Annotated in this window: 48 protein-coding genes and 1 pseudogene (2 of these 49 only partly in view); 23 read left to right on the plus strand and 26 right to left on the minus strand. The window is 68.8% G+C overall.

Features of this window, described 5'->3' with window-relative positions; genetic code table 11:
• From LCL61_RS20060 to LCL61_RS20090, 7 genes are all read left to right on the plus strand, one after another.
• Positions 1–326, plus strand: partial view of a carbohydrate ABC transporter permease gene (locus LCL61_RS20060; protein ID WP_063271045.1) — the end only. The gene continues 604 nt to the left of window position 1, outside the view; the window shows 326 of its 930 coding nt (coding positions 605–930); its start codon lies off the left edge, out of view; its stop codon occupies positions 324–326.
• Between the two features lie 6 nt (positions 327–332).
• Positions 333–1,400, plus strand: a complete 1,068-nt coding sequence (locus LCL61_RS20065) for a sn-glycerol-3-phosphate ABC transporter ATP-binding protein UgpC (protein WP_340688261.1) — start codon at positions 333–335, stop codon at positions 1,398–1,400.
• Positions 1,397–3,253 (plus strand): DUF5107 domain-containing protein, encoded by a 1,857-nt coding sequence (locus LCL61_RS20070; protein ID WP_340688262.1) that lies wholly within the window; start codon positions 1,397–1,399, stop codon positions 3,251–3,253. The genes LCL61_RS20065 and LCL61_RS20070 overlap by 4 nt, the downstream gene beginning before the upstream one ends.
• Positions 3,254–3,379: 126 nt before the next feature.
• Positions 3,380–4,165: a DeoR/GlpR family DNA-binding transcription regulator gene (locus LCL61_RS20075; protein ID WP_034316006.1), complete on the plus strand. Its 786-nt coding sequence runs from the start codon at positions 3,380–3,382 to the stop codon at positions 4,163–4,165.
• Between the two features lie 550 nt (positions 4,166–4,715).
• Entirely contained in the window at positions 4,716–7,850 is a 3,135-nt protein-coding gene (locus tag LCL61_RS20080) for a TIM-barrel domain-containing protein (RefSeq protein WP_340688263.1), read from the plus strand.
• A 174-nt stretch (positions 7,851–8,024) separates the two neighbouring features.
• A complete protein-coding gene (locus LCL61_RS20085) occupies positions 8,025–9,431 on the plus strand; it encodes an amidase (protein ID WP_340688264.1) in 1,407 nt (468 codons plus the stop codon).
• The gene (locus LCL61_RS20090; protein WP_340688265.1) at positions 9,428–9,988 is read left to right on the plus strand and encodes a dihydrofolate reductase family protein; all 561 of its coding nucleotides are present in this window, start codon (positions 9,428–9,430) and stop codon (positions 9,986–9,988) included. The genes LCL61_RS20085 and LCL61_RS20090 overlap by 4 nt, the downstream gene beginning before the upstream one ends.
• Here the strand turns inward: LCL61_RS20090 and LCL61_RS20095 are convergent, their stop codons facing one another.
• Positions 9,989–10,630: an FMN-dependent NADH-azoreductase gene (locus tag LCL61_RS20095; RefSeq protein WP_340688266.1), complete on the minus strand. Its 642-nt coding sequence runs from the start codon at positions 10,628–10,630 to the stop codon at positions 9,989–9,991. It lies immediately after the preceding gene.
• 83 nt (positions 10,631–10,713) lie between these two features.
• Between LCL61_RS20095 and LCL61_RS20100 the strand changes: the two genes are divergently transcribed.
• The gene (locus LCL61_RS20100) at positions 10,714–11,193 is read left to right on the plus strand and encodes a MarR family winged helix-turn-helix transcriptional regulator (protein ID WP_340688267.1); all 480 of its coding nucleotides are present in this window, start codon (positions 10,714–10,716) and stop codon (positions 11,191–11,193) included.
• Here LCL61_RS20100 and LCL61_RS20105 read toward each other — a convergent pair.
• Together LCL61_RS20105 and LCL61_RS20110 are read right to left on the minus strand one after the other, a co-directional pair.
• Positions 11,190–11,486, minus strand: coding sequence for a DUF6506 family protein (locus tag LCL61_RS20105; RefSeq protein ID WP_340688268.1), 297 nt, complete (start codon positions 11,484–11,486; stop codon positions 11,190–11,192). The genes LCL61_RS20100 and LCL61_RS20105 overlap by 4 nt on opposite strands.
• A 140-nt stretch (positions 11,487–11,626) precedes the next feature.
• Complete coding sequence (locus tag LCL61_RS20110) at positions 11,627–12,415, minus strand: LysR family transcriptional regulator (protein ID WP_340688269.1); 789 nt, start codon at positions 12,413–12,415, stop codon at positions 11,627–11,629.
• 71 nt (positions 12,416–12,486) lie between these two features.
• Between LCL61_RS20110 and LCL61_RS20115 the strand changes: the two genes are divergently transcribed.
• Both LCL61_RS20115 and LCL61_RS20120 read left to right on the plus strand, forming a co-directional pair.
• Positions 12,487–13,068, plus strand: coding sequence for an ATP-binding protein (locus tag LCL61_RS20115; protein ID WP_340688270.1), 582 nt, complete (start codon positions 12,487–12,489; stop codon positions 13,066–13,068).
• Positions 13,065–13,598, plus strand: a complete 534-nt coding sequence (locus LCL61_RS20120; protein WP_340688271.1) for a hypothetical protein — start codon at positions 13,065–13,067, stop codon at positions 13,596–13,598. The genes LCL61_RS20115 and LCL61_RS20120 overlap by 4 nt, the downstream gene beginning before the upstream one ends.
• Positions 13,599–13,643: 45 nt before the next feature.
• Here the strand turns inward: LCL61_RS20120 and LCL61_RS20125 are convergent, their stop codons facing one another.
• The 5 genes from LCL61_RS20125 to LCL61_RS20145 all read right to left on the minus strand — a co-directional run bounded on the left by LCL61_RS20125 (position 13,644) and on the right by LCL61_RS20145 (position 18,541).
• Complete coding sequence (locus LCL61_RS20125) at positions 13,644–14,357, minus strand: ABC transporter ATP-binding protein (protein ID WP_016335497.1); 714 nt, start codon at positions 14,355–14,357, stop codon at positions 13,644–13,646.
• The gene (locus LCL61_RS20130; RefSeq protein ID WP_340688272.1) at positions 14,347–15,120 is read right to left on the minus strand and encodes an ABC transporter ATP-binding protein; all 774 of its coding nucleotides are present in this window, start codon (positions 15,118–15,120) and stop codon (positions 14,347–14,349) included. Before LCL61_RS20130 ends, LCL61_RS20125 begins: the two co-directional genes overlap by 11 nt.
• On the minus strand, positions 15,117–16,256 hold the full coding sequence (locus LCL61_RS20135) for a branched-chain amino acid ABC transporter permease (RefSeq protein WP_016335495.1): 1,140 nt from the start codon (positions 16,254–16,256) through the stop codon (positions 15,117–15,119). Before LCL61_RS20135 ends, LCL61_RS20130 begins: the two co-directional genes overlap by 4 nt.
• The gene (locus LCL61_RS20140) at positions 16,253–17,224 is read right to left on the minus strand and encodes a branched-chain amino acid ABC transporter permease (protein ID WP_340688273.1); all 972 of its coding nucleotides are present in this window, start codon (positions 17,222–17,224) and stop codon (positions 16,253–16,255) included. Before LCL61_RS20140 ends, LCL61_RS20135 begins: the two co-directional genes overlap by 4 nt.
• 162 nt (positions 17,225–17,386) lie before the next feature.
• Entirely contained in the window at positions 17,387–18,541 is a 1,155-nt protein-coding gene (locus tag LCL61_RS20145; RefSeq protein ID WP_340688632.1) for a branched-chain amino acid ABC transporter substrate-binding protein, read from the minus strand.
• Positions 18,542–18,978: 437 nt separating this feature from the next.
• Between LCL61_RS20145 and LCL61_RS20150 the strand changes: the two genes are divergently transcribed.
• Positions 18,979–19,791 (plus strand): alpha/beta hydrolase family protein, encoded by an 813-nt coding sequence (locus LCL61_RS20150; protein WP_340688274.1) that lies wholly within the window; start codon positions 18,979–18,981, stop codon positions 19,789–19,791.
• Here the strand turns inward: LCL61_RS20150 and LCL61_RS20155 are convergent.
• Positions 19,757–20,725 carry a LysR family transcriptional regulator gene (locus tag LCL61_RS20155; RefSeq protein WP_340688275.1) on the minus strand — a complete coding sequence of 323 codons (969 nt, stop codon included), beginning with the start codon at positions 20,723–20,725 and terminating at the stop codon, positions 19,757–19,759. The genes LCL61_RS20150 and LCL61_RS20155 overlap by 35 nt on opposite strands.
• A gap of 232 nt (positions 20,726–20,957) precedes the next feature.
• On the minus strand, positions 20,958–21,386 hold the full coding sequence (locus LCL61_RS20160; protein WP_125682237.1) for a PaaI family thioesterase: 429 nt from the start codon (positions 21,384–21,386) through the stop codon (positions 20,958–20,960).
• 223 nt (positions 21,387–21,609) lie between these two features.
• Here LCL61_RS20160 and polA point away from each other — a divergent pair, with 223 nt between their 5' ends.
• The 7 genes from polA (at position 21,610) to LCL61_RS20195 (ending at position 32,390) form a co-directional block, all read left to right on the plus strand.
• Positions 21,610–24,351 (plus strand): DNA polymerase I, encoded by a 2,742-nt coding sequence (polA, locus tag LCL61_RS20165; RefSeq protein WP_340688276.1) that lies wholly within the window; start codon positions 21,610–21,612, stop codon positions 24,349–24,351.
• 64 nt (positions 24,352–24,415) lie between these two features.
• Positions 24,416–26,020, plus strand: coding sequence for a serine protease (locus LCL61_RS20170; RefSeq protein ID WP_340688277.1), 1,605 nt, complete (start codon positions 24,416–24,418; stop codon positions 26,018–26,020).
• Positions 26,017–28,260, plus strand: a complete 2,244-nt coding sequence (locus LCL61_RS20175; protein ID WP_340688278.1) for a serine/threonine-protein kinase — start codon at positions 26,017–26,019, stop codon at positions 28,258–28,260. The genes LCL61_RS20170 and LCL61_RS20175 overlap by 4 nt, the downstream gene beginning before the upstream one ends.
• 10 nt (positions 28,261–28,270) lie before the next feature.
• Complete coding sequence (locus LCL61_RS20180; RefSeq protein WP_340688279.1) at positions 28,271–29,686, plus strand: VWA domain-containing protein; 1,416 nt, start codon at positions 28,271–28,273, stop codon at positions 29,684–29,686.
• Positions 29,683–30,771 carry a hypothetical protein gene (locus LCL61_RS20185; protein ID WP_340688280.1) on the plus strand — a complete coding sequence of 363 codons (1,089 nt, stop codon included), beginning with the start codon at positions 29,683–29,685 and terminating at the stop codon, positions 30,769–30,771. Before LCL61_RS20180 ends, LCL61_RS20185 begins: the two co-directional genes overlap by 4 nt.
• Positions 30,768–32,057: an ABC transporter substrate-binding protein gene (locus LCL61_RS20190; RefSeq protein ID WP_340688281.1), complete on the plus strand. Its 1,290-nt coding sequence runs from the start codon at positions 30,768–30,770 to the stop codon at positions 32,055–32,057. Before LCL61_RS20185 ends, LCL61_RS20190 begins: the two co-directional genes overlap by 4 nt.
• Before the next feature lie 9 nt (positions 32,058–32,066).
• A complete protein-coding gene (locus LCL61_RS20195; RefSeq protein ID WP_340688282.1) occupies positions 32,067–32,390 on the plus strand; it encodes a CU044_2847 family protein in 324 nt (107 codons plus the stop codon).
• Between the two features lie 69 nt (positions 32,391–32,459).
• Here the strand turns inward: LCL61_RS20195 and LCL61_RS20200 are convergent, their stop codons facing one another.
• From LCL61_RS20200 to LCL61_RS20225, 6 genes are all read right to left on the minus strand, one after another.
• Entirely contained in the window at positions 32,460–33,092 is a 633-nt protein-coding gene (locus tag LCL61_RS20200; RefSeq protein WP_340688283.1) for a TetR/AcrR family transcriptional regulator, read from the minus strand.
• Positions 33,089–34,984, minus strand: a complete 1,896-nt coding sequence (locus tag LCL61_RS20205; protein ID WP_340688284.1) for a YhgE/Pip domain-containing protein — start codon at positions 34,982–34,984, stop codon at positions 33,089–33,091. The genes LCL61_RS20200 and LCL61_RS20205 overlap by 4 nt, the downstream gene beginning before the upstream one ends.
• Complete coding sequence (locus LCL61_RS20210; protein ID WP_340688285.1) at positions 34,981–35,670, minus strand: ABC transporter ATP-binding protein; 690 nt, start codon at positions 35,668–35,670, stop codon at positions 34,981–34,983. The genes LCL61_RS20205 and LCL61_RS20210 overlap by 4 nt, the downstream gene beginning before the upstream one ends.
• Positions 35,671–35,807: 137 nt before the next feature.
• Positions 35,808–36,737, minus strand: a complete 930-nt coding sequence (locus LCL61_RS20215; protein WP_340688633.1) for a GNAT family N-acetyltransferase — start codon at positions 36,735–36,737, stop codon at positions 35,808–35,810.
• A 32-nt stretch (positions 36,738–36,769) separates the two neighbouring features.
• Positions 36,770–37,672, minus strand: coding sequence for a GNAT family N-acetyltransferase (locus LCL61_RS20220; protein ID WP_340688286.1), 903 nt, complete (start codon positions 37,670–37,672; stop codon positions 36,770–36,772).
• Complete coding sequence (locus LCL61_RS20225; RefSeq protein WP_340688287.1) at positions 37,669–38,520, minus strand: class I SAM-dependent methyltransferase; 852 nt, start codon at positions 38,518–38,520, stop codon at positions 37,669–37,671. The genes LCL61_RS20220 and LCL61_RS20225 overlap by 4 nt, the downstream gene beginning before the upstream one ends.
• Positions 38,521–38,823: 303 nt before the next feature.
• Between LCL61_RS20225 and rpsA the strand changes: the two genes are divergently transcribed.
• Positions 38,824–40,323 (plus strand): 30S ribosomal protein S1, encoded by a 1,500-nt coding sequence (gene rpsA, locus LCL61_RS20230; protein WP_007028125.1) that lies wholly within the window; start codon positions 38,824–38,826, stop codon positions 40,321–40,323.
• A gap of 151 nt (positions 40,324–40,474) precedes the next feature.
• Here rpsA and LCL61_RS20235 read toward each other — a convergent pair whose 3' ends face one another.
• Entirely contained in the window at positions 40,475–40,699 is a 225-nt protein-coding gene (locus LCL61_RS20235; protein WP_340688288.1) for a hypothetical protein, read from the minus strand.
• Between the two features lie 197 nt (positions 40,700–40,896).
• Here LCL61_RS20235 and coaE point away from each other — a divergent pair, with 197 nt between their 5' ends.
• Positions 40,897–42,081, plus strand: coding sequence for a dephospho-CoA kinase (gene coaE, locus LCL61_RS20240; protein WP_340688289.1), 1,185 nt, complete (start codon positions 40,897–40,899; stop codon positions 42,079–42,081).
• A gap of 3 nt (positions 42,082–42,084) precedes the next feature.
• Here the strand turns inward: coaE and LCL61_RS20245 are convergent.
• From LCL61_RS20245 to LCL61_RS20260, 4 genes and pseudogenes are all read right to left on the minus strand, one after another.
• Positions 42,085–42,258 (minus strand): annotated as a pseudogene (locus tag LCL61_RS20245) (response regulator transcription factor); the annotation flags it as partial.
• A gap of 77 nt (positions 42,259–42,335) precedes the next feature.
• On the minus strand, positions 42,336–43,856 hold the full coding sequence (locus tag LCL61_RS20250) for an ArnT family glycosyltransferase (RefSeq protein WP_340688290.1): 1,521 nt from the start codon (positions 43,854–43,856) through the stop codon (positions 42,336–42,338).
• A gap of 265 nt (positions 43,857–44,121) precedes the next feature.
• A complete protein-coding gene (locus LCL61_RS20255) occupies positions 44,122–45,648 on the minus strand; it encodes an ArnT family glycosyltransferase (RefSeq protein WP_340688291.1) in 1,527 nt (508 codons plus the stop codon).
• A gap of 145 nt (positions 45,649–45,793) precedes the next feature.
• Complete coding sequence (locus tag LCL61_RS20260) at positions 45,794–46,309, minus strand: DUF402 domain-containing protein (RefSeq protein ID WP_340688292.1); 516 nt, start codon at positions 46,307–46,309, stop codon at positions 45,794–45,796.
• A 143-nt stretch (positions 46,310–46,452) separates the two neighbouring features.
• On the opposite strand from LCL61_RS20260, the gene LCL61_RS20265 reads away from it, so the two are divergent.
• Together LCL61_RS20265 and uvrB are read left to right on the plus strand one after the other, a co-directional pair.
• Complete coding sequence (locus LCL61_RS20265; protein WP_340688293.1) at positions 46,453–47,730, plus strand: DUF5685 family protein; 1,278 nt, start codon at positions 46,453–46,455, stop codon at positions 47,728–47,730.
• A gap of 51 nt (positions 47,731–47,781) precedes the next feature.
• Positions 47,782–49,938, plus strand: a complete 2,157-nt coding sequence (gene uvrB / locus LCL61_RS20270; protein WP_340688294.1) for an excinuclease ABC subunit UvrB — start codon at positions 47,782–47,784, stop codon at positions 49,936–49,938.
• A gap of 72 nt (positions 49,939–50,010) precedes the next feature.
• Here uvrB and LCL61_RS20275 read toward each other — a convergent pair whose 3' ends face one another.
• The 5 genes from LCL61_RS20275 to LCL61_RS20295 form a co-directional block, all read right to left on the minus strand.
• Entirely contained in the window at positions 50,011–51,420 is a 1,410-nt protein-coding gene (locus LCL61_RS20275) for a S28 family serine protease (protein ID WP_340688295.1), read from the minus strand.
• A gap of 90 nt (positions 51,421–51,510) precedes the next feature.
• Positions 51,511–52,281, minus strand: coding sequence for an enoyl-CoA hydratase/isomerase family protein (locus LCL61_RS20280; protein ID WP_340688296.1), 771 nt, complete (start codon positions 52,279–52,281; stop codon positions 51,511–51,513).
• Positions 52,282–52,323: 42 nt separating this feature from the next.
• Positions 52,324–52,746 carry a hypothetical protein gene (locus tag LCL61_RS20285; RefSeq protein WP_340688297.1) on the minus strand — a complete coding sequence of 141 codons (423 nt, stop codon included), beginning with the start codon at positions 52,744–52,746 and terminating at the stop codon, positions 52,324–52,326.
• Positions 52,747–53,003: 257 nt separating this feature from the next.
• Positions 53,004–53,963, minus strand: coding sequence for an ABC transporter permease (locus tag LCL61_RS20290; protein WP_340688298.1), 960 nt, complete (start codon positions 53,961–53,963; stop codon positions 53,004–53,006).
• Positions 53,956–56,865, minus strand: coding sequence for an alpha/beta fold hydrolase (locus tag LCL61_RS20295; protein ID WP_425342017.1), 2,910 nt, complete (start codon positions 56,863–56,865; stop codon positions 53,956–53,958). The genes LCL61_RS20290 and LCL61_RS20295 overlap by 8 nt, the downstream gene beginning before the upstream one ends.
• Positions 56,866–57,184: 319 nt before the next feature.
• Here LCL61_RS20295 and LCL61_RS20300 point away from each other — a divergent pair, with 319 nt between their 5' ends.
• Positions 57,185–57,671: the 5' portion of a TerC family protein gene (locus LCL61_RS20300; RefSeq protein ID WP_340688300.1), read on the plus strand. 488 nt of this gene lie beyond the right edge of the window; 487 of the gene's 975 nt are visible here — the first part of the coding sequence; it begins with the start codon at positions 57,185–57,187; its stop codon lies off the right edge, out of view.

Raw genomic sequence — 57,671 nt, forward strand, 5'->3', positions numbered from 1 at the left:
AAGCGGCGGCGCTCGACGGCGCGTCACCGACGCGCACGTTCTTCTCGGTCATGCTGCCGCTGACCCGCGGCGGCATGATCACCGCGCTGACGCTGAACGCCATCGGCCTGTGGAACGAGACGCTGCTGGCGATCGTGTTCCTCAAGGACCAGGCGCATTTCACGCTCTCCCGCGCGCTCTTCACCTTCTACGGGGCCGCGAGCTACCAGTCGGAGTACGGCGGCCTGATCGCCGGTGTGGCGATCGTCGTGCTCCCGATGCTCGTGCTCTACCTCGTGCTCGCCCGCCGGATCATCACCGGCCTGACCCTCGGCGCCGGAAAGTAGGACCTGATGGCCACCGTGACCTTCTCCGACACCACCCGGTTCTACGCCGGAGTCGAACGCCCCGCGGTCGACGGCCTCGACCTCGAGGTCGCCGACGGCGAGTTCCTGGTGCTGGTCGGCCCGTCCGGCTGCGGGAAGTCGACCACCTTGCGGATGCTCGCCGGGCTGGAGGGCGTCGACGACGGCTCCATCCACATCGGCGACCGCGACGTCACCGAACTGCCGCCGAAGGACCGGGACATCGCGATGGTGTTCCAGAACTACGCGCTCTACCCGCATATGACGGTGGGGGAGAACATCGGCTTCCATTTGAAGCTGGCGAAGATGGCCAAGGCCGAACGCGAACGCAAGGTACGCGAGGCCGCGGCCGTGCTCGACCTGACCGAGTACCTGGACCGCAAACCCGCGAAGCTGTCCGGCGGGCAGCGGCAGCGCGTCGCGATGGGCCGGGCGATCGTGCGCGAGCCCAGCGTGTTCCTGATGGACGAGCCACTGTCCAATCTGGACGCGAAGCTTCGGGTGCAGACGCGGACCCAGATCGCGTCCCTGCAGCGGCGGCTGGGCATCACGACGCTGTACGTCACGCACGACCAGGTCGAGGCGATGACCATGGGGGATCGGGTCGCCGTGCTGAAGGACGGGATCCTGCAGCAGTGCGACACCCCCGTCGGGCTGTTCGCCAAGCCGGTCAACGTGTTCGTCGCCGGGTTCATCGGCTCGCCCGCGATGAACCTGCTGGAGACCACTGTGGACACCGACGGCGCCGTCGCCGGTGGCACACGGCTGCCGCTGACCCCGGCCCAGCGTGCGGCGCTGACCGGCCCCGGCATCGTCGTCGGTGTCCGGCCCGAGGGCTGGACGATCGGGGACGGCGGTTTCGAGGCCGTCGTCGAGGTCGTCGAGGAACTGGGCAGCGACCAGTACCTGTACTGCCGGGACGGCGGCCGCGTGCTGACGGTCCGCACGCCGGGCATGGCCCCGTGGCAGCGCGGCGAACCGATCTTCCTGACGCCGCAACCGGGCGCGGTGCACCTGTTCGACGCCGCCACCGGCGATCGGCTCCCGGACGCATGACCCGCCTGTACCGCGCCGGACTGGTGCTCCCGGCCGCCGAGCTGGGGCCGGAGAACCCGTTGCCGCCGCTCCGGAAACCCGAAGCGGTGGCCAAGGTGTCCAATGTGGACGAGCTGCCGCCGGACCTGGCGGAGAACATCGGCTACGGCCGGCTGGACACGCCGTTGCCGTGTCTGCTGCAGGACGCCTACACCCGCGAGCGCACGGAACACGAGCTCCCGGCGTTGGTGCTGGAGAACGACAAGCTGCGCGCCACGGTGCTGCCTTCGCTGGGCGGGCGGCTGTACTCGCTGGTCCACAAGCCGTCCGGCCGCGAACTGCTCTACCGCAATCCGGTGTTCCAGCCCGCGAACCTCGCTTTACGGGACGCGTGGTTCGCGGGTGGTGTCGAGTGGAACCTCGGGAGTACCGGGCATACGACGCTGACCTGCGAACCGATGTTCGCCGCGGAGATCGAGGGCCCGGACGGCACGCCGGTGCTGCGGCTGTGGGAGTGGGAACGCACCCGTGACCTGCCGTACCAGATCGACTTCTGGCTGCCCGACGGCTCGGATCACCTGCTCGTGGCCGTGCGGGTGCGGAACCCGCATCCCTACGACGTCCCGGTGTACTGGTGGTCGAACATCGCTGTGCCACAGAACGAAGGCACCCGAGTGCTGGCGCCCGCGACCCAGGCTTGGCACTACGGCTATTCGGGGCGGCTCGACCTGGTCGACGTGCCCGGCGAGCTCACGTATCCGGCTCGTGCCGAGGCCGCGGCGGACTACTTCTTCGAGGTGACCGGAAGGCCGTGGGTCGCTGCTGTCGAGGCTGACGGTACGGGGCTGGCGCAGTCCTCCACTGGTCGGTTGCGCGGTCGAAAGCTGTTCCTGTGGGGCGAGTCCACCGGTGGACGCCGCTGGCAGGAGTGGCTGGCTCCCGGCGCCGACGGCTACCTGGAGATCCAGGCCGGGCTGGCTCGCACCCAGTTGGAGCACTTGCGCTTGCCGCCGGGGGAGAGCTGGGACTGGCTGGAGGCCTACGGGCCGATAGTCGCCGATCCGGCCGCGGTGCACGGGGAAGACTGGGCGACGGCGCGCGAGGCCGTCGCCGCCGGTCTGCCGTCGGCGGAAGCCCTGGACGAATACCACGGCGACTGGCGGAAGATCGCCGACGTCACCCCGGAATCCTTCCTGGCCACCGGTTCCGGCTGGGGCGCGCTGGAGAACCGGCGCGCGCCGATGTGCCTGCCCGGCACGCCGTTCCCGGACGAATCGCTCGGGCCGGAGCAGGAGCCGTGGCTCGCGTTGCTCGACGGGACGCCGCCGGACGGTGATCCGCTCGCGGTGCCGCCGCCGACGCTGGTGAACCGGTACTGGGCGGATCTCATGGAGTACGCGCCGAAGAACTGGCTGACCTGGTACCACCGCGGTGTCGCGCACTGGGCGGCCGGACGGCATTCGGACGCGGTCGGCGCCTGGCGCGAGTCCGTCTCGGCGGCCGAGAACCCTTGGGCATTGCGGAATCTCGCGGTCGTCACGGCCGGGCACGAGGCCGCCTGGCTGTACCGGCGCGCGGTCGCCCTCGCGCCGTCACTGCGTCCTCTGGTCGTCGAGGCCATCGCGGCGCAACTCGCCGCGGGGCTCCCGGACGAAGCGAGCGAGCTGCTGGACGGGCTGCCCGTGGAGGGGCGGATCGCCCTGCTGACCGCCCGCACCCGGCTCGCCCTCGGCGACGTCGCCGGGGCCAAGGCCGTGTACGACACCGGTTTCGAGGTCGCGAACATCAGGGAAGGGGAAACGTCCTTGTCCGACACCTGGGCAGCGGTTTCCGAGGAACCGCTGCCGGAAGAGCACGACTTCCGGATGAAGTGACCGGCCGGGCCGCTCGACCGGCATGCCGCTCGCGGCGGACAACCGCGATGCAGCATACTGCTCGAAACAGTGGCCAACAGCGCACCGGTATGCGCGATAGGCCGCAGCGAGCTAGGAGTGGCGCCGATGGCCCGGCACGAACGGCTGAGCACCCTGCTGGACCTGCTGGGGCAGCGGGAAAAGATCGACGTCGAGGACGTGGCCGAGGAGCTGAACGTCTCCGCGGCCACGATCCGGCGCGACCTCGATCACCTGGCGGAGCAGCAGTTGCTCACCCGCACCCGAGGTGGTGCGGTGGCCAACGACCTCGCCTACGACCTGCCGCTGCGGTACAAGACCGCGCGGCACGTGCCCGAGAAGCAGCGGATCAGCGTCGCCGCGGCGGCGCTCGTCGCGCAGGGCATGGTGGTCGGCCTCAACGGCGGGACGACGACGGCCGGCGTCGCGCGGTCGCTGGCCACGCGGTCCGATCTGGCCGGTCTCCGTGATTCGCCCGGGCTCACGGTGGTCACCAACGCACTGAACATCGCGCACGAACTCGCGGTCCGGCCGCATGTGAAGATCGTGGTCACCGGTGGGGTCGCGCGTCCGCAATCGTTCGAGCTCAGTGGTCCGCTGGCGACTCGCGTGCTCAGCGAACTGACGATCGACCTGCTGTTCCTCGGCGTCGACGCGTTCGATGCCGACGCCGGCGCCTTCGCTCATCACGAAGGTGAGGCGAGTATCAACCGGCTGATGGTCGAGCGGGCGGAACGCGTCGTCGCGGTCGCCGACGGATCGAAGCTGGGCCGCCGCGCGTTCGCGCGGATCTGCGCGACCCCCCAGGTGCACGCGCTGGTGACCGACTCCAACGCCGATCCGAAGGTGCTGCGGGCGTTCGAGGCCGCCGGCGTCGAGGTCCAGGCGGTCTGACCAAGTCCGTGAAGGCCTCCTTCACTACCTTGAGGGTCAGGGTTCCGGCGAAGTCGTGTTCACGCTGCCCAAGTGGGTGGCGGAGGGCCCGTCGCGGTGGCCTGACACTTCTCGACTGTCAACAGGGGATGCTTTCGGGGTGGCTGTGCCCGATTCGGGCGTTTTGCGAAGGGGTCGTGAGCGATAAAGACGGTCCTTACCACTCACGACCCCGATCAAAACCGTACAGATAGGCATCAAACGGACATTCACCTTCCCCTTTGGCCTCCCTTGTGGACATCGTCCGTTCAGGGCCTCTGTCATCGGCCCCATTCGGGAGGCCCACCTCGAATCACCAAGAACGGCGCCGGCCAGCGTTTGTGCGACTTCGCCGGGACCCTGCCTTGAGGGTGGGGAAGGGAGCCTTCACGTCTTTTGCGCACTCCTTGTGACATAAGGATCTTCGCGCGACCCGACGAAAGTCGGCAGCACCGCTTCGGCGGATGACTTTGCGCGAACCGTGCGCTATACAGAGACCATCTTGCGTATTCATGCGCGAAAGGTGTCTCGAATGAGCAGAGTTGCGCAATCCCTGAGTTGTTTGGCCGCAGTGGCCTTACTCGGGCTTTCCCCGGTCGCCGCCCACGCCGATCCGGCCGCGGCGTCGTCCGGCAAGCTGGGTGATCTGACCGGGATCTCCGGCGACGGCGCCACGGTCACCCTGAATTCGGGAAGCGCCGCGGTGCGCGTCAGCTTCCCGGCCGAAGGCGCCGTCCGGGTCTGGCTGGCGCCGGACGGCACGTTCACCGATCCGGCCGGGAGCAAGATCGTGCTGCCGCGCACCGGCGACCCGGTCACGCCGAAGAGGACGGACAAGGGGGACTACTGGGCGGTTTCCACGGCCAAGGCCACGCTGCGGGCGTACAAGCACCCGTTGCGGCTCGCGTTGTACGACGGCGCGGACCGCAAGCGGCTCTGGGAGGAGTCGGCACCGCTGTCCTGGACCGGCAAGCAGACCACGCAGACCCTGGCGCGAACCGCGACCGAGCAGTTCGTCGGCGGCGGCGAGCAGAACGGCCGCTTCAGCCACCGCGACCAGGCGATCCGGATCTTCGCCGACTACAACTGGAACGACGGCGGGGCCCCGAATTCGCAGCCGTTCTACGCCTCGACGGCGGGATACGGCGTGCTGCGCAACACCTTCGCGCAAGGCACCTACGCCTTCGCCGAGCCGGTGCGCACCACGCACGACGAGCGCCGCTTCGACGCGACGTACGTCGTCGGCGACGGGCTCAAGGACGTCATCTCCGGCTACACCGATCTGGTCGGGAAACCTTTCCTGCCACCGCTCTACGGTCTCGAACACGGTGACGCCGACTGCTACCTGCACAACGCCAACCGCGGTGAGCGGCACACCCTGGACGCGGTGAAGGTCGCGGAGGGGTACACCGAGCACGGGATGCCGAACGGCTGGATGCTGGTCAACGACGGCTACGGCTGCGGATACGAAAACCTCCAGCAGACGGGCGAAGGCCTCCGCAAGAACAACATGCAACTCGGGCTGTGGACCGAGGACGGCGTGCCGAACCAGGTCGAGGAGGTCAAGGCCGGGGTCCGGGTCCGCAAACTGGACGTCGCATGGGTCGGCCCGGGATACCAGTTCGCGCTGGACGCGTGCGACACCGCGCACAAGGGCATCGAGGACAACAGCGACGCGCGCGGTTTCGTCTGGACACCGGTCAGCTGGGCGGGCGCCCAGCGCTGCGGCGTGCTGTGGAGTGGCGACCAGGCCGGTTCCTACGACTACATCAAGTGGCAGATCCCGACCTACGCCGGCGCCACGACGTCGGGGATCGCGTACAATACCGGCGACATCGACGGCATCTTCGGCGGCAGCCCGCAGACCTACGTCCGCGACCTGCAGTGGAAGGCGTTCCTGCCGGTCTCGATGACGATGGACGGCTGGGCCGCGTCGGACAAGCAGCCGTGGCGCTACGGCGAGCCGTACACCTCGATCAACCGCAAGTACCTGCTGCTCAAGGAGCGGCTGCTGCCCTACACCTACAGCCATTCGGTGGAGGCGCACAAGACCGGCGTCGGCCAGGTCCGCCCGCTGGCGCTCGAGTACCCGGACGACCCGAACGTCTGGGGCGACAAGGCGAAGTACGAGTTCCTGTCCGGCAAGGATTTCCTGGTCGCGCCGGTGTACGAGAACTCGACCGTGCGCAACGGGATCTACCTGCCGAAGGGCACCTGGGTCGACTACTGGAGCGGCAAGACCTACACCGGTCCGACCACTGTGGACGGTTACGACGCGCCGCTCGACACGCTGCCGCTGTTCGTCCGCGCCGGGGCCGTGGTGCCGATGTGGGCCGAGGGCACGAAGTCGTGGCAGACCAGGGACCAGGGCGTGCTCGACCTCGACGTCTACCCGCAGGGCAAGGGTTCGTTCACGCTCACCGAGGACGACGGCGTGACCAGGGCGTACAAGAACGGCGACCAGGCGAAGCAGACGTTCACCGTCGACGCGCCGACGTCCGGCCTGGGCACGGTCACGGTCGGGATCGGCGCCAGTTCCGGTTCCTACGCCGGGAAGCCCGCGTCGCGGAACTACCAGCTGACCGTCCACACGGGAAGCAAGCCCGCGACGGTTCTGGCCGGGACCTCGATCCTGCGGCAGTACGGCAGCAGGGCCGAACTGGACGCGGCGGCGTCGGGCTGGTGGTTCGACCCGGCCGCCGGTGGGGTCGCGCGGGTCAAGACCGGCGAGATCGGCGCCGGTGACCGCCAGGACGTCCGCCTGTTCGGCACGAGCGCGGTCGGTGGGATCTTCCCGGAGGATCGCAACGGCTCGGTCACCCTGTCCGTCCCGGCGGTCGCCGGTCCCGGGCAGACCGCGACCGGCACGTTGAGCTTCACCAACAGCACGCCGCTGCCGGTCCGGAACGTCAAGTTCTCCTTGCCGGCCAACGGATTCCGCGCCGAGGTGCCGGCGGGGCCGCGACTGGTGATGCCCGGCGAGACCGTACGGGTGCCGGTGAAGGTGACGCCGGACGCGGGGATCGAACCGGACGACTACCAGCTCACCGCGTCGGCGTCGTACCAGGCACGGCTCGGGGAGAACCGGGTCACCGACTCGGTGACGGTCACCGTCCCGCACGGTTCGCTGGCCGCGGCCTACGGCAACGTCGGCGTCACCGACGCGGCTCACGTCGCGGCGGGGGACCTCGACGGCGGCGGCAGCAGTTTCCGGGCGGAAGGCCTCGCCGAGGCGGGTCTCAAACCGGGTGCGGGCTTCTCCGCGCTCGGTGCTCAGCTGACCTGGCCGCGAACCGGTACCGGGCAGAAGGACAACGTCCTCGCGTCCGGACAGACCATCGCGGTGCGCGGTACGGGCGCCAAGCTGGTGCTGGCCGGAACCGGTACGGGCACGGCGAAGGGCACTGTCGTCGTCCGCTACGCCGACGGCAGCACCAGCCGAGCCGAACTCGGCTTCCCGAACTGGTGCTGTGCCGATCCGGCCCAGTACGGCGCGACCACGGTGGCGACCGTGATGGGCAAGAACACCCGTACGGGGGCGGCGTATCCGACCACGCCGTACCGGGTGTTCGCGAACTCGGTCCCGTTGACCGCGGGGAAGGAGGTCGTCGCGGTGACGCTTCCGTCGAACACCGCGATGCACGTCTTCGCCGCGGGCATTGGCTGATTCAGTGGTCCGTGAAGGCCTCCTTGAGGGACCCGCCCGCCAGCGCCACCCAACCGGCGAGGATGGCCCAGACGATGGCNGCCCTCCTTGAGGGACCCAGAGTCCCTCAAGGAGGCCTTCACGGACAGCGGTATACACATTCGTATCCGGATACAGATGTGTATATTCGTCGCCATGAGCGAGGTCTGGACGTGGTCCGCGGCGAAGATCGCCGAGGCGGTGCGCAGCGGGAAGGTGCCGGCCCGCGTGGTTCTGGAGGTCCACGCGGCCCGTGTCGCCGAGGTCAATCCGCTGGTCAACGCGGTGACGGCCGAATTCGACGAGGCGGCGGGCGAAGCCGATCGGATCGACGCGCTGATCCGCGACGGCGTGGACCCCGGTCCGCTCGCGGGGGTCCCGGTGACGGTGAAGGAGAACATCGACGTCGCCGGACATCCGACGACCCATGGCGTCCCGCATTTCAAGGACGCCGTGGCGAGTGCGGACGCTCCGCCGGTCCGGCGGCTGCGCGCGGCGGGTGCGATCCCGCTCGGGCACGGCAACATGCCGGACCTGACGCTGGCGGGCAACGTCACGGTGAGCCAGTTGTTCGGCGAGACCGTCAATCCCTGGGGTGCTATCCGGACGCCCGGTGGGACCAGCGGCGGCGACGCGGCCGCGGTGGCCTCGGGGATGGCGGCGATCGGCCTCGGCAACGACTCCGGCGGCTCGGTCCGGTTGCCCGCCCTGTTCTGCGGCCTGACCGCGTTGAAGCCTTCGTACGGGCGGGTCGCGACGGACCACCGGATCGGCGGATCCGATCCGACGCTCGCCTCGCAGCTGTTTCCGGTCGACGGTCCGATCGCCCGGACCGTCGAGGACCTCACGCTGGCCTTCGACGCGCTCGCGGGCACCGATCCGGCCGATCCTCGGGCCATCCCGTACGGCGGGCGGCTTCCGGCGGTGCCGCGCCGGGTCGCCGTCTGCGCGGACCCCGCCGGACTCGGCGTCGACCCGCGGATGCGCGCCGAGATCGACAAAGCCGCCGCCGCACTGGCCGAAGCGGGTTACGAGGTCGAGGAGGCCGAACCGCCGCGGCTGGCGGACGCGTTGACCGCCTACGGCACGCTGATCACCGCGGAGTTCAGCCGCCGCTGGCCGTCGATCCGGCCGCTGCTCACCGAACAATCGGCGCAGCACATGGAACTCTCCTTCGCCCAGCGTCGCGAATCGACACTCGACGACTATCTGGACGCGACCGCCACGCGCTTCGGCGTGATGCGCGAATGGGCGGCCTTCGCCGAGCGATATCCGGTGATTCTCGGCCCGGTCTCGACCTGGCGCCCGTTCGACGCCGACCCGTTCGACCCGGAACAGGGGCTGCGGGTCATGTTCGGCATGCGGCTGTGCACCGCCACCACCTGTGTCGGTGTTCCCGCGGTCGCCGTGCCCACCGGAATCGACGACGGCCAGCCGCTCGGCGTGCAGCTGATCGGGTCGCGCCATCGCGAAGACGTCTGCCTGGCCGCCGCCCGCGAACTCGAAGCCCGCTTCGGAACCTTCGGACCCGTCCGTGAACCACAACAGAGGAATCCACGATGAGAAAGATCGTCACGTCGGTCAACATGTCCCTCGACGGCGACATCGACCACATGGAGGAGTGGCACTTCCCGTACTTCGGGGAAGAGGCCCAGGCGCTCGCCCGCGAACAGCTGTTCGCGAGCGACGCGGTGCTGCTGGGGCGCGAGACCTACACGGCATTCGCGGAGGTTTGGCCCACCATGGAAGCGGGTGACTTCGGCGAGCGAATGAACTCCCTGCCGCACTACGTCGTCTCGACCACGCTCACCGAAGAACAGGCCACCTGGCGCAACACCACGATCATCCACGGTGACGTGACCGAGGAAGTGGCCAAGCTCAAGGAGCAGCCTGGCCAGGACATCCTCATGTACGGCTACGGGCGGCTCGCGCACACCCTTCTCAAGGCGGGTCTGCTCGACGAAATCCGGGTGTGGCTGCACCCCGTCCTGTCCGGCCACGGCGATCCCGCGACCCTCTTCTTCCGCGACGGCAGCAACATTCCGCTCGAACTGGCCGCGACCCGGACCCTCGACACCGGGATCGTCGTGCTCACCTACCGGCGAACCGCCGCGGCGTGATCAAGCCGCCACGGGAGTCCACAAAGCGTCGATGGCGCGTTCGGCCTCGGCCTCGCTGGCCTCGGCCAGTGGGATGAGATCCGCCATCGCCGGGTTGACCTTCGCCATGGTCAGCTCGGCGGTGACGAACCGCGGTTCGAGCCCGGTCAGCCAGACACCGTGCGGGATCCATGACTGTGCGTGGTCCCAGCCTTCACGTGGGGTGCCTTCGCCGTAACCGCCGCCGCGTGAGGTCACGACGATGAAGTCGCGTCCGCCGAGCAGACCTTCTCGAGTCTCGGCATCGACCGACAGTCCGGGCGCGATCAGGTGATCGACCCAGGCCTTGACCGTGCTCGGCGGGCCGAAGTTGTACAGCGGCAGGCCCAGCAGGATCGTGTCGGCCGCCTTCACCTCGTCTACGAGCTCGTTGATCAGCCGCCAGGCCGCGGCCTGCTCCGGGGTGTGCTGCTCCGACGGCACGGATTTGGCGGTGTTGGTCACCGCGTCCAAATGCGGCAGCGGGTCGGCGCCCAGGTCACGGTAGGTGACGGTGCCCTCCGGATGCGCGGCGCGCCAGGCGGCGGCCGCCCGTGCGGTGAGGCGGCGGCTGACCGAGTGCTCGCCCGTGATGCTCGAGTCGATGTGCAGCAGATTCGTCATGTCTACTATCTTGCATAGATAGTTTGTGTAACGCAAACTATTTATGCTGTGGTGGTCATCATGTGGGAACGTACACTTGACGAGTGCCCGAACTCCCGGTCGTGAACCAGCCCCCGCATCGCTGCGGAGCGCTGCTCGACCACGTCACCCGCCGGATCCGGCTGCGCAGCGAGTCCGTCCTGGCCCCACTCGGCCTGCGGCCCCGGCATCTCGTCGCGCTGACCGTGCTGCGTGACCTCGGCGGCTGTTCGCAGCAGGACCTCGCGAAGACGCTGGAGATGGACGGCACGAACGTCGTCGGGCTGCTCAACGACCTGGAGTCCGCGAACCTGATCGAACGCAGGCGGTCACCGGAGGACCGGAGGCGGCATATCGTCGAACTCACCGACGTCGGCGCCAAGCAACTCGTCAAGGCGGAGTTCGCCCTCGCCGCGGTCGAGGACGAGGTGCTCGGCGCGCTCGGCAAGGATCAGCGCGAAACGCTGTACAACCTGCTGTACCAGGCGGCGGGCCACGCCGAGGTCGCCGCCTGCGTCGAATCCGCACACATCGACGACTGCTAGCCGCCGAACAGGTCGTGAAGCTGTTCCGTGGCTTCGGCGCCGTACATCACGCTCCCGACCGGAACCTCGCTCCCCACGGCCTCGATCACCCGCGCCGTCCAAACAGGACCGAACGCGCCGCACAGCTCGATCAGCTGCGCCCCTTCGTCGACCAGCCGCCGGGCCGCGGCGACGACCTGGTCCACGCGGCCGACACCGATCAGCACCGTCAGGCATTGCCCGCTGTCCACACGGGACACGTCCCGCGCCGGGTCGCAGCCGTCGGCCAGGTACACGAAACCCCACTGTCGCATGACGATTCTCCTTCGTTCTCGAACACCGTGAGGTAATCGCGAAACGAGGGCGCCGTCCACGAGGCGAATCCGAACGGCCGTCCGGCGTCACCGAACAGGAGAGGTCGAGGGGGCGGCGCGGGAATCCGTTGTGGGCGCTGTCATACCAGCGCCGCGATCCGATCAGAGGATTCGTGCGCCGGATCCCACACGAGCGCGTGCCGGACGACCGGTGCCTCTCGCAGCGGCAGCCGTCGCAGACCTTGGGCCGGTTCTTCCTCGGGGCGCAAGGCGACGACGTCGCCGCCGTACCGCAATTCGGCGGCGAACAGCGACCGGCGGGGCGGCCCGGAGCGTACGCGAGCCGGCTGCCAGCCCGCCGCCGCGCAGTCCGCGAGCAGCGCGTCGTGATACCCAGGGGCCAGCTTCCGTTCGTACAGAAGGAGTTCCAGCCCGGCGAGGTCCTCCCAACCCACGGTGTCCAGCCGAGCCAGCGGGTGAGTGTCCGCGACGAGCACGCCCAGCGGCCGCTCGCTCACGACGACCACCCGCAGGCCGTCCACGTCCTCGGGAAGGGCGAGCAGACCGGCATCGAGCGCGCCGCGACGGAGGAGTTCGAGCTGCCGTGCCGCGGAAAGGTCGTCGATCTCCACCGCTTCCGCGTACAGGGCGGGAAGGACGGCCGCCGGTGCGCCCGGTGTCACACCGATGCGGAGCGGCCGGCCCACGGTGTCGCGGACGGCCCGTGCGCCGAGGTCGGCCTCCTCCAGCATCCGGCGGGCGTGGGGGAGCAGCGCCAGCGCGGCGGCGGTGGGCGTCATCCCCGCCTGGGTGCGGACGAACAACGTCGCGTCCAGTTCCCGTTCCAGCGCGATGATCTGCTGGCTGAGCGACGACGATCGGATGCCGAGGCGCTCCGCGGCGCGAGTGAGATGCCCTTCCTCCGCCACGGCACACAGATATCGAAGACGACGTAACTCCACAGCCGCACAGTAGCCCCGGACCAGGCAGAATCGACGGGGTGAGTGAATGGCGCAACACCACGCACGACTGGGCCGGTTCGGTGGACCTCGACCATCTGGCGCGCATCCGCCGGAACCCTGGGGAGTTCGCCCCCGGCGGGGCCGCGCACCTCGTCCTCGAAGTGCTCGCCTACGCGGCGGAGGAGGCCGAAAGCACCGGCGGCGGGCATGCCGTCGTCACGTTCCATCCCGACGGTTCGATCTCCGTGGCGGACGACGGCCGGGGCACCGACACCCGCGCCGACGGGCACGGCGGGTTCGTGAAGAAGCCGGTCATGTCGACCAAGGATCTGCGTTTCTTCGATTCCCCTGAGGCGCAACGGCTCCCGGACGGTCATCCGCGCCGCGGTGTGTCGGTCGTGGCCGCGCTGAGCGACTGGCTCGTGCACACCAACCGGCGTCGCAACGGTTCCTGGACCCAACGTTACGAACGCGGTGTCCCGGCCACCGACCTGTCGCCGATCGACGACGACGGCACGACCGGCACGACGGTGCGTTTCCTGCCAGGGGAGGAGATCGGCGCGATACGAATGCCGGAGGTGGACGGGTGGCCGCACCTGATCGTGAAGGTCGTCCGATGAGAAAGCGCCTGACGGCGGCGGCCTCGGTCCTGTTCCTGCTCGCCGGATGCTCCGCCGGGCAGGAGCAGCCGCCCGCCAAACCCGTCTACGACCTCCCCGCGCGGGAGGTCCGCCCGGACGAGACCGCGCTGCACCTGCCGCCCGCGCTCAACGGGGAGACCGAGTTCTCCCTCATCGGGCTGGCCGCCGGGCTCCCCAGCCTCACCGGCAGCCACGCCGAGTTCGAGGCGAAGGGACAGTTCGTCCGGCTCCGGCTGGTGGTCACGGGCAAGGGGCTGTCCGGGATCCTCTTCGACACCCGGCGCCAGCAGCTGGTCACCGATTCCGGCGCGGTGATCGCGGTCGACAACCAGGCGATGACGATCAAACGGCAGCCGGACAGGTTCGAGCTGGGGCGCGGTGTGCGGGTCGAGTTCGACCTCTACTTCGACCTGCCCAAAGAGGCGAAACCCGTGGTGCTGCGCGCATTCGGCGGTCCGACGCTGACCGACATGAAGAACCTCACCGGCACCGACATCAAGCTGGCATGAGAAGGGCCCCGCCGCGAAACGCGACGGGGCCCTTCCCGAAAGGCGTCAGACGCCCAGGTCACCACCGAGGTAGGCGGCCCGCACCTGCGGGTCGTCCAGCAGCTCGGCACCGCGGGCGCTCTTGACCACTTCACCGGTCTCCAGCACGTACGCGCGGTCGGAGAGCTTCAGCGCCTGCTGCGCGTTCTGCTCCACCAGCAGGACCGTGGTCCCGCGCTTGTTGATCTCGCGGATGATGTCGAAGATCTGCGCGATCAGCATCGGCGCCAGGCCCATGGACGGCTCGTCGAGCAGCAGCACCTTGGGCTTGGTCATCAGCGCGCGGCCGATGGCGATCATCTGCTGCTCGCCACCGGACATCGTGCCGCCGAACTGGGTCTTGCGTTCGTTCAGCCGCGGGAACAGCTCGTAGACCTCGTCGAGGTCGGCCTTCAGATCGTCCTTGCGGGTGTAGGCACCCATCAGGAGGTTCTCCTGCACCGTCATGCCGGGGAACACGCCCCGGCCTTCCGGTGACTGGCCGATCCCGAGCTCGACCCGCTTGTGGCCGGGCGTCTTCGAGATGTCCTTGCCGTCGAAGAGGATCCGGCCGCTGGTCAGCGGACGCAGGCCCGAGATCGTCTTCAGCGTCGTGGTCTTGCCGGCGCCGTTGGCCCCGATGAGCGAAACGATCTCGCCCTCGCCGACCTCGATGCTCATTCCCTTGAGCGCGGCGATCTTCCCGTAGTGGACGTTGATGTCCTGAACCTCAAGAAGCATCTTCCGCCACCCCCAGGTAAGCCTCGATCACCTTCTGGTTGTTCTGCACCTCGTGGGGGAGCCCTTCTGCGATCTTCTGGCCGAAGTCGAGCACGGCCAGCCGGTCGGCGATCTGCATGACCAAGCCCATGTCGTGCTCGATGAGGAGCACGGTCCGGCCGTCGTCACGGATCTTGCGGATCAGTTGCTGCAGCGAGTTCTTCTCCGCCGGGTTCATCCCGGCGGCGGGCTCGTCGAGCAGCAACAGCTTCGGGTCGGTCGCGAGCGCACGCGCGATCTCCAGACGGCGCTGGTCGCCGTAGGAGAGGTTCTTCGCGGTGTTGTGCTCGACCCGGCCGATGCCGACGAAGTCCAGCAGGTCCCTCGCCAGCTCGCGGCCCCGCTTCTCCTCCTTGCGGTGGATGGGCAGGCCCAGCGTCGCCGAGATCGCGCCGGTCTTGTGGTGCGAGTCCGCACCGACCATCACGTTCTCCAAAGCCGACATGTTGTGGAACAGCCGGATGTTCTGGAAGGTGCGGGCGATCCCGGCCTGGTTGACCTTGAACCGCTTCATACCGTCGATCCGGGTGTCGCCGAAGCGCACCTGGCCTTCGGTCGGCCGGTAAACACCGGTGATCACGTTGAAGACCGTGGTCTTCCCCGCGCCGTTCGGGCCGATCAGGGCGAAGATCTCACCCTGGTTGATGGTGAGGTTGACTTCCTTCAAGGCCGTGACACCGCCGAAGCGCATCGTCACGTTGTCGAATTCGAGCAGCGCGCTCATTTCGTCACCTCCGCCGAAGCCTCGGAATCCGGACCCGCGACTTCGGCGCCCATGGCACCCATCCCGCCCGTTCCTTCGTGTAGTTCCGCCTTGCGCTGCCGCGACGGCAGCAGACCCTCCGGCCGCAGCGCCATCATCAGCACCAGCACACCACCGAAGATCAGGATGCGGTACTCGGACAGGAACCGGAACCGTTCCGGAAGCCAGGCGACCAGGAAGGCACCGAGCATGACACCGGGCAGGTTGCCCGCACCACCGAGCACCACGGCCGCGAGGATGGTCGCGGACAGGATGAACGGGAAGTTGTTCGGCTCGATGAAGACGGCCTTGCTGGCGTAGACCACACCGGCCATACCGCCGAGCATGGCGCCGATGGCGAACGCCAGCAGCTTGAACTTGAACGTCGGGACACCCATCAGCTCGGCGGCGTCCTCGTCCTCGCGGATGGCCGCCCACGCCCGCCCGACCCGGCTCTTGTGCAGCCGCACCGAGAAGATGATCGCGATCACGATCGCCGCGAGGATCAGGTAGTAGTACGGCGCCGGGTCGAGCAGGAACTCGGTCCCGAACATGGGCTCCGGGTGCGGGATGTTGGTGATACCGCGGGCGCCGCCGATGGCGTCGGTGTTCGTCGCGGTGATCCGGACGATCTCACCGAAGCCGAGCGTCACGATGGCCAGATAGTCACCGCGCAACCGGAGCGTCGGAGCACCGAGGATCACCCCTGACATCGCCGCCAGGAAGATACCGAGCACGAGCGTGCCCCAGAATCCCCAGCCGTGCAGGGTGCCCATCACGGCGAGCGTGTACGCGCCGATCGCGAAGAACGCGACGAACCCGAGATCCAGCATGCCCGCGTGGCCGACCACGATGTTCAGGCCGATCGCCAGCAGGATGTACACCCCGACCGGGAAGATCAGGACCGTGGTCCAGTCCGATTCCGGCGACATGAACGAACCGATCGCGGGCGCGGGCAGGATCAGCGCGCCGATGATCAGGGCGATGTACACGCCATAGCGTTGCCAATGCGGAGCGCGTGCCCACCAATCCCGCATGCCGTCCACGGGGTGAAAGCCGGCGCGCGTCGGCTTTCCGTTCTCTGGGGACTTTTCAGCCACTTCTTCGTTGCCCTTCATGCGCGTGCCCGCTGCAGCGATTCACCGAGGATGCCGGTGGGACGGAACATCAGGACGAGCACCAATACCACGAAGGCGGTGACGTCCTTCCAAGCCGAACCGAAGAAGATGGAACTCCAGTTCTCCACCAAACCGAGCACGATGCCACCCAGCAGGGCGCCGCGCAGGTTGCCGATACCTCCCAGCACGGCCGCGGTGAACGCCTTGATGCCGAGGAGGAACCCGATGCGGTAGTCGGTGTTCTCGTACTCCATCACGTACAGCGCGGCGGCGACACCGGCCATCGCGCCGCCGAGCAGGAAGGTGAGGCGCACGATCTTGTCGATGCTCACGCCCATCAGCACGGCGGCTTCGGGATCCTGCGCCGTGGCGCGGATACCTCGGCCGATGCGGGTGCGGCTGACCAGCTGGTCGAGCCCGATCATCATGATCACGGCACCGACGACGACGAACACGTGGTCCGTGCGGACCACCCCGTTGCCGATGTGGAACAGCTCTTCGTGCGGGATGAAGCGCGGCGCGTTCTGTTGCACGCGGCCGGACTTGTCCGTGATCCATTCGATGATCTCGAGGCCGAACAGTTCCTGCAGGAACAGCGAGGCGCCGATGGCGGAGATCAGGGCGGCCAGCCGGGTGGCGCCCTTCTTGCGGAGTGGCCGGTACGCCACTTGCTCCAGCAGCACCGCCGCGCCGCCGGACACGGCGGCCGAAGCGATGATGATCAGCAGCAGTACCGCGATCATCCCGAACACGCCGAGCGTGATCGGGGCGGTGCCGCCCGCGATGGTGATGAGGACGAACAGGGACGTGACCGTCCCGATCATGAAGATTTCGGAATGTGCGAAGTTGATGAGCCGGAGCACGCCGTAGACCATTGTGTAGCCGAGGGCGATGAGGGCGTAGATGCTTCCGGCGACCAGTCCGCCGATGGTGCTACCGAGGAACTGGGCTTGCAGATCTTGAAGCATGACGTGGATGCCTTACGGGACGGGGCGAGGATTTCTTTCGCCACATTTGCGGGAAGCGGGGGTGCTGTGTCCGCACAGCGCCCCNACTAATGGAAGGCAAAACCGAATACCGGCTCACGCCTTCGCGGAACCCGCTTCCGTTAGGTGTTCCTATCTGCTCCGTCAGCCGTTGAGCTTGGCTTCGGTCGAGACGCCGAGGTTCTTCAGGACACCACCGGTGACCTGGTAGATGTTGATCGCGTCCGTCGACGGTTCGCCGTTCTCCTTGAACTTGATCTGCTTCGAGGCGCCCTTGAAGTCGATCGTCTTGAGGGCCTCGTTGATCTTCTCCGGGGTGTTGGCGCCGGTCTTGACCGCGTTGATGATGGCGGTCGCGGCGTCGTAACCCTCGCTCGAGTAGATCGCCGGGTCGACGTTGAACGCGGCCTTGTACTTGGTGCTGAACTCGTCGGTGGAGCCGGCGTCCGGGATGTTGCACGGGCAGCCGACGACGGCCTTCTCGGCGGCCGCGGCACCGGCACCGCTGACCAGCTGGGCGTCGAGCGAACCGTCACCGGTCGCGAAGGTGGCGGTCACACCGCCGTCACGCAGCTGCTTGAGCAGACGGCCACCCTGGGCGTAGTAGCCACCGAAGAGGATGATGTCCGGGTTCGCGGCCTTGACCTTCTGCACGGTCGAGGAGTAGTCCGACGCGTCCTTGGCGAACTTGTCGCGCTCGGACGGGACGTTCTTCTCCTTCAAGGTCTTCTCGAAGTTGTCGGCCAGGCCGACGCTGTATTCCTGGTCGTCCGAGATGATGTAGGCCTTCTTGGGCGACTTCGCCGTGATGAGGAAGTTGGCGATCGCCGGTCCCTGGCTGGCGTCGCTTGCGACGACGCGGTGCCAGTACTTCCATCCGTTCGAGGAGAGGCCCGCGTTGGTGGCCGAGGGCGAGACACTCGGGATCTTGTTCTGTTCCAGCTGACCGCCGATGGCCTTCGACTCACCGGAGAAGGCCGGGCCGATCAGCGCGGTGATCTTGTCCTGGCCGACGGCGGTCGCGATCAGCGACGTCGCCTGCTCGGGCTTGCCCTGGCTGTCGTATTCCTTGAGCTCCAGCTTGATCGCCGGGTTCGTCTTGTTGTACTCGTCGATAGCGAGCTTGGCGCCGTTGCGGGGCGGGATCACGATCCCGGAGTTCTCACCGGTGAGGTCACCCATGAACCCGATCTTCAGCGTGCTGCTGTCACCGCTGCCGGACGAGCTGCTGCCGCCTGCACAGCCCGCCAGCGCCAGCGACGCAGCCGCCGCGACGGCGAAAACCCGTCCAAAACGCACTCCTGACACCGACTACCTCCCATGACCAACCAGCCGCCGGTAGGCGTTGCCCCCGACACAGGGGCTAGGTTAGGGCAGGAAGATATCCCCCTACGCCATGATCTGCCCAGACGCCCATCACTCTGTGTCCACATCGTGACGGTCGAAACCAGAACGAATTGCACGAAAAGGCGAATGTTGCCGGTTGGCGAGTCTTCGCTGGTCACGCTGGGGATTCACCGCTACCACGTTGATCATGCTCGTGGGTAATGATCATGTTTCGGCCGCGTATCTTGCGCTTTTTCAGCTCCTTCGAGCGCGGCCGTTCGTCGTAGCAATGCTGCCCCAAAGGGCGTCAACGGTGCCCGCTCTTCCCTTGTGCGGTGACAACCGATGGTTGTCGTCGCGGTCCGAACGGCTGTTGGATCCCGGCCCTGACCTCGCGATTAGCTGTTCCCATGACGATGAGTACCGAAGCGATCGAAGGCGTGGCAGCAGGAGTTCCGTTCATGGCGTTGCCGCCGTCGGACGGCGAGCGTCCGGCGCCGCTGGTGCTGACGTGGCACCTGCTGGGCGCGCCGTTCAGCGAGGCGGCCATGGCGGCGGCGCTGCCGATGCGGGACCTGCACGCGTGGCGGGTGCACCTCGGGTTGCCGCTGACCGGTAAACGGTTCCCCGAGGACGGTTTCGAGGGCTTCTTCCGGCTCGCGAGCGAGGACAACGTGCTCAACGTCGTCGAACCGCTCACCAGGCAGGTCGAGGCGGAGTTCCCGGCCGCGGTGGCGGAACTGCGCTCCCGCCTGTCCATTGAGGACGGACCGGTCGGGCTGGTCGGCGGTTCGCAGGGCGGCGCGGTCGCGTTGCAGATGCTGACCCACCCGGAGATCCCGGTGGCGGCGGCCGCGCTGGTGAACCCGGTGACCCAGCTGGCGCCGGTGATCGCGGCGAACGAACGGGTCTACGACGTCACCTATCACTGGTCGGACCGGTCCCGCGCGGTCGCGAACGAGTACGACTACGTGCGGCGGGCCGACGAACTGACCGCGCCGGTCCTGCTCGTCATCGGCGAGGAGGACGACGTTTCGATCACCGAACCGGCCGAGGCCCTCCACAAGGCGTTGGGGGAGCGGCGATCCGAGCTCGTCACCATCCCGGGGATGGCGCACGAATTCGCCGAGGCGCCCGGGCTCGAGCCCGCTCCGCAGACGGACCACGCGAAGCTGGTCGACGCCGAGCTCACGCGCTGGTTCGCCCGGCACCTAGCTGTCTGAGGTCGTCGTCCGGCAGCCAGGACCGCGCGGGATCGTAGGTGCACCAACCTTCTTCGTGGCTGGTCCGGCCGGCGAGCGCCAGCAGGCGCCGCAGGGCCGGGCCTTCGCCGCGCCGCCACACCACCGACCACGGGAACAGCGGCGAGGGCTCGAACGGCAGAACCCGCAGATTGAGGTCGGAGGCGAGGTCCATGTCGGCGCCGGCGAGCGTGACCCGCTGCTTCCCGTAGCGAGTCTGTTCCAGTGTGTGTCTGAGGTCGTAACTGACGCCGGAGTCGTCGATCGGGACGTCGAATTCTTTGCATAGGCGTTGCAAATAAGAAAGCCATTCGACCGGGCCGCCCAATTGCGGAATCCAGATGCCTTCACCCCGGAGATCGGACAGTTTCAGGACATCGTTGCCCGCGAGTGGGTGTTCCGGTGCGAGAAGGGCGACCAACGGCTCCAGCCGGACAAGCCGGTGCTCGAGTTCCGCGGGCACTTCGCGGCCGAGGTCCGCGACGCGGCCGAACGCGAGATCGATCTCGCCGCGGACCAGGGGGTCGAGGGCGTTGGCCAGTCCGCGTCCGGCGACGCGCTCGACCGCCAGTGCCGGGTCTCGCTGAGCGATGCGGCGCAGCATGTACATGGGGGAGAGACGTGGATCGATGACGTCGAGGCGGGGCGGGCGGTCCTGCAGGCCCATCGCCGCGACTGCGGCGTCGGCCGCGCGGATCAGCTCGCGCGCGTGCGGGAGGAACCGGTCGCCGTCGGCGGTCAGCTCGACGGATCGGTTGGTGCGCCGGAAGAGCTGGACCGAAAGGGCGTCCTCGAGCTTCCGGACGCGCTTCGACAGCGCCTGCTGGGTGAGGAACAGGGATTCTGCCGCGCGACCGAAATGGCCGTGGTCGGCGGTGGCGACGAACGCGCGCACCTGGGCCGTGTCGAGATCCACGTCCCTGAAGGTACGTGAAGGCTCCCTTCGCGTACTTCAGGGCGCGTACCTCGAAGTCTCGGCGGTAGTGAGGGCCTCCTTGCCTACCCTCAAGGTAGTGAAGGAGGCCTTCACGGACTTCCGGCTATGGGAGTCTCTGGCTCAGTACTTCACTGGTGTCACAACGGCACCGCCAGCAACACGCGGCTCCGCGTGAAGGACCCTTTCATGACACTTCGAGAGCCGGACGAGCTCACATGCCCGGCGGCCGCTCCCGCACCACGCACGTCAGCCGCGCCGTGCACGACCGGCGCCCCTGGTCGTCGGTCAGCACGATCTCGGCGGTCACGGTCCCGCGTCCGACGTGCACCGGCGTCGCGACACCGGTCACCCGCCCGGACCGGACCGCCCGGTGGTGCGTGCACGAGAGTTCGAGCCCCATCGTCGCCTTGTCGGTGCCGGCGTTGAGCGCGCAGACCATCGAACCGAGCGCCTCGGCGACGACGGCGTTCGCGCCGCCGTGGAGGAGGCCGTAGGGCTGGAGGTTGCCCTCTACCGGGATGCTGCCCACGACGCGTTCGGGACCGAATTCGCTGATCTCGAGCCCGAGCTTGTCGTTGAGCTGCTGTCCGGCGAAGGCCGGGTCGATCCCGGCGAAGGATTCGAGGGCTTGTTCGGTCACGCAGAGCTCCTTAACATTCGTGAACCCGCGACCACGATCGCGTCGCCAGGGCGCACGTTATCGAATTCTTCTCACGTCCTGCCCCATGGACGCCCTGCCGCCCCCGATCGCGGGGCCTCCGGCCCGGCGGGTTCCGGTGTCGAGGGGGTCGATCAGCTCCGCCGACAGCCCGCAACAGACACGACAGGTAGGACTGTCAGACCCTCACCCTAGACTCGCTCTCGTGAGCCCGAGTGAGAACACGACCGTTGCCAACGCCACACCCGCCACCGCACAGGCCGAGCGGCCCAAACTGCTGCTGATCGACGGCCATTCGATGGCGTATCGCGCGTTCTTCGCGCTGCCCGCGGAGAACTTCAAGACGAAGACCGGGCAGACGACGAACGCGGTCTTCGGGTTCACCTCGATGCTCATCAACCTGCTGCGCGATGAGGCGCCGACCCACCTCGCGGTGGCGTTCGACCTGTCCCGCAAGACGTTCCGGTCGGAGACGTACGCGGAGTACAAGGCCAACCGCAGCACCACCCCGGACGAGTTCAAGGGCCAGGTCGGGCTGGTCGAGGACGTGCTGAAGGTCCTCGGCATCCCGGCGCTGACCAAGGAGAACTACGAAGCCGACGACATCATCGCCACGCTCACGACACAGGCGACCGCCGAAGGTTTCGACGTCCTCATCTGTACGGGCGACCGTGACGCGCTCCAGCTGGTGACCGACCAGGTCACCGTGCTGTACCCGAAGCGCGGCGTGTCGGAGATGACCCGGTTCACCCCGGAGGCGGTCGAGGAGAAGTACGGCCTCACCCCGGCGCAGTACCCGGACTTCGCCGCGCTGCGTGGCGACCCCTCGGACAACCTGCCCAGCATCCCTGGTGTCGGTGAGAAGACGGCCGCGAAGTGGATCAGGCAGTTCGGCTCCTTCAACGAGCTGGTCGATCGGGTCGACGAGGTCAAGGGCAAGGTCGGCGACGCGCTGCGCGAGCACCTCGGCGCGGTCATGCTGAACCGCCAGCTCACCGAGCTGATCCGCGACGTCGAGCTGGAGCTCGGCCCGACCATGCTCGAGCTGCGCCCGTGGGACCGCGAGGCCGTCCACGCGTTGTTCGACGAGCTCGAGTTCCGCGTCCTGCGGGACCGGCTCTTCGCCACCCTGCAGAGTGCCGAGCCCGAGGCCGAAGAGGGTTTCGAGGTCAGCGGTTCGAAGCTCGCGCCGGGCGCGCTCACGGAATGGCTCTCCGCGCACACCGGCCAGGACCAGCCGGTCGGCCTGGCGTTCCGCACCACCGGGGCCTCGGTCCGCTCCGACCTGAAGGCCCTCACGTTCGCGGCCGCGGACGGTGAGGGCGCGTATGTCGACGTCACCGCGATGGACGCCGAGGACGACAAGGCGCTCACGGCCTGGCTCGCCGACGAGAAGATCAAGAAGATCGGCCACGAGCTCAAGGTCCCGCTGCACGCCGTCCGCGCGCGCGGCTGGACGTTCGCCGGGCTCGTCATGGACACCGCGCTCGCGGCGTACCTGGTCCGCCCTGGCCAGCGCACTTTCGAGCTCGACGACCTGGCCCTGCGGTACCTGCACCGTGAGCTGCGGTCCGAGGCCGACACCGGGGACGGGCAGCTTTCGCTGCTCGACGGTGGCGCCGAGGACATGGAGCAGAAGGAGATCCAGGCCGAGCTGGTCAAGGCCCGCGCGGTCGCCGAACTCGCGGGCGCGCTGACCAAGGAGCTCGAAGAACTGGGCGGCGCGCAGCTGCTCGCCGAGCTCGAACTGCCGCTGCTGCAGGTGATCACCGGCCTCGAAGCGGCGGGTATCGCGGTCGACATCGAGCATCTGACCGATCTGGAAGCGCACTACCTCGGCCGGGTGACACAGGCCGCGGAGGAGGCGTACGCGGTCATCGGCAAGCAGGTCAACCTCGGTTCGCCGAAGCAGCTGCAGGTCATCCTGTTCGACGAACTCGGCATGCCGAAGACCAAACGCACGAAGACCGGCTACACCACCGACGCCGAGGCGCTGCAGAGCCTGTTCGAGAAGACCGAGCACCCGTTCCTGCAGCATCTGCTGGAGCACCGGGACGCGACCCGGCTGCGCACCACGGTCGAGGGCCTGATCAAGTCGGTCGCCGACGACGGCCGCATCCACACCACGCTGCTGCAGACGATCGCCGCCACCGGACGGCTCTCGTCGGTCGACCCGAACCTGCAGAACATCCCGATCCGCACCGAGGAAGGCCGCCGCATCCGCGACGCCTTCGTCGTCGGCGACGGGTACGCCGAGCTGATGACGGCGGACTACAGCCAGATCGAAATGCGGATCATGGCGCACCTCTCGCAGGACGAAGGGCTGATCCAGGCCTTCAACAGCGGCGAGGATCTGCACACTTTCGTGGCGTCGCGCGCGTTCTCGCTGCCGCCGGAGGAGATCACGCCGGAACTGCGCTTCCGGGTGAAGGCGATGTCGTACGGCCTGGCGTACGGCCTTTCGGCGTACGGGCTTTCGCAGCAACTGCGGATCTCGACCGAAGAGGCCAAGGAACAGATGGAGGCGTACTTCTCCCGTTTCGGCGGCGTGCGCGACTACCTCCATTCGGTCGTGGGCGACGCGGCGAAGGTCGGTTACACCGAGACAATCTTCGGCCGCCGCCGTTATCTGCCGGACCTCAACAGCGACAACCGGCAGCGCCGCGAAATGGCCGAGCGGATGGCGCTCAACGCACCCATCCAGGGCAGCGCGGCGGACATCATCAAGGTCGCCATGCTCAACGTGCACAAGGCGCTGACCGAGGCGAAGCTGAAGAGCCGCGTGCTGCTGCAGGTCCACGACGAACTCGTCCTCGAGGTCGCCGATGGCGAGCGCGAGCAGCTCGAATCGTTGGTGCGCCAGGGAATGGGCTCCGCCTACGAACTGGCGGTCCCGCTGGAGGTCTCGGTCGGATACGGCCGGTCCTGGAACGACGCCGCGCATTAGGCCTCGTGAGTGGTAATGACGGTTAGAACCGTCATTACCACTCACGATCGGTAGGGTCTTTCGCGTGACTTCCGAGCGCAGACGCTGGCGGGTGCGGCTGCGCGATCACCGTGGGCGGATCCTGGGCGCCGGGACCATGCTCGACGGCGAACACCTCCTCACCTGCGCTCATGTGATCGAAGGCCACGACGACGTCGCCGTGGATTTCGTGGCGCTTCCCGGCGTGGAGCCAGGAATCGCCACGATTCTCGCGCAGGCGGCGCCCATCGGTGACGACGGCGGGGACATCGCGTTGCTCCGGTTGCGCGACCCCGAGGAACAGATCTCCGGCGCCCCGCTCCACCGGACGGCTCTCGAAGACGGCCAGCGAGTCCGCGCGTACGGCTTCCCGCGCGGTTCGGACGGCATGTGGTCGTTGGCGACCGTCGTCGGCGACGGCGGTCACGGGCTCGAGCGCGTCCAGTTGCACCGCACTCCGGACGCCGAGCCGATCACCCACGGCTTCAGCGGTTCCGCGGTGATCGCCGAGAAGACCGGCCACGTCGTCGGCATGGTCGCCACCCGATACGCGACCGAGGCCGCCCGGGTCTCGTGGATGATCCCCGTCGAGACCATGCTCGGGTACCTGCCTGCCCTGCGCCGCTGGGCCGAAGGCAGCCCCGCGATCGACCCCAGCTTCGTGCAGAACCCGGAACCGCCCGCGATCGATCCGCTGTTCGCCCGCGAATTCGCCCGGTGGCTCGGCGGGCACGGCCGGGCGGACGTCCGGGTGATCATCATGGGGGAGCACGATTCCGCCGTCGCCGCCTCGCTGCGGCGTGCCGTCGTCCTCGCCGACCGCGAACGCGGTGCGGGCCGGACCGACACGGGGCCGACGGTGCCGCCGGTGGGCAGTGTCGTGCTCGCCGTCGACGCGATCGGCAAGACCGCCGACGAGGTACGCCGCCGGATCTCCGACCGGCTCGACGTCGCCGCGGATTCGCCCGCCGGCCGTCACGGGTCCGCCCGCACCGTCGTCGTCTCCGGAATCGACGAAGCTGCCGAGCCCGACGCGCTCGTCGGCGAGGTGCTCGTGCCGCTGGCCCAGCGCGCGCACGAGCTCGGGCTACGGCTCGCGCTGGCCTTCCGCGAGGAGACGTCGCCGGGGGTGGACGTGGTCCGGTCGAGCACGGACGTCCTGCCCGCCGGCGAGGACGACACCGAGGGCCGACTCGCGCTGCTGGGAACCCGATTGGGTGAACTCGACAGCCTGGAGAAGGAGAATCTGAGCGACGTGCCCCGCTTCTCCGACGCCCCGCACGTCCATCCCAAGGCGCGACGGCTGAGAGGCGCGTTGACACAACTGCGTTCGGCGGAGAAGGACGGCGAAACCGAGTGGGTGAAACGGCAGCTTCCAGTCTGCGAGCGAGCCGTGGCCAAGACGGTCGAGCGCGCCCGCGACCTTCGTCGTCTCCTCGACGAGAACCTCGCGCGGCGCGCGGAACTGCGCGCCCGGCTCGACGCGTACGGGGAGATGGCTCGTAACAGTGGCCTCGTCGAAGACGTCGAACTGGATGCCGCCTACGCACCCGCCTGGCGGATGCTCTTCGAAGGACCGTGCGACCTCGCGGCCGCGGCGGCGGCCGTCGAGCGGTACGCGGACACCGTACGGAAACGGATCGACGGATGACGGCCTGCGGACACGACGGCTGCCCGGGTGTGCTCGGCAAGACCGGGTTCTGCAAGATCTGCGGATTGCCGCCCGGGACACCGGAAGAGCCCGCGCCGCGGGAGAGACCGACCCTGGTGATCCCCGGCCCCGGCGAGGCCCCGACCAGGATCACCAGCACGGTGGTCACCCGTTCCCAGCAGATCGCGGGCCACGCGAGCGCGGACGACCGGGTCCCGCTGCCGGTCGTCGAACTCCCGGACGTCGCGGGCCGCCTGCTCACCGAACCGCATGTCCCGGAGGAGGAACGGTTCTGCGGCAAGCACGGATGCACGGCCACTCCGGTCGGCCGCTCGGTCGGCGGCGGACCCGCGCCCGCCGAAGGGTTCTGCCCGGTCTGCCGGACGTCGTTCTCCTTCGCGCCCAAGCTCGCGGCCGGCGACGTGGTCGACGGCCGGTACCACGTGCTGGGCTGCGTCGCGCGCGGTGGGCTCGGATTCGTCTACCTGGCGACGGATTCCGGTCTCGGCGACCGGTACGTCGCGCTCAAGGGCCTGATCAACACGAACAACACCGCCGCCGTCCGGATCGCGGAGACCGAAAGCCAGGTGCTCACCGCGCTGGACCATCCGAACGTCGTCCGGATCCTCGACGTGGTCGAACACGAGGACCTCCGCTACATCGTCATGGAGTTCGTCGACGGGCTTTCCCTGCGGGAGGTCAAGAACCGCGGCCGGGCCGGGCTGGACTCCAGTGAAGGACGGCTGCTCGTCGAGCACGTCGTGGCGTACGGGCGCGAGATCCTGACCGCGCTCGACTACCTGCACGGCGAGGGCCTGCTGTACTGTGACATGAAGCCGGACAACGTGATCCACGGCGAGAAGCGGATCAAGCTCATCGATTTCGGCGCCATCCGCAAGATCACCGACGACGAAAGCCCGATCGTCGGCACCGAGCACTATCAGGTCTCGCCGCGGGAACGGGCGGAACACGGGCTCACCGTCCGGTCCGACATCCACACCGTCGGCGTGACGCTGCGGGAGCTCTTCCAGGCCAGCGACGGCTGGTCGGTCACCACCGACGCGCGCGGTGTCCGGTTCGGCATCGAATCGTTCCTCCGAGTCCTCGACCGGGCGACCGCCCCGTTCGAACAACGGTTCGCGACCGCGCGCGAGATGCTGGTCCAGCTCGACGGTGTGCTCGGTGAGATCCTTTCCTTGCGGGACAAGCAATCCAGGCCCGCCGCCTCGACGTTGTTCACCGAAGGGGCGGTCCTGCTCGACGCGGGACTCGGCCAGGCGCCGCCGCTGGAGCACTGGACGCGGGGGACACCCGTCTCGCTCGGCGCACGCCCGTCCGCCGCGGAAATCGCCGTCGGTCTCCCGGTGCCGCGCGAGGATCCGGACGACCCTCAGGCGAACTTCCTCCGCGCCGTCCGCGCGCCCGACGCCGCGCGGCTGCTGAAGAAGCTCGACAAGGTGCCGGGTTCGGTCGAGGTCGAGTTCCGCCGGTGCCGGGCACGGCTGGAACTCGGGGCGACCGTCGAAGCCGCGCTGGCGGTGGCGGAGGCCGAACGGCTGCTCGGCGAACGCGCCGCCCATGACTGGCGTGTGGCGTGGCATCGGGGCCTGCTCGCGCTCGGCGCGGGCGACTTCGCCGCGGCGAAGGAGAAGTTCACCGCCGTGTACCGCGACATCCCCGGCGAGGAGCCGCCGAAACTCGCGCTGGGGCTCTGCGAGGAGCACCTCAACGGCGCGGCCGCCGCCGAGCGGTACTACGACGCGCTGTGGGTGCGGGACCGGTCACAGGTCAGCGCGGCGTTCGGCCTCGCGCGGGTCCGGCTGCTGCGCGGCAACCGCGCCGCCGCCGTCGAAATCCTCGACCAGGTCCCGGAATTCTCGCGTTACGACGAGGCGGCGCGGATCGCCGGGGTGCGGGTGCTGTCCGCGCCGATGCCGGGGACGGGTGACCTCCCGGCGTCGGCCGAACTCGACGACGCGGTGGTCCGCCTGACCGCCCTGGATCTCGACGGCGACTCCCTCGACAGACTGGTGACGGCCGTGCGCGAGACCGGGCTGGCGGGGGTGCTCCTCGGACAGGACGGGATCACCGACGGCGAGATCCTGCGCGCGGACGAGACGGGTGCCCGCACCGTGCTGGACAGGTCGTACCGGCGGCTCGCTCGTCACGCGCCCTCGCCGGAAGCGCACGACGTGCTGATCGATCTCGCCAATTCCGTGAGACCGGTGACGTTGGTGTGAAAGGGGACTGATGAGCGGGGAGCCGAGTCTGGGTCTCGAGGTGCACCAGAACAAGTTCCTGGCCGAGGGGGACCGGGCGATGACCGCGATCGTCCGGGTCGTCTCCCGCGGCGGTGAGGCGGCCGTGACCACGACGGCCGCCGAAGTCCTGATGATCGACTGCTCCAGTTCGATGCGCTTCCCCAGCACCAAGATCGGCGAGGCCCGGCGGGCGGCAGCGGCGGCCATCGACGTCCTGCCCGACGGCGTGCGGTTCGCCGTCATCCAGGGCACCGACCGCGCGAAGATGATCTACCCGGCCGAGGACGGCCTGGTGACCGCGTCCGCGGCGACCCGCGCGGAGGCACGCGCCGCCGTCGAGCACCTCGCGGCCGTCGGCGGCACCGCGATGGGCGCCTGGCTCGCCAAGGCACGCGACCTCTTCGACCTCGTGCCCGGCGCCGTCCGCCACGCGATCCTGCTCACCGACGGCCGCAACGATTCGCAGACCAGGGCCGACCTGATGAGCGTGCTGAACAGTTGCGAGGGCCGGTTCGTCTGCGACGCCAGGGGGATCGGCGACGGCTGGGAGCCCGCCGAACTCACCCAGATCGGCCGGGTGCTGCGCGGGAACGTCGACTCGGTCGTCGAGGACGACAAGCTCGCCGAAGATTTCCGGCAGCTGGTCGAGAGCGCGATGACGAAGGTGCTGCCCGAGGTCCGGCTGCGCATCGGCACCATGCCGTTCAGCAGGCTGCGATCGGTCAAGCAGGTGTTCCCCGACGAGTACGACCTCACCGACCGGTGCCAGGAGGTCGCCGTCCGCGAGCAGGAGCTGTCGCTCGGTTCGTTCGCGAGCGACGAGACGCGGGATTACCAGCTGATCCTGGATCTCGATCCGGACCTCGAACCCAGCCATGGGCAGGATCGTCAGCTGGCGTGGACGGAACTCGTCCCCGTGCCGGGAGCCACGGTCGAGGAGGACGCGCTGGCCATCGCGGGGAGGTGGACCCACGATCCGATCCCGCCGACGCTGATTCACCCGATGGTTTCGAAATACGCCGCCCAGGCCGATCTCGGTGAGGCGCTGATCTCCGGCGGCGACGCCTACGCGGCAGGAGACCGCGCCGGGGCCGAGCAGGCTTGGGGCCGGGCGGTCGCCTTGGCCACCGCCGCGGGCGACGAAGAGACGCTGAGCCGTCTCTCGGGAGTCGTGGAGATCGTCGACGGCGAGAAAGGGCTCGTGCGTCTGCGGCCGGACGCGACGCGCAGTCACGCGTTGCACGTCGTCATCCCGTCGAGGGTTTCGGAAATCGCTCTTCCACAGGAAGATCGGCCGATGCCCGAAGGAACACCGCTCACCTGCGCCGCCTGCCCCGCGCTTTCGCCCGCCGGGGCGAACTTCTGCGTCGGCTGCGGAAGACCGTTCGGCGAGGCGGTTTCGTGACGGCCACCCGGGTGCGGCTGGTCCGGCTCCGGACCGCCCTGCTGGCGCTCACCCTCGCGGTACTGGTGGTGTCGCTGTGGGCGTTCCAGAACGTCCAGAACACGGCGGAGACCGTCCGCGACCGCACCGCGCACGCGGTACTCGAAGTGACCGCCGCCCGGGCCGCGCTGGTGGCCGCCGACGCCGCGGCGATCGCGAGTTTCGCCTCCGGCGAGGCGAGACTCGCCGGACCGGGGCAGGAGTACTCGAATCAGCTGGCGCTGGCGAGCCAAAGTCTCGCTAGGGTCGCGGAGTTCAACCAAGCGGGTGAGGAAGGCGGTAACGCGCTTCAGGTGATCGAAAGCCAGGTCGCGGCCTACTCGGGCTCCATCGGGCAGGCCGACGTGCACTTCCGTCAGCCGGACGCCGCCGTACTGGGCGCGGTCGACCTCTGGCACGCCTCACGGCTGCTGCACGCTCCCGGCGGTGTCCTGGAGGAGCTGGAAGCGTTGCAGGGCAGGCAACGCGAGGCGCTGAACCGGCAGCTGGCGTCCACCGGGATGAGCCTCGCGATGCTCCCGCTGTGGCTTCTGCCGGTGCTCGCCCTCCTGGTGCTGCTGGTCTTCACCCAGCTGTACCTGAGGAAACGGTTCCGCCGCGTGGCGAACGTCCCGCTGCTCGCGGCGACCGTGCTGATCGCCGCCATCGGGGTGGCCCTGGTGTTCACCTTGATCAGCCGGGGCAGGCTGGACTCGGTCGGAGAGCGGCTCGACGGCGTCGCCGCCGCGCGGGCCGCGCAGATCCAGGCGGCCGACGACGACGGCCAGCGACGGCTCGCCGAGCTGCTGGCCGGGTACTGCGACGAGGAGCAGGGATGCGGTGTGACCGTCGACGGGTTCCGGGAGCGGGTACGACAGGCCACCGCGCCGGCGACCGACAACACGCGGGTGGCCACGGCGGGCGCGAGGGCGGTGGCGGCCGACGCCTCCGCCGCGGCCGAATCCGGCGGGCGGGAATTCCTGATCCCGGCCGGCACCCTGCTCGCGGGCGGGCTCGTCCTGCTCGGCCTGCACGCCAGGATCGACGAATACCGGTACCGCCCGTGAAACGCCTGCTGGCCGTGGTGATGGCGCTGACGCTCGTCGCGGGCGGCTGTTCGGCGTCGGCGGAGGACGGGCCGGTCGTCGTCCTCGCGTCCTGGACCGGGGAGGAGGAGAAGTCGTTCCGTCAGGTGCTGGACGCTTTCAAGGCCGACACCGGGATCGACTACCTCTACGAGGGCACGCGGGCCGTCGACCAGGTGCTCGCTTCAGACGTCCAGCGTGGCACGCCGCCGGACGTGGCCGTCCTGCCCAACGCCGGGGTACTGGCGAAGTACCAGAAGTCGGGTGCCCTGCTGCCGCTCGACGAAGACCTCTCCGCCGCCGTGACGCGGTCCTTCAGCTCGCCATGGGTCACCCTGCAGAAGATCGGCACCGAGCAGCTGTACGCGGTCGCGGTGAAGGCCGATCTCAAGAGCCTGATCTGGTACGACCCGGCGCGGATGACCGGGATCCGCCCGACGACGTTCGCCGCGCTCCGCGAATACTCCGCCGGGCTGACGGCGGCGGGCGGCACACCCTGGTGCGTCGGGATGGGCGCCCCGCCCACCTCGGGCTGGCCGGGGACCGACTGGATCGAAGACATCCTGCTGCACTCGGCGGGCCCCGACAAGTACCGGCAGTGGGCGTCCGGCGGCCTCGAATGGAGGTCGCCGGAGGTCAAACAGGCCTGGCTGGACTGGGGTTCCGTGCTCGAACCCACCGCGATCCGCGGCGGTACCGCGGCCGCGCTGCTGACCGATTTCGGCGACGCGGGCAAGCCGATGTTCACCGACCCGCCGGGCTGCGCGCTCGAACACCAGGCGTCGTTCATCATGAGCCGGTACCAGAACTTCCTGCGGCCCGACGGGACGTTTCCCAAGCCGGGTACCGATTTCGACTTCCTCACCTTTCCGGGGCGGGACGTCTCCGAGGTCGCCGCCGACCTCGCCGGGATGTTCCAGGACACGCCCCAGGCGCGGAAGCTGATGGAATTCCTCGCTTCGGAGAAGGCGCAGCGGGTCTGGCCTTCGATTCCCCGCGCGAACGCCTTCTCCGCCAACCGGAAGCTCGGCCTCGACGTCTACCCGGACCAGGTGAGCCGGAAGGTCGCGGACACGATCACCACGGCGTCCGCGCTGTGCTTCGACGCGTCGGACCTGATGCCCGCGACGATGACCGGCGCGTTCCACCGTGCCGTCCTGGAGTACCTGAGCAACCGGGACCGCCTGGACATCCTGCTGAGACAACTCGACGACGTCCGGGAGAGCATCCAGCCCGGCGAATGGTTGAAAATCCATTGTGGACAGTGAGGAGCATCGGTGAACGACCTGGCGCGGTTCCCCCTCGAAGGCGGCGGTTCGGTGGTCGTCGAGATCGACCCGGTCCCCGGCACCTCCCGGGTCTCCCGGCGTGACGACCTGGTCGAGGACGCCAAGGGATCCTTCGAAGCGGCGCTCGCGAACGTCAAGGACGCGGCGGTGGCGGCGCTGGACACCTTCCGGTCGATGGCCAGGGGGCCGGACGAGGTCGAGCTCAAGTTCGGCGTCAAGCTGACCGCGCAGGCGGGCGCGGTCATCGCCAAAACGGGCCTGGAGGGGAACTTCGAGGTCAAGCTGAAGTGGGCCCGGGACACGGAGAGCTGAAGGACGCTTTCCCCGCGTGAGACGCGGTGAAGGACGCTTTCCTCACGTGAGATGCGGTGAAAGCGTCCTTCAGCTCCGGCCGAGGCCCCGGATCAGCACCATCACCGATTCCCGCACGTCGGCCCGCGTCCGCTTCGGCTGGAACACCTGCCAGTCGAGGGCGACCACCAGCATCGTGCCGAACAACCCGGTCAGCATCGGGAGGGTGTCGTCCTTGCCCGCCGCGACGACGACCTGGGTGANCACTGCCGGATAGCTACGGGCCAGCCTGTCGGTCAGAGCGGCGGCGTCCAGCCGGTGGAGTTGTTCGCGCACGATCGAAATGATCTCCTCGCGCAGCAGCGTCAGCGTCTCGTGCCAGGTACCGGGCGTGCGCCACATCTCGCTCACCAGGATCTGCGAGAAACCGGGGTATTCGGCGATGAACTCCAGTGCACCGTCCACTTGCGACTCGATGACGTCCATCGGGTCGCCGTCGCCGGTGGCCGCGCGCAGCCGGTCCGCGAGCACGCCGACGCCGTAGCGCAGCAGTGCGTCGACAAGGCCGTCCTTGCTGCCGAAGTTGTAGTAGACGGTGCCCTTCGCGACCTTCGCCTCGGCCGCGATGTCGTCCACTGTCAGCCCGACGAGGCCGCGGCTGGCCGACAGCCGCAGCGTCGCCTCGAACAGCTTCTGCTTCGTCGCCTCACCACGGGGACTCACAACGCCAGCTCGGGTTTCAGCGCCGAAACCGTCCAGGTGCGCCGTTTCCGCGCCGCCAGTGTCGAGACCAGGATCCCGCCGACGAGATACGCGAGAAGGACACCGATGTCACCGAGGATCTCCATCGAGGCGCCACTGTAGAGCAGGTGCCGGAACCCGTCGATCGCGTAACCCATCGGCAGCACGATGTGCAACGGGTACAACGCGTCCGGGATGGTCTGCCACGGGAACGTGCCGCCCGCGCTGACCAGCTGCAGCACCAGCAATACCAGGCCGAGGAACTTGCCGACGGCGCCGAAGAACGCGTTGAGCGCGTGCACCACCGAGGTGAAGGTCAGCGAAACCAGCACGGCGAACCCGATCGCGCCGAGCGGATGCGCGACGTCGATGCCGACCAGCCAGGTCACCGCGCCGAACAGCACGATCACCTGCGCGATCCCGAGCAGCGCCGAGGACAGCCAGCCGCCGAGCGCGACCTTGAACGGCGACGCGCCGGCGGTCAGCGCGCGGGTCGAGAGCGGGCGCAGCAACAGGAACAGCACGAACGCGCCGATCCAGGTCGCGAGCGAGATGAAGAACGGGGCGAGACCGGCGCCGTAGGTCCCGGCCGAGGCGACACCGGAGGAGTTGACCGCCACCGGGTCGGCGATGGTGTTGGCGGTCGCCGCGCGGGTGGGGTCGTCCGGGTTCGGGATCTCCTTGAGCCCGGCGGCGAGCCCGTCGCGCAGCTGCACCGCGCCGTCGGCGAGCTGGTTCGTGCCGGTGAGCGCGGACTTCTCGCCGTCGTTCAGTTTCGCGGCGCCGTCACGGATCTGGTTCGACGCGTCGGCGGCCTGCGCGATGCCGCTGGTGAGCTGCGGGGTGGCCGAGGCCAGCTGATGCGCGCCGTCGGAGACCTGCCGCGCGCCGGACGCGAGCTGGACGAGCTGGCTGTTCGCGCCCTGGATCTTCGTGTTCGCCTGGTCGACCGGCGAACGGAGGGTGTCGAGGCGGCTCAGGATCTCCTGGACCTTCGTCTCGGGGACGCCGGCGTCGCGCAGGTCCTGCGCGAGCTGAGTGCGGTAACCGTCGAGTTTGGCCTGGATGTCCCCGGACGCCGTCGCCGCGAGCGAGGCGGCGTCGGCGACCTTCTGGTTCCCGTCGGCGACCTGACCGGCACCGTCGGCGAGTTTCTGCGTCTGCGCGGGGAGCTGGGCGGTACTGGATTTCAGGGTGCCGAGCCCGGTCGCCAGCTGGGAGCTGCCGGAGGCGAGCTGGGAGGCGCCGTCCGCCAGTTGCTGCTGTCCCGTCTTGAGTTTGCCCGCACCGTCGGCGAGCTGGGAAGCGCCCGTCGAGGCTTCCTGGATCTTGCCGTAGATCGTGGAGAACCCGACCAGGAACTTGTCCGCGGCCTCGCTGCCGACCTTCTCCGCGATCGTCTTGCGGACCTGTTCGGCCACCTGTTTCGCGATGGTCCCGGACAGATAGTTGTTCGCGTCGTTGGTGGTCAGCGTGATCGTCGCCTGCTGGGGCTGGAAGTTGCCGGAGGACAGCAGCGCGGCGGAGAAGTCGCGTGGAATGCCGATGGCGAACGAGTACTTGTCGTCACGGACGCCCTTCGCCGCCTCCTCCGGGGACACCTCGTGCCACTGGAACGTGCCGGACTTGACCAGTTCGTCGGTGACCTCGCGGCCGACGTTGCGTTCCGCGCCGGCCGAGTCCTTCGCGCCGGTGTCGGCGGTGAAGACGGCGGCGGGCAGCTTGTCCAGACGCGAGTACGGGTCGTAGTTCGCGTAGAGGTAGAAGGACGCGTAGAGCAGCGGCACCAGGACGAGCGCGGCCATGGCGAGCTTCGGCAGGGTGCCGCTGCTCAGCCGGCGCAGCTCGTTGGCGGCGATCCGGACGGGATTCATTCCTGGTCTCCTGAAGTCTTTTCGATCTCCGCGGTTTCGGCGGGCTCGGGCTCGACGGGCGCGCAGCGCACGGGGTCCGGCTGGTCGAGGGCGCCGCAGAGGGCGGGTTTCTCCGGCAGGGCCGAAACCGGGGTGGTGGCGGTCAGCACGATGACGGCGAGGCCGCGCTCGGCGTGCTCGCGGGCGAGCTTCGCCCAGCTGCCGACGTCGCTGGTGTGCCGATCCGGGGTGTCGAGCACGAGGACGCCGACCCCCTTGCGGTCCGCGGCGAGCGCGGTGAGCAGCCGAGTGCGCATCACCGCTTCGAGATTCTCGAAGCGTGTGGTGGCGAAGGCGGCGGCGTCGTGCTCGGCCAGCCAGCTCGCGACGGCGGCCTTGTTCGCCGGTCGCTTCGCCAGTTCGAGTTCCTCCCCGACGACGACCTGCAGCGACAACGCGCCGTCCGGCTCGCTCACGCCGGGGGAGTCGACGATCGCCACGACCTGGTGCGGGTCGCCGCCCTCGACGGTCACCGTCCCGGTGGCGGGCTTCAGCCTGCCTGCCAGCGCCAGCCCGAAGGCGGTGACGCCGACCCCTGGCTCGCCGTGCACGATCGCCAGCTCACCGCCCGAAACGGTGAGCGAAGTAGGCGACAGCAACGTGCCGTGGGGTCCGGTCACGGACACCCTGTCGGCTTGAACCCGCACGAAGAACTCCCAGGTCGGTGACTCGCGAAACTTGAACTGACTGGTCAGTTCAAAAGTTAGCCCTGACCTGGGAGGTATACAACCGTGGGGGGCTTACGTCACACGCAAGAGTGACGAAACCCCCGCAAACCGGACGGTTAGCGCAGGGCCGAAGCCGGATGGATCTCCCAGGACGTCCACAGTGGACGATAACCCTGGCGGTGCCAGAACACCGAGGAAAGCGGGTTGGTCGGGTTGTAGTAGAGGTACGTGCCGTCCGCACCGCCCGCGGCGAACTCCTCGTGCACCGCCGCCATCAGTGTGCGGCCGAGGCCGCTCCCCCGCAGGGCGGGCACGGTGACGACGTTGTTGACGTATCCCCAGTGGCCATGGGGGAGCAGCTCGGCCTCGGCCGACCCCGGCGACGACGTGATCCAGGCGCCGTGCGCGAACGCGGCGATGCGGGCGTCCCGTTCGGCCAGCCACAGCAGCGGGCGATCCTTTTCGAGGGCGAGTTCCAGCGCCGGGGCGAGCAGTTCGGCGGCGTTCGGGCGGTACCGGGTGGCGACCTGGCCGATGTAGTCGTGCGTCGACACGGCCAGCTCGAGCAGGGTGTCGAAGTCTTCGTGCCGGGCCCGGCGGACGGTCACGCCGTCGGCACCCGGATCGTCGTGACGGCTCCCGGTGCGCACGGCGAGCGCGGACATCGGCACCAGCCCGTGGTCGAGGAAGGCACGGATCGCCTCGGCGTCCCGGCTCGGCCAGTTGATCACGCAGGACGAATCCTCGCCGGGTGCTTCGGCGTCCATCCGCGTCCGCCACGCGCGCAGCAGGACGTCCATGCCTTCGGTGCCGGTGGTCCCGATGAACGGGAACAGCTGCCGCGCGTCGGCGGCCGACCAGAGCAGGGTGACGTCGTCCGGACCGTGCAGCCGACGTTGCACCACGCCGGTGACCTGGACACCCGCCGCCGTGGCGGCGTCCACGCGCTCGCCGCGGGCCGGGGGCGGCGCGGCTTCGGGCAGGAGCCGGTCGATCGCCGCGAACCGGGCGCGGTGCGCGTCGAACAACGTCTTCTCGATTTCCATCCCGTCCCCAGGGTCGGCCGCGCCGGGCTCCGCTACCGCAGGGCCGCGGCGGGGCAGACGGCCCACGTCGTCCACAGTGGACGATAACCCTGCCGGTGCCAGAACACCGGGGAAAGCGGATTGGCCGGATTGTACGAGACGAAGGTACCGCGCAGCGACGGCGAGAACAGCTCGTCGTGCGCGATGGCGGTCAGCGCGCGCCCGATCCCTCGCCCCCGTGCGGCCGCGGTCACCGCGAGCGTTCCCACATAGCCCCACTCGCCCGGCGGCAGCCGCCCGGCGAGCGCGTCACCGGGGATCGGGGAGCGCTTTCCGGAGGTCACCATCCCCACCGTGACGCCTTCCTCTTCGGCGATCCAGACGCGGCCCCCGAACTGCAGGCCACGACGGACCTCTTCCGCGAGCAGGGCCTTGGCCCCCGGCCGGACGACACCGTGGCCGACCAGTGAGGCGTAGTGAAGTTCTTCGAAGCGCAGGCCGACGATCTCTTCCAAGTCGCCTTGGGTCGACGCGCGGATGGTCACGCCGGGTACGGAATACGCCTCGCCCGCCACGGGCGCGCGGACGGCCAGTGCCAGTTGCGGCGCGAGCCCGTGGTCGAGCAGGGCCCGCGACACCGCGACGTCCCGGCTGGGCCAGGTGACCGTGCACGACGAGTCGGGTTCGGCGTCGGCTAGGGCGATTCGCTCGCGCCAGGCGGAGAGCAGCGCGCTCATCCCCGCGCCGGCGTCGAGCGGGAGGATCGCGGAGAGGATCTGCAGATGAGCCGGGCTCCAGAGCCGTTGCCAGGAACCCGCCGCGAACCGGACGTGCGCGATCGTCCCGAAGGCGCCGTCCGCCTCGACCGGTTCTCCGGCCGGGAGCGGAGGCGGCGGAGGGAGCAACGGGTCGAGCGCGGCGAACCGCGCCCGCTGCCGCTCCGCCGCCGGGGTCATCCCCGCTGGGTGCAGAAGATCGCCGTGCCGGGGAAGAGCTTGCCGCGCAACGGGCTCCACTGCCCCCACGTGCGGGAGTGGCCCTCCGGCCAGGCGGGCTCGATGAGGTCGGTCAGCGCGAACCCGGCGTCGGCGAGCGCGCGGACGTAGTCGCCGAGGGTGCGGTGGTACTCGACGTAGGTCGCGACGCCCTCTTCGTCGACCTCGACATAGGGCGTGCGGTCGAAATACGGCTGGGTGACGGTGAGACCCTGCGGGCCGGGATCGTCGGGGAAGATCCAGCGCATCGGGTGGGTCACCGAGAACACCCAGCGGCCACCCGGCCGGAGGACCCGGTGCACTTCGGCGAACACGACGTCCACCGACGCCACGAACGGCACCGCGCCGAAGGCCGAGCAGGCCGCGTCGAAGCTCGCGCCGGCGAACGGGAGCGACTCCGCCGTCGCCTGCACGAGCGGGACGGGAGTGCCGGTGCGCTCGTTGCCCTCTTTGGCGTGCCGGAGCATGCCCGCCGACAGATCGGTCGCCACCGCGTCGGCGCCCTGCGCGGCGAGCCAGCGCGAGCAGGCCGCCTGTCCGGAGCCGACCTCGAGGATCCGTTTGCCGCCGACTTCACCCAGAAGCGCGACGTCGGCCTCGCGGACGCCCTCGGGGCACCAGACGAAATCCGCGTCGCCGAGGAAGCCGCCGTGGGTGGCCTGGTAGTCGTCGGCGTCGGCGTCCCACCACGCCAGGTTCGCGGCGGTGGCCTCCGGCGCCGAGACCGCCCGGTAGGCGACCCCCGCGGTGCCGAGCCGCTCCTCGGCCTCTGCGTGCCGTTCGGGCTCGGTGACGGACTGCTGGCTCAAACCGATATCCTTTCCCCAGGTCAGGGCTTCGCGGGACAGTTTATCCGCCCGCCGCGATCGTGGGGGCGACCCTGATTGTGCCGTGTACAGGGGGCCGCGTAGGATATCTGTTAGCGCAGTGGGTTCGCGCTACTCTTTCCCCCGGTTCGCTCAGCGTCCGGGTCAGGGGGTCGCGTACCGGATGCGGTGATGCTCGCGGTCGTTCCTGTGGACGTTTGCTTATGTGGTCGCCTCATGCCGGAAGAGCCCATGGTGCCCTAACTGCAAACCCACTACTTCCCATCCACCGGAGCAACCCGCCTAATGACGACCGACACCGCCACCGCCCCGACCGCCCCCGCCGGGCCCCAGCAAGTCGCTATCAACGACATCGGGTCGGAGGAAGACTTCCTCGCTGCGATCGACAAGACGATCAAGTACTTCAACGATGGCGACATCGTCGAAGGAACCATCGTCAAGGTCGACCGTGACGAGGTCCTGCTCGACATCGGCTACAAGACCGAGGGTGTCATCCCCTCGCGCGAGCTCTCCATCAAGCACGATGTCGACCCGGCTGAGGTTGTCACCGTCGGCGATGAGGTCGAAGCCCTTGTCCTCCAGAAGGAGGACAAGGAAGGCCGTCTGATCCTGTCCAAGAAGCGTGCGCAGTACGAGCGCGCCTGGGGCACGATCGAGGAGCTCAAGGAGAAGGACGAGCCCGTCAAGGGCACCGTCATCGAGGTCGTCAAGGGCGGCCTCATCCTGGACATCGGCCTCCGCGGCTTCCTGCCCGCGTCGCTGGTCGAGATGCGCCGCGTGCGCGACCTGCAGCCGTACGTCGGCCGCGAGCTCGAGGCGAAGATCATCGAGCTGGACAAGAACCGCAACAACGTGGTCCTGTCCCGCCGCGCCTACCTGGAGCAGACCCAGTCCGAGGTGCGCAGCGAGTTCCTCAACGCGCTCGCCAAGGGCCAGGTCCGCAAGGGTGTCGTGTCGTCCATCGTCAACTTCGGTGCCTTCGTGGACCTGGGTGGCGTCGACGGCCTGGTGCACGTCTCCGAGCTGTCCTGGAAGCACATCGACCACCCGTCCGAGGTCGTCGAGGTCGGCCAGGAGGTCACGGTCGAGGTTCTGGACGTCGACATGGACCGCGAGCGCGTCTCGCTGTCGCTGAAGGCGACCCAGGAAGACCCGTGGCGTCAGTTCGCCCGCACCCACGCGATCGGCCAGATCGTGCCGGGCAAGGTCACCAAGCTCGTCCCGTTCGGTGCGTTCGTGCGCGTCGAGGAGGGCATCGAGGGCCTGGTGCACATCTCCGAGCTGGCCGAGCGCCACGTGGAGATCCCGGAGCAGGTCGTCCAGGTCAACGGCGACGTGATGGTCAAGGTCATCGACATCGACCTCGAGCGTCGTCGCATCTCGCTGTCGCTGAAGCAGGCGAACGAGGGCGTCACGCCGGAGACCGAGTTCGACCCCACTCAGTACGGCATGGCCGCCGAGTACGACGCCGAGGGCAACTACATCTACCCCGAAGGCTTCGACCCGGACACCCAGGAGTGGCAGGAAGGCTTCGACAAGCAGCGTGAGGAGTGGGAGCGTCAGTACGCCGAGGCTCACACCCGCTACGAGGCTCACATGAAGCAGGTCCAGAAGGCAGCCGAGGCCGACGCCGAAGCCGCCGCGGACGCCGCGACCGGTGTCACCTCGGGCGACTCGGGCGAGCAGAGCTACACCTCCGCTCCGGCCGAGGCCAAGAGCGGTGGCACGCTCGCCAGCGACGAGCAGCTCGCGGCTCTCCGCGAGAAGCTGTCGGGCGGCGCGTGATCCAGGCGCTCAGCCAGTAGCTGACAGACAGCGGCCCCGGTCCAGTACGGACCGGGGCCGCTGTCTTGTCCGCGTTCAGTCCTCTGGATGCGTTCCTTGCACGCGCAACTACCGCATTCAGAGGACTGAACGCGGTAGTGGGGAGAGGAGATCAGGAGGTGGCGGTCCGGACGGACGGCACCCAGACACGTTCGAGCGCCGCGGCGCGGGCCTTGCGGCGGAGTCCGGCGAAGCTGTGCTTGGCGGGAACGAGGAGAGCGCTCAGCCACGTGCGCCGGTATTCGGCGAGGGCGTCGGCCACGGGACGATGGAGGACACAGTGCACCAGGCCCGGCGTTCCGAGCCGGTGCCTTCCGACGTGCTTACCGTCTGCCATCTTTCCTCCGTGTGGGCGACCTTCGCCGCGCACGGTACGCAATCAAGCCGACGAAGCCCGGTAACCGCCCGGCGTGTCACCCATAAAGGTCGTGTAACGCGTCACTATGAACTTGCCTTTTGCGCCCGTCTGTGCCGGAAGTGCACATCTCGTGACCCTGCGCGGTCGGCCCAGGTCGCGCCACTAGGCTGATCGTCATGCTGCGTGTGGGCCTGACCGGCGGGATCGGCGCCGGAAAATCGACGGTGGCGAACCGGCTTTCCGAGCACGGCGCCGTCCTCATCGACTCCGACAAGATCGCCAGGGAGGTCGTCGAGCCGGGGACACCGGGGCTCGCCGAACTCGTCGAGGCGTTCGGGGAAGACATCCTCGCCGCCGACGGCGCGCTGGACCGGGCCGCGCTCGCCGCCAAGGCGTTCGCCGGCGAAGAATCCCGCAAACGGCTGAACTCGATCGTCCATCCGAGGGTCGGCGCCAGGACGGCCGAGCTGATGGCGGCCGCGGCGCCGGACGCGATCATCGTCCACGACATCCCGCTGCTCGTCGAAGGCGGGCTCGCGCCGATGTACCACCTCGTCGTCATGGTCGACGCGCCGGAGGAGGTCCGGGTCCGCCGCCTGGTCGAGGCGCGGGGGATGGCCGAGAACGACGCGCGCGCCAGGATCAAGGCGCAGGCCACGACCGATCAGCGCCGGGCCGTGGCCGACGTCTGGTTCGACAACAGCGGAGCGCCCGACATCGTGCTCGCCGAGGTCGACGCGCTGTGGGCGGACCGGCTGACGCCGTTCGAGGCGAACGTGCGGCTCCGCAAGCCGCGTGCGCCGATGTCGCCGAAGATCGCGCCATACGACGAGACCTGGCCCGTGCAGGCCGAGCGGGCGCTCGCGCGGATCCGCGTGGTGGCCGGTGACAACGCCGTGCGGGTCGATCACATCGGTTCGACGTCCGTGCCGGGCCTGCCCGCCAAGGACATCCTCGACCTCCAGCTGACTGTGTCCACTTTGGACAAGGCGGACGAGCTGGCCGACGCGCTCTCTGACGCGGGGTTCCCGCGAGCGGAAGGGGAGTGGTTCGACGACGCGCACGGTGAAGAGGGCACTTGGCCCAAGCGGTTCCACTTCGGTGGCGACCCTCGCCGCCCGATCAACCTGCACGTCCGCTCGCGGGAGACGCCGGCCTGGCGGCTCGCGCTGCTGTTCCCGGAATGGCTGCGGCGGAATCCGGACGAGCGCGACGCCTACGCCGCGGTCAAGAACGCCATGGCCGCGAAGCACGCAGGCGACGGGACGGTCGAGCGGTACACCGACGAGAAACAGGGCTGGGTCGACGCGGCCTTCACCCGTGCCGACGCTTGGGCGGACTCGACCGGCTGGACCCCGTAGGCCTCAGCCGCCGAGCAGTCCCCGCGCGAAAGCGGTGGCGACGGCGGCCGCGCGATCCTTCACCCCGAGTTTGGCGTAGGCGTGCACGAGGTGCGTCTTCACCGTGGCCTCGCTGATGAACAGCAGCTTCGCGGCCTCCTTGTTGGTCGACCCGCGCGAGATCAGGGTGAGGACTTCGCCGCCCCACGGGCGCCACAGCGACCCGCCGTCGTCAGGAGACGGCCACGGCGAGTCCTGCCACCGGATCCAGCTGGTCATACCCGGAATTCTCGCAGGCCGGGCCATGCCGTGGCCCAGGTTTCGGTGTGGCCGGTGACCAGCCAGATCGGCATTCCCCGGCTCACGTTGCGGACGCCGGCCGCGTTGTCCACGCGGGAGACGATCCGGGCGTCGGTGAACGACCGCAACAGCCGCGCCGGATCCGGCCCGACGAACAGGACGCTGTCCGCGGTCTCGGGCGGATGCCCGAAGTACCAGAAGCCCCGGCTGGGGCTGTACACGGCGGGAAGCCCGTAGTCGGCGCCGTACCGGTCCAACGCGCCGGCCTGCCAGTACCCGGCCGTGACGAGCGTGGTGCGCGCCCGCTGGTCCGGCGGGAGCCGGTGATAGGCGTCCGCTACGGAACGCGCGAGATCCGGCCAGCCGATCTCCTCCAGCGCGTACGCCGGGCGTGGGACGTCCCGGCCTTCCGCGAGCCAGGCGGACGGCCACACCGGCAGCGCGTACGGCAGCGTGTACAGCGCGGAAAGCAGGAACACCGGCCAGGCCGGGATCCAGCGGAACCACCAGGACGGCCTCAACTGTCCGAAGTGGACGGCGGCGCCCGCCCACAGCACGCCGAACATCCCCGCCGCGTAGTAGTACCGGCCGTTCGACAGGATGAACAGGGTGATCACGCCGACCGCGGTCCAGCCGAGGAACCGGTATTCGCGCAGTTTGGCCGAGAACAGCAGGACCACGAGTCCATAAAGGACACCGACTACACCGATGCCGAGCCCGGCGCCGGTCAGCAGGGCGGGCAGGAATCCGGCGCGGCCGCTCCAGCCGCCGGTGCTCTCGTGCGCGATGACGTCGCCCATCTCCAGTTGCGGCCAGCCGTTCGCGGCCTGCCACCAGAGGGTGGGGACGAGCGAGAGCGCGGCGATCCCCGCGCCGAGCCAGAGTTTGGGCCCGCGCAAGAGATCCCGGGGCCCGAAGACCAGGATCGCGATCCCGGCGGCGACCCAGAACGTCGCGATCAGGAGCTTGACGTTCAGCGCGACGGCGGTCGCCACGCCCAGCCACAGCAGCAGATTGTCGTCGCGGGTCCGCATCCAGCGCACGACCAGCCACGCGATGAGCGTCCACAGCGCCGGGTCGATCGTCGAGGTGGCCAGGTAGTGCCCGCTGCCGAGGAACTGCCCGCAGATCGCGTACGCGGCGGCGGCGCGGGTCTGCGCCCGGCGGTCCCCGCCCATCTCGTAGGCGATGAGTCCGGTGAACACGACACCGGCGGCCGTCGCGAGGACGGCGGGGAAGCGGAAGACGAAGACGTTGCCGGGTGCGAGCGTGTCCATCGCCAGCGCCAGGACCGGGAGCACCGGCGGCTGGTCCGCGTAACCCCAGGCGAGCCGCTTGCCCGCGGAGAGGAAGTACAGTTCGTCGCCGAAGTAGCCGTACCGCCACGCCGTCGCCATCAGGACCGCCGCGGCCGCGGCGGCGAGAAGCCCCACCGGGAGCCGGGCGAACGCCGCACTGGACACGGTCGGTGTTTCGGCCGCGTGGGCGGCTTCCATCCATTCCTCGCAGATCCTCGGGTGCCGGTCCTCTCGCACCTTAGTGCCTGTTGGTGGAGCTGGAGTTTTGTCCGGAAAGTGACCATACGCGTGAACCCGCCCCCGGCCGGAGGCCCCGCTATCGCGGTGGCAGGGCGCCTTTGTCCGCGTCCGTGACGTGAATGACCAGGCAGCGCCCTGCCGACGTCGATCGCGGTCGCGGGTTCACCAACAGACACTCGCGTGCCACCGGCGTGGCGCGTCGGTCGTGAGAGGCCGCTGAGGCTCAGAAGCCCCAGTCCGTGAGTTTCGGCCACACCGTGTCCCAACTCCCGTTCCGGCCGGTGGCCAGCCAGATCTTCATGCCCTGACTCACGTTCTGGATCCCGGCCCCGTTGTCGAGCGCGCCGATCTCACGCACCTGCGTGAAGTACGGCACAAGTCCTGAAGGGTCGTTCCCGACGAACAGGATGTCCCGTGCCGATTCCGGCGGCCTCGGCAGCGTCACGTAGCCGCGGTTGGGGCTCGACGGCGACGGAAGCCCGTACTCCGGTCCATAGTGGTCGATGGCGCCGGCCTGCCAGTACTTCGCCGTGACGACACCGGTCCGGGACGGATCGGGAACGGTCCCGTACACCCGCGCCACCGACTCCGTGATCTCCCGCCAGCCGACCTCTTCGACGGCGAAGATCGGCCGCGCCCACACCGGAGCACTCGCCAGCTGCGCACGTGGGAGGACCGGAAGTGCCTGCGGGATCGCGATCACCATGGCCACGAGGTACACCGGCCAGGTGGCGATCCAGCGCCAGTACTTCGACGCCTGGCCCGCCTCGATCTCCACCGCCGCCGCGGCGAACAGGGGGGCGAACATCCCGGCCGCGTAGTAGTAGCGCCCGTTCGCCAGCAGGAACACGGCGAGGACGCCGGCCGCGGTCCAGCCGAGGAACCGGTATGGCCGCAGGCGTTCGGCCCGCAGCAGGCGCCACAGTCCATAGCAGACCAGAACCGCCCCCACCGGTAGTCCGGCGCTCAGCACCAGCGTCGGGACGAAGGTGACCCGCCCGCCCCAGCCTGCCGAAACCTCTTGGGAGATCGCCGCGCCCATGGTCAGCTGCGGCCATCCGTTCGCCGCCTGCCAGACGAAGGTGGGCGCGATCATCACGGCGGCGATCAGCGCGCCGATCCACAGCGCCGGACGGCGGACGAGGTCACGGGGTCCGAACGCCACCGCGGCGGCCAGTACGACGACCCAGAAGCCCCCGACGAGGAACTTCGTGTTCAGGGCGAACCCGGTCACCACACCGGCCCAGACCAGGAGTCTGTCCGTCCGGGTCCGCACCCAGCGGACGAGCAGCCAGATGAGCAGCGCCCACAGGAACGGGTCGATCGTGCTGGTCGCCAGGTAGTGCCCGCCGCCGAGCATCTGGATGGACACCGCGAACGTCGCCGCCGCGATCGTCTGCGCTTTGCGGCTGCCGCCCAGTTCCCTGGCGATGAGCGCCGTCAGCACCACGCCGGCCACCATCGCCAGCATCGCCGGGATGCGCAGGACGAACGGCGAATCGGCGCCGAACGCGTCCATCAGGCGGGCCAGCAGCGGCAACAGCGGCGGCTGGTCGGCATACCCCCAGTCCAGATGCCGACCGGCCGCCAGGAAGTACAACTCGTCGCCGAAGTAGCCGTAGCGATCGGCCGTCGCCGCGAGGACCGCCCCCATCGCCCCGGCGATCACCAGCACCGGTGTCCTGGCGAACGACGCGACCTCCGCGGGTTCTCGCCCATCGGACCGTTCCCGGAGTCCCTCGGCCTCCATGACCACGGGTATCCGCCCCCTCTCGATCGGTTACGCCCTTGATCGAGAGTCCCGCACCGCCGCTCCGCCGGGGATCCATCGGCCGGTCAGGATCGGCTCATCCAAGGGATGAGCCAGGATCAACCGATCGATGGATGCCGAGAGGTCAGTGCCGTCGCCAGTCGAGTGTGATGTCCTTTGTGGACAGCCAGCCGCGCAGGTCGTGGCCGTGCGAGGCCAACCCGTCCACCGTCGTGTGGCTGACGCCGAGCGCGCGTTCGCCGTCGGCGGGGGAGAGCAACCCGGCGGTGACCGCGGCGAGGAGTTCGTCGGTGTCGATCACCTGGACGGATTTCTTGTCCCGCAGGACGAGGTCGAGATAGAGATCGGTGGCCACCCAGACGCCGTCCTCACGGCGGATGTCGACGACGTCGAGGTAGAAGTCCTGATCGCGTTCGTGGCCGGGGGTGAACCAGAAGTCGGTGATCCGCAGGCCGAGATCCGGCAGCAGCCAGGACTCGATGTAGTGGAACTGGGCCCGCCCCGGCGTCGGCCGCGCCATGTAGAGGCCGAAGGGTTCTTCGCGGTATTCCTCGACGTCCCTCACGATGCCCTTGGGGTCCGTGTTGGTCTTCGCGGCCGGGTCGAAGTACTCGACCTTGGGCGGGTGCAGCGCGGTCATCCGCCCATCTTGGAAGGCGGCGCCGCCCGCGAACACCGCCCAACCGGGTGGACGATCACGGTTTGCAGGTTTCGGGGGAGTAGCGCCGTCCGGCCGGATAAGGTGCGCTGGTTCCGCCAGAGGGGTGAGTGGGGAGTCGACGCATGTTCGGGATCATCAGGCCGTGCCGCCACCGGCTTTCCGCGGGTCTGCACGCGGACTGGCTCGCCCATCTCTGCGGTCTTTGCCTGGCGTTGCGGGACGAACACGGACATCTCGCCCGAATGGTGACGAACTATGACGGGCTGATCATCTCGGCGCTTGTCGAAGCCCAGTCACCACGTGCGGAAGGACGTCGTGACGCCGGCCCTTGCCCGCTTCGGGCGATGAAGGGGACTTCGGTCGCGAAGGGCGGCGGTGCCCAGCTCGCGGCGGCGGTCTCCCTCGTGCTGGCGTCGGCCAAGATCAGCGACCACGTCGAAGACCGTGACGGTGCCTTCGCGCGGCGTTCTGTCGCTCTCGCCGCGAGGCGGGTGGCGACGCGCTGGGCGGATCAGGGAAGCCGCACGGGGATCCGGGTCGGCTTCGACACCGCGGTCCTGACCGAAGCCGTCGACCGGCAGGCCGAGATCGAAAACGCCGTCCGCCTCGGTGATTCGGCCGTACTCGCCACCGAACCCGCGGAACTGGCGACGGCGGCCGCGTTCGCGCGCACCGCGGTCCTGGCCGGCCGCCCCGGGAACGCGGCGCCGCTGGCCGAGGCCGGCCGCCTGTTCGGCAGGGCCGCGCATCTGCTCGACGCCGTCGAGGACCTCGCGGAGGACGAGGCCGCCGGTGCGTGGAACCCGCTGACGGCTACCGGGACCGGGCTCGCCGAGGCTCGGCGGCTGTGCGACGACGCCGTGCTCGGCGTCGAACTCGCCCTTCGCGAGGTGCAGTTCGATCAGCCCAAACTGGTGCACGCGCTGCTGGTGCACGAACTGCGGCAGGCGGTGCGGCGTGCTTTCGGGCACAACCTCACCGGGGATGGCCACGGTCCGCAGCAGCCGCCGCCGGGCTGGATCGGGCCCGGCCCCCGGCCGCAGCAGCACCCCCACCAGCCTTATCCGCCCCAGCAGTACCCGCAGGGCGGCTACCAGGCGCCGCCTCCTCCGCCGGGTGCTCCCGGTGGCGGGGGTCCGCCGCAGGAGCCGCCCAAGAAAAAGGGCAAGCACAGCGGCGGCGCACCGATCGACGGCCAGGGCGGTGGCTGCTGGGTCCCGAAGTTCCGGGTCCCGCCCAAACCGAGGAACTTCTTCTTCGGTTGCGCCGTGGCGACCTACATGTGCTGCACGTGCCAGTTGTGCTGCCGCGATCCCTTCCCGGGTCCGTGGAGCGGCAAGCCCAACGGCAGCTGTGACTGCGACTGTGACTGCTGTTCCTGCTGTGACTGTTCCTGCTGATCCGACCAGGCGAAACGGAAACTGTCGGACCCAGCGCCTACTCTGGAGGACGTGGCTTTCGCAACCGAACACCCCGTGCTCGCCCAGTCGGACTTCCGCCCCGTCACGGACATCCCCCGGACCGGCGGCCGGTTCGAGGTGGTCAGCGAGTACAAACCCGCCGGTGACCAGCCGGCGGCCATCGACGAGCTCGAACGCAGGATCAAGGCGGGCGAGAAGGACGTCGTCCTGCTCGGCGCCACGGGTACCGGCAAGTCGGCGACGACGGCCTGGCTGATCGAGCGCGTCCAGCGTCCGACGCTGGTGATGGCGCCGAACAAGACGCTCGCCGCGCAGCTGGCGAACGAGCTGAGGGAGCTGTTCCCGCACAACGCGGTCGAATACTTCGTCAGTTACTACGACTACTACCAGCCCGAGGCGTACATCGCGCAGACGGACACCTACATCGAGAAGGACTCGTCGATCAACGACGACGTCGAGCGGCTGCGGCACTCGGCGACGATGAACCTGCTGTCCCGGCGCGACGTCATCGTGGTCGCGAGTGTCTCGTGCATCTACGGTCTCGGCACGCCGCAGTCGTACCTCGACCGGTCGACGAAGCTGAAGGTCGGCGAGCAGCTCGACCGGGACGTCTTCCTTCGCGCGCTGGTGGACGTGCAGTACACCCGCAACGACATCGCGTTCGCGCGCGGCACTTTCCGCGCCCGTGGCGACACGGTCGAGATCATCCCGGCGTACGAGGAGCTGGCTATCCGCGTCGAGTTCTTCGGCGACGAGATCGAGAAGCTGTACTACCTGCACCCGCTCACCGGCGACATCGTCAAAGAGGTCGACGAGGTCCGCATCTTCCCGGCCACCCACTACGTCGCGGGCCCGGAGCGGATGGAGAAGGCCATTCGTGGCATCGAGGCCGAGCTCGAGGAGCGGCTGGCCGAGCTGGAGAAGCAGGGCAAACTGCTCGAGGCCCAGCGACTGCGGATGCGCACCGCGTACGACATCGAGATGATGCGCCAGGTCGGGTTCTGCTCCGGCATCGAGAACTACTCGCGGCATATCGACGGCCGCGGCGCCGGCACCGCGCCCGCGACCCTCATCGACTACTTCCCGGAAGACTTCCTGCTGGTCATCGACGAGTCGCACCAGACCGTCCCGCAGATCGGCGGCATGTTCGAAGGCGACATGTCGCGGAAGCGGAACCTGGTCGACTTCGGGTTCCGGCTGCCCAGCGCGATCGACAACCGGCCGCTGACCTGGGAGGAGTTCACCGACAGGATCGGCCAGACGGTCTACCTCTCGGCGACGCCGGGGCCGTACGAGATGGGGCAGGCGGGCGGCGAGTTCGTCGAGCAGGTCATTCGCCCGACCGGCTTGGTCGACCCGAAGGTGGTCGTGAAGCCCACCGAGGGCCAGATCGACGACTTGGTGCACGAGATCCGTGAGCGGGCGGAGAGGGACGAGCGCGTTCTGGTCACCACGCTCACGAAGAAGATGGCCGAGGATCTCACCGACTACCTGCTGGAGCTGGGCATCCGGGTGCGGTACCTGCACTCCGAGGTGGACACGCTGCGCCGGGTCGAGTTGCTGCGGCAGCTGCGCGCGGGCGATTACGACGTGCTGGTCGGCATCAATCTGCTCCGTGAGGGTCTCGACCTGCCCGAGGTCTCGCTGGTCGCGATCCTTGACGCGGACAAGGAGGGTTTCCTCCGTAGTGGCACGTCGTTGATCCAGACGATCGGGCGCGCGGCCCGGAACGTGTCGGGCGAGGTGCACATGTACGCGGACAAGGTCACCGACTCGATGCAGCACGCCATCGACGAGACCGATCGTCGCCGGGCCAAGCAGGTGGCCTACAACAAGGAGCGGGGTGTTGATCCGCAGCCGCTGCGGAAGAAGATCGCCGATATCCTGGATCGCGTCTACAGCGAGGCCGAGGATACGGAGTCCGTCGCCGTCGGTGGTTCGGGCCGGAACTCTTCGCGCGGCAAGAAGCCCGAGCAGGGCGATCGTGTGCGCAGCTCCGGGATGCTCGCGGACAAGAACGTCGCCGGGATGCCGCGCGCCGAGCTGGCGGATCTCATTCAGCAGATGACGGACCAGATGATGCAGGCCGCGCGCGATCTGCAGTTCGAGCTGGCCGCCCGGCTGCGGGACGAGGTCGCGGACCTCAAGAAGGAGCTCCGGGGCATGGACGCGGCCGGCATCAAATAGCCGCAATTCGTCCTCTGATGGCGATCCTTGCGCCTGCAAGTACCGCCATCAGAGGACGAAACGCGTGAGGGGTCAGAGGCGACGGCGCTCCAGCATGGTCAGGTCGGCATCGAAGTCCGGGAACCCAGCGGGCACCGAACGCGTGCTGACGCCCGGCGAGACCGGAGGCAGACCGGCCCACCGCCGCACGGTGTTCGTCGCTTCGGCGGCCTGGGCCGCGGGAAGCTGCGAGATCCGGGCGCCGTGGTTCCCGCCCGGCACCGTGTAGCTGTAGGAGTCCTTCGTGCCGAAGCCGAGCTTGAACGGCTCCGCACTCCACGGGTCGTTCCCGCCGTAGACGAACATCAGCCGCTTCCCCTGAGACTTCACCCAGAAGTCGATGTCCGGCATCGCCAGGTGGTCGAACCGCGGGATGTCGACCGATTCCGGCACGAACGTCCGCGACACGTTGGAGCCCGGGTAGCGCAGCAGATCCCGCAGATAGCCTTCGTAGGATTCGGGGGCGCCGAGCTGGTAGGCCGCCTGGAAGTAGTACGGGACGTAGACCTCGAGGTTCTGGTCGGAGTAGGTGTTCAGGCTTTCGACGCGTTCGAACCAGGCGTAGACCTCCGCCGCCGGAGCACCCGCCTTCGGGATCGTCGCGCAGTCGGACTGCCTCTGGTACTGCCAGAAGGCGAAGTACGAGTCGATCACGGAGATCTCCAGTGACACGTCCGCCGAGCCGACGGTCTTGAACGTGTAGCCGTTCTTGGCCGCGTCGGCGGCGGCGAGCGCCGCGAACTCGGGACGCCGGGTCAGCACGTCACGCTGGATCGCCTTCAGCGCCGACCGGCAGGCCGGATCGTCGCCGACGTTCGCCAGGAACCGGTTGTAGCGGTCGTGCGCGTTGATGACGTCGTTGGGCGCGACGTACGGGATCGTCGCGTCGACGTCGTCCGGGAAAAACCTACGGAAGTAGGTCGCCGTCATGCCGCCCTTGCTGCCGCCGGTCGCGAGCCACTTGCCCGGATAGATCCGCTTGAACGCCTCGACCGCGCGGTGCTGATCGGCGGCCGCCTGCCAGATCGTCAGCTGCTTGCCCCAATCCGGACGGTCCGGCCGGGAGGGAGTGAAGAACCGGTACTCCATGGACAGCTGGTTGCCGTCGACGATCTGTGTCGGCTCCGAGCGGTTGGGCGCTTGCGAGACGTTGTACCCGCTCGTGTACACCACGGTCGGCGACCGGAATTCCTTGTGCAGCAACGTGAACCGCTGCTGGAAGGTGCCGCGGTCCGGCCTGCGGTGGTCGACCGGCTGGGTGTAGCTGAGTTTGAAGAACCGGTACCCGGTCGGCGCCGGATTCTCCGAGACGACGGTCAGCCCGGGTATCCGCCCGAGCGCGTCCTCGATATCTCCGGGTGCCGCCTGCGCCGCCGGGGTCAGCCCGGCCAGTGCGAGAACGGTGATCGCCAGAACCGGCCACGCGGCCGTGAGCTTCCGCATCCATGCCCTCCCCATCGGGACCTGTTGAGCGGTCGGATACTCACAGAGTCCCCGCCGGTGGGCAATCGCCTATCCGGTCGAGCCCGAAGATCAGGCCCGGCCGCTGAGCACCCGGTCGACGTAGGCCTTGATGGCCGCGAGGGCTTCGGGGGAGCTCCACAGATCGAGGACGTGGGCGTCGTCGCCGGTGCGGTGTTCGGCGATGCGCTCGTGGAACGGCCGGTGCAGCTGCGCCTTCGTGTGCGCGTACGCGGCCGCCGGGATCTCGGCGAGCTTCCTGGCCACCTCCACCGCCCGCTCGACGACGTTCCCGGGCGCGGTCACCTCGTTCACCAGGCCGAGCCGGAGCGCGTCCGCGGGCAGGTGGGTCTCGCCGAGGAACGCGAGTTCGGCGAGGACGTCGGCGCCGAACCCGGACCGCAGGATCTCCAGCGCCGCCAAGGGGAACGGCACGCCGACGAGCAGTTCGGTGATCCCGATCCGGCCGGGGCCGTCGGCGAGGACGCGGCGGTCGCAGGCGGCGGCGAGCACCGCCCCGCCGGCGATCGCGTGCCCGTTGACGGCCGCGACCACCGGGCCGGGGAAACCGAAGACCGAGAGGAACGCGTCCGACAGCGCGGGCAGGAAGTTCTCGAGATAGTCCGCGCCGCCGTCGTGTACTCGCCGCAGGTCGACACCCGCCGAGAAGATGCCGCCGGTACCGGTCAGCACGACACCGCGATGGCCGCCGAGCTGGACGTCTTCGAGCCGGACGGCCAGTTCCTGGCAGAACTCGGTGTCGAGGGTGTTCGCCTTGCCGTGCTGCAGGGTGACGACGGCGATCCCGCCTTCGTCGTCCACGCGGATCGAGGAGGTGGCCATGAGCCGACCGTACCCGAGCCCGCGAGGATCTACAGTGGACCGCTAGTCCCGGAGGCGCACGGTGACCGTCGGGCTGAAGGACCGCTTGCGGTTCCAGCCGGTTTCGGCGCCGATGCTGAGCTGGATGGCGCGGTCGGCGGGCGCCCAGTAGCCGGTGCGCACGAAGTAGGCGTCCATCGAACACAGCCTGGCACAGGACTTGCGGTTGCAGATCGTTTCCCAGCCCCACTGCCTGCCGCTCTCCTCGACGCCGTTGCGCCGGACGAAAAGATGCGGATTGCCGATCTCGCGGCAGTAGGCGCTGCCCTCGGAGATGTAGAGGACCCCGTCGATCTTGTAGAACCGATTGTTGTCGAGAAGCGTTACCTGGCCCGAGACGGCGAATCCGACCCGGCCGCCCTTGCCTGCGGTCATGGTCCAATCAAGAGAGAATTCTTGGACCGGGGTCTCGACTGACTGGGTCATGGTGACATCCCCGCTTTCCGCTCGCGTCGGCACCTTTCCACTGAAGATAAGGATTTCCCGGAGGTCTCCGAAGATGAATACGAGGTTTTCACCCAATGAGTCGATGATCCGAAAATCAATGTTCTCATGCGCATGAAACACCGATTACCGGCGCTAATGGGTGAAGGTCGCCACGGCCAGTGAAAACCGGGGCCCACCAGGGAAGAGGATTTCGTCTTCCCGGTGGACCCCGGTGATTTTCCGGTACGGAAACGCTCTCAGCTGGTGATGTCCTTCGTCGCGAACCGGCGGCCCGCCAGAAGGAAGAACACCGTGCCGTACAACGCCGCGGACAGCATGCCGTTGGCCATGTTCGTCCAGTCGATGTCGGTCGAGATCAGGTCCATCCACGAGAAGGCGAAATGCGTCGGAAGGTAGTCGCGCAGCCCTTCCAGCGCGGTGATCTGGTCGAGGATCTGCGAGACGATCGCGACGATCACCGCTCCGCCGACGGCACCCAGCGGGGCGTCGGTGGCGACCGAGAGCAGCATCGCCAGACCGGCCACCCACGCCAGCTGCAGGATGATGTAGACCGTCGCGAGCCCCATGGCGATGAGACTGTCGCCGAACGACACCGCGTCCCCGGTCGGGCTGATCGCGTCGCCCGCGCCGTACCAGATGACGCCGACCACCAGTGAAACCAGCGGCAACAGGATCAGCGCGACCGCGGAGAGGATGCCGGAGACGATCGCCTTCTGCCGCAGCACCCGATGCCGGGGGACCGGCATCGCGAGCAGGTACTTCAGGCTCGACCACGACGCCTCGCTCGCGATCGTGTCGCCGTAGAACAACGCCACGATCATCGGGAGCAGGAACGTCCCGGAGACGAACAGCGCGAGCACCACGAAGTTCGGCGCGCTCGCGGTGGCGAGGTCGACGAAGCCGCCGCTGCGGCGGTTCGGGTTGGCCTGCCCGATCTCGAACGCGATCACCAGGATGAACGGCAGCAGCGCGACGAACCCCAGCATCAGCTGGGTCCGCCGCCGTTTGAGCTGCCGTTTCAGTTCGACGCCGAGCCGCAGCGTCCGATCGGCGCGGTACCCCGCCACCGCCCCGTCGGGGCCGACCTCGGTCGGTTCGTGCGACGCGACCTCGGTCAGCTCCAGCAGGGCCGCCGGATCGGTGTGCACGCCGTGATCCGCCCGGGTCGCCGGGCCGGAACCATTGGTCTTACTCACCCTTCGAGTCCTCTCCGACCAGCTGCAGGAACGCGTCTTCCAGACGGCGCCTCGGCCCGGCCTGCTCGACCGCGACCCCGGCCCGCACCAGGACGGCGACCGCCTCGGCGCGCGCGAGACCGTCGAGATCCGCGTGGACCAGTTCGCCGTCGACGTCGACGCCGGAAACGCCGCCGACCTTCCGCAGCGCTTCGGCCGCTTCGGCGGGCTTGTCGACGCGGAACGTCGCCTCACCGCTGGACGCGGCCAGTTCGCCGACCTCACCCGAGGCGACCAGCATGCCGCGGTGCATCACGACCACGTGCGTACAGGTCTGCTCGACCTCGGCCAGCAGGTGGCTCGAGACCACCACGGTGCGCCCGGTCGCCGCGTAGCGCTGGAGCACCTCACGCATCTGGTGGATCTGTGGCGGGTCGAGCCCGTTGGTCGGTTCGTCGAGCACCATCAGCTCCGGCAGGCCGAGCATCGCCTGCGCGATCGCGAGCCGTTGCCGCATGCCCTGGCTGTAGGTGCGGACCCGCCGGTTCACCGCGTCGCCGAGCCCCGCGATCTCCAGTGCCTCGGCGAAATGCGCCTTGTCTCTCGGGCGGCCCGTGCTCGCCCAGTACAGCTCCAGATTCTCCTTGCCGGACAGATGCGGCAGGAAGCCCGAACCCTCCACAAAGGACCCGATCCGGGACAGCACCGGCGCGCCGGGCGCGATCAGGTGGCCGAATACGCGGATGGTGCCCGCGGTCGGCGTGATGAGCCCCATCAGCATGCGCAGGGTCGTCGTCTTGCCCGCGCCGTTCGGCCCGAGCAGGCCGAGCACCTGGCCGGGTTCGACGCGGAACGACAGATCCTTCACCGCGACGAACCCGCCCGCGTAGGCCTTGCGCAGACCTTCGATCACGAGCGGCGTCCTCGCCAGGCTCTCGTCGACGTCGTGGGCACGGCGGCGGCGGAACGCGGCGATCACGGTGATCGCGATCCCCGCGAGCAGCGTTCCGGCGATCCCGAGCAACTGCGCGGTGGGCGCGCCCGCGCCGACCGAGTTGCCGGGAACGACCGGCACACCGAGCAGTCCGCCGTCCGCCAGCCCGATGCGGAACACGGCGGGCTCGACCGGCGTCGCGAACGCCTGGTCCGTCGTGCCGACGACTAGCCGAAGCGTGTGCCCGGCCTCCAAGGGCCGCACGATGCCCGGCAGGGTCACCGTCACCTCGACCGGGCTGCCGTCGGCAGGAAGGCCCGAGACGCGGAAGGGCGCGACGGCGTTGGCCGGAAGTGTCCGGATACCTTCCGAGTTGACGTCGTAGAGCTTCGCGAACAGGACGGCTTCCTTCTGGGGAGCCGCGGCGGACGGATCGGCCGAGACCTGCAGCCGGACCGTCGACGAACCGGCCGCGATCGTCTGCGCGTCGAGGGGCGCTGTCGTGAACTGCGCGGCCTGCCCCGGCGGGTCCAGACTGAACAGCCCGGAAAGCCGCGAGGAGCCCGCCACCGCGCCGTTCAATCCGGGGATCCCGCTCACCGCGGCGGGATTGCCGCCGGCGGGCCGCACGACCGGCTGGGCCGGACCCGCCAGCGTGAACTGCCGCCGCTCGGTGGCGTCCCCGGTCGCTCCCGGGTACGCCGGTGCGGTGACCGTCCGGACCGAGGGGGCGCCGTTGGCCCGCAGCGTGCCCTGGATGTCGTAGCTGAACGCGGTGCCGGGATCGGTGCCCTGCCCGGTGAGGGAGAACTTGAGGAAGTCGGCGATCTGCGCGCGCAGTTTCTGCCCCGGCTTCCCGCCGTCGTGGCCGCCGGTGTACCAGATCGTGCGGACCTTGCCGCCCGCCGCGGTGATCTGCCGGGCGGTCGCGTCGGACTGGTCCAACCCGAACAGCGTGTCACTTTCGCCCTGCACCAGCAGGGTCGGCACGGTGATCTTGTCCGTCACGGACGCGGGGGAGACCCGGCGGAGCAGTTCGACCGTCTTCTGGCTCGCCTTCCCCGTGGTGGCGAGCTCGGTGTAGGCCTGGCAGACCTCGGCGGTGAACCGTCCACAAGGGTCGGCGGGGCCGGACGGTGGGCGTTGTCCGTTCGGGCCACCGAGCGGTAGCGACTGCGCCGCGGCCCCCGCCGCGCCCGTTCCCTGTGCCGCACCGGATTCGCTCGTCTCGTCACCGGCTTCGGGTGCGTCGTTGGCGGGGGAGCCGCTCTGCGCCGCGCCGGAACCGGCGGAGAAGAAGATGCCCGCCCACGACTTCTTGAAGACGCCGTCCGCGGAGAACGCGCCGGCGGCCGGGGTCGTGGCGTTCGGCGCGGCCGGAGCGGCGGCGTTCGGGAAGAGGCCTTGCGCGAGATCGTTGTAGGTGATCACCGGCGCGATCGCGTCGACCCGTTTGTCGGTCCCGGCGAGCAGCAGGGAAAGCGCGCCGCCGTACGAAGCGCCGGACACGGCCACCTTCGGGTCGCCGTTCTCGCTGAGGACCTCGGGCCGGGCGGCCAGACCGTCGATCAGCTTTTTGGCGTCGGCGACCTCCCGGTCGGGGTCGTTCAGCGCGATCTTCCCGGTGCTGCGGCCGAAACCGCGCGCGGACCAGGTCAGCACGACGAAACCCTTGTCGGCGAGTTCGCGGGCTTCGGTGGCGACACTGTTCTTGTCACCGCCGAAACCGTGGGCGAGCAGGACGGCCGGAGCCGGGGTCTGTTCGGGCAGATACGTGGTCGTGTCGATCTTCACGACCTCGGACGAGCCCGGGGTTTCGGGCAGGTCGAGGGTCGCGTCCTGGGTTCTGACCGCGGACGGGGCGGGTTCGCTGTTCGTCCACACGACGGCCGCGGCGGCCAGGACCACCACGACCGCGGCGAGCGCGGTGAGCTTCGCGCCTCGCGTGCGAGGGAGCGGGATTCGGGGCACGGAATGACCGTATTTCACCGAAGCTGAGAACCGCTTCCCCGGCACACACGGACCACACAAGGAGTGACGTTAAGCCGCCACCGGAACGGGTACTCAAGGAGCGAGAAGAGGTGGGTGTGACGGGAGTTACGCCATCATCTTGGTGACAAGGGCAACCTTAACTGGCGTCATGCGTACAGACAGGTCAAACTGGACCAGCTGTGAGGGGAGTATTCCTTCGCGGCGGTGTCGTCAGCACGGTGGTCTTCGCAGGCCCCCGGCACCGTCGGCCGGTTTCGCACCGGCGGAAGAGACCTCCGGTTAGTTGCTGCTGTGCACTTTCCGGAGGGTTGGTTACATGTCTGTTCCCCTGTGGCTATGGATCGCCACGGTCGGCGGTCTGCTCGCGCTGATCGCACTCGACCTGGTCATCGTCGATCGCAAGCCGCATGAGGTCACCACCGGCGAAGCCGCCAGGTGGGTCATCTTCTACATCGCCGTGGCCGTCGCGTTCGGCATCGGCGTCTGGGTGTTCGCCGGACACGACCCGGGGGTCCAGTTCTTCACCGGGTATATCACCGAGTACTCGCTGAGCGTCGACAACCTGTTCATCTTCATGATCATCATGACGTCGTTCAAGGTGCCCGCGATCCACCAGCACCGGGTGCTGCTGATCGGCATCCTGCTCGCGCTCGCCATGCGAAGCGTGTTCATCGCCGTGGGCGCCGCGCTGATCGCGCAGTTCGTCTGGGTCTTCTTCCTCTTCGGCGCCGTCCTCATCTGGACCGCGATCAGCATGGTCCGCAACAAGGACGAAGAAGAGGAATACGAGGAGAACGCGCTCA

Origin of the sequence: Amycolatopsis coloradensis (genome assembly GCF_037997115.1) — a bacterium.
GTDB classification, from domain to species: Bacteria; Actinomycetota; Actinomycetes; order Mycobacteriales; family Pseudonocardiaceae; genus Amycolatopsis; species Amycolatopsis coloradensis_A.

Coding starts and splice junctions, on each gene's coding strand:
- LCL61_RS20120 (WP_340688271.1), top strand. CDS start 13,065: ATGAGAAAGCGCCTGACGGCGGCGGCCTCGGTCCTGTTCCTGCTCGCC.
- LCL61_RS20075 (WP_034316006.1), top strand. CDS start 3,380: ATGGCCCGGCACGAACGGCTGAGCACCCTGCTGGACCTGCTGGGGCAG.
- coaE (WP_340688289.1), top strand. CDS start 40,897: ATGCTGCGTGTGGGCCTGACCGGCGGGATCGGCGCCGGAAAATCGACG.
- LCL61_RS20175 (WP_340688278.1), top strand. CDS start 26,017: ATGACGGCCTGCGGACACGACGGCTGCCCGGGTGTGCTCGGCAAGACC.
- LCL61_RS20255 (WP_340688291.1), bottom strand. CDS start 45,648: ATGGAGGCCGAGGGACTCCGGGAACGGTCCGATGGGCGAGAACCCGCG.
- LCL61_RS20280 (WP_340688296.1), bottom strand. CDS start 52,281: ATGGCCACCTCCTCGATCCGCGTGGACGACGAAGGCGGGATCGCCGTC.
- LCL61_RS20135 (WP_016335495.1), bottom strand. CDS start 16,256: ATGAAGGGCAACGAAGAAGTGGCTGAAAAGTCCCCAGAGAACGGAAAG.
- LCL61_RS20220 (WP_340688286.1), bottom strand. CDS start 37,672: ATGACCCCGGCGGCGGAGCGGCAGCGGGCGCGGTTCGCCGCGCTCGAC.
- LCL61_RS20105 (WP_340688268.1), bottom strand. CDS start 11,486: ATGCGACAGTGGGGTTTCGTGTACCTGGCCGACGGCTGCGACCCGGCG.
- LCL61_RS20180 (WP_340688279.1), top strand. CDS start 28,271: ATGAGCGGGGAGCCGAGTCTGGGTCTCGAGGTGCACCAGAACAAGTTC.
- LCL61_RS20205 (WP_340688284.1), bottom strand. CDS start 34,984: ATGAATCCCGTCCGGATCGCCGCCAACGAGCTGCGCCGGCTGAGCAGC.
- LCL61_RS20080 (WP_340688263.1), top strand. CDS start 4,716: ATGAGCAGAGTTGCGCAATCCCTGAGTTGTTTGGCCGCAGTGGCCTTA.
- LCL61_RS20250 (WP_340688290.1), bottom strand. CDS start 43,856: ATGGAAGCCGCCCACGCGGCCGAAACACCGACCGTGTCCAGTGCGGCG.
- LCL61_RS20070 (WP_340688262.1), top strand. CDS start 1,397: ATGACCCGCCTGTACCGCGCCGGACTGGTGCTCCCGGCCGCCGAGCTG.
- LCL61_RS20130 (WP_340688272.1), bottom strand. CDS start 15,120: ATGAGCGCGCTGCTCGAATTCGACAACGTGACGATGCGCTTCGGCGGT.
- LCL61_RS20140 (WP_340688273.1), bottom strand. CDS start 17,224: ATGCTTCAAGATCTGCAAGCCCAGTTCCTCGGTAGCACCATCGGCGGA.
- LCL61_RS20150 (WP_340688274.1), top strand. CDS start 18,979: ATGACGATGAGTACCGAAGCGATCGAAGGCGTGGCAGCAGGAGTTCCG.
- rpsA (WP_007028125.1), top strand. CDS start 38,824: ATGACGACCGACACCGCCACCGCCCCGACCGCCCCCGCCGGGCCCCAG.
- LCL61_RS20085 (WP_340688264.1), top strand. CDS start 8,025: ATGAGCGAGGTCTGGACGTGGTCCGCGGCGAAGATCGCCGAGGCGGTG.
- LCL61_RS20235 (WP_340688288.1), bottom strand. CDS start 40,699: ATGGCAGACGGTAAGCACGTCGGAAGGCACCGGCTCGGAACGCCGGGC.
- LCL61_RS20285 (WP_340688297.1), bottom strand. CDS start 52,746: ATGACCCAGTCAGTCGAGACCCCGGTCCAAGAATTCTCTCTTGATTGG.
- LCL61_RS20090 (WP_340688265.1), top strand. CDS start 9,428: ATGAGAAAGATCGTCACGTCGGTCAACATGTCCCTCGACGGCGACATC.
- LCL61_RS20275 (WP_340688295.1), bottom strand. CDS start 51,420: ATGCGGAAGCTCACGGCCGCGTGGCCGGTTCTGGCGATCACCGTTCTC.
- LCL61_RS20125 (WP_016335497.1), bottom strand. CDS start 14,357: ATGCTTCTTGAGGTTCAGGACATCAACGTCCACTACGGGAAGATCGCC.
- LCL61_RS20260 (WP_340688292.1), bottom strand. CDS start 46,309: ATGACCGCGCTGCACCCGCCCAAGGTCGAGTACTTCGACCCGGCCGCG.
- LCL61_RS20095 (WP_340688266.1), bottom strand. CDS start 10,630: ATGACGAATCTGCTGCACATCGACTCGAGCATCACGGGCGAGCACTCG.
- LCL61_RS20065 (WP_340688261.1), top strand. CDS start 333: ATGGCCACCGTGACCTTCTCCGACACCACCCGGTTCTACGCCGGAGTC.
- LCL61_RS20265 (WP_340688293.1), top strand. CDS start 46,453: ATGTTCGGGATCATCAGGCCGTGCCGCCACCGGCTTTCCGCGGGTCTG.
- LCL61_RS20215 (WP_340688633.1), bottom strand. CDS start 36,737: ATGGAAATCGAGAAGACGTTGTTCGACGCGCACCGCGCCCGGTTCGCG.